The 57,671-nt window shown below is 61.3% G+C and carries 47 protein-coding genes and 1 pseudogene (2 of these 48 only partly in view); 23 read left to right on the top strand and 25 right to left on the bottom strand.

The window, feature by feature from the left end; genetic code table 11:
* Positions 1-591: the 3' portion of an acyl-CoA dehydrogenase family protein gene (locus QRN10_RS08850; RefSeq protein WP_253507719.1), read on the top strand. It extends 561 nt beyond the left edge of the window; only the last 591 of its 1,152 coding nucleotides appear in the window; its start codon lies beyond the left edge, outside the window; its stop codon occupies positions 589-591.
* Positions 592-848: 257 nt separating this feature from the next.
* On the opposite strand, the gene QRN10_RS08845 is transcribed toward QRN10_RS08850, so the two are convergent.
* The 5 genes from QRN10_RS08845 to QRN10_RS08825 are packed head-to-tail and all read right to left on the bottom strand — an operon-like array spanning position 849 to position 6,409.
* Positions 849-1,622, bottom strand: a complete 774-nt coding sequence (locus QRN10_RS08845; RefSeq protein WP_181077644.1) for an enoyl-CoA hydratase — start codon at positions 1,620-1,622, stop codon at positions 849-851.
* 11 nt (positions 1,623-1,633) lie between these two features.
* Positions 1,634-2,761 carry an acyl-CoA dehydrogenase gene (locus tag QRN10_RS08840; protein WP_181077646.1) on the bottom strand — a complete coding sequence of 376 codons (1,128 nt, stop codon included), beginning with the start codon at positions 2,759-2,761 and terminating at the stop codon, positions 1,634-1,636.
* 12 nt (positions 2,762-2,773) lie between these two features.
* Positions 2,774-3,958 carry an acetyl-CoA C-acyltransferase gene (locus QRN10_RS08835; protein ID WP_181077648.1) on the bottom strand — a complete coding sequence of 395 codons (1,185 nt, stop codon included), beginning with the start codon at positions 3,956-3,958 and terminating at the stop codon, positions 2,774-2,776.
* 12 nt (positions 3,959-3,970) lie between these two features.
* The gene (locus QRN10_RS08830; protein ID WP_253507724.1) at positions 3,971-4,738 is read right to left on the bottom strand and encodes an SDR family NAD(P)-dependent oxidoreductase; all 768 of its coding nucleotides are present in this window, start codon (positions 4,736-4,738) and stop codon (positions 3,971-3,973) included.
* A gap of 21 nt (positions 4,739-4,759) precedes the next feature.
* Positions 4,760-6,409 (bottom strand): AMP-binding protein, encoded by a 1,650-nt coding sequence (locus QRN10_RS08825; protein WP_285428212.1) that lies wholly within the window; start codon positions 6,407-6,409, stop codon positions 4,760-4,762.
* Positions 6,410-6,650: 241 nt separating this feature from the next.
* On the opposite strand from QRN10_RS08825, the gene QRN10_RS08820 reads away from it, so the two are divergent.
* The 5 genes from QRN10_RS08820 to QRN10_RS08800 all read left to right on the top strand — a co-directional run bounded on the left by QRN10_RS08820 (position 6,651) and on the right by QRN10_RS08800 (position 15,971).
* Positions 6,651-7,544, top strand: coding sequence for a bestrophin family protein (locus QRN10_RS08820; protein ID WP_266249731.1), 894 nt, complete (start codon positions 6,651-6,653; stop codon positions 7,542-7,544).
* Between the two features lie 76 nt (positions 7,545-7,620).
* A complete protein-coding gene (locus QRN10_RS08815) occupies positions 7,621-8,679 on the top strand; it encodes a tetratricopeptide repeat protein (protein WP_181077656.1) in 1,059 nt (352 codons plus the stop codon).
* 146 nt (positions 8,680-8,825) lie between these two features.
* A complete protein-coding gene (locus QRN10_RS08810) occupies positions 8,826-10,328 on the top strand; it encodes an ATPase domain-containing protein (RefSeq protein WP_181077657.1) in 1,503 nt (500 codons plus the stop codon).
* Entirely contained in the window at positions 10,325-11,995 is a 1,671-nt protein-coding gene (locus tag QRN10_RS08805; protein ID WP_181077659.1) for an ATP-binding protein, read from the top strand. The genes QRN10_RS08810 and QRN10_RS08805 overlap by 4 nt, the downstream gene beginning before the upstream one ends.
* Before the next feature lie 133 nt (positions 11,996-12,128).
* On the top strand, positions 12,129-15,971 hold the full coding sequence (locus QRN10_RS08800) for a DUF8038 domain-containing protein (RefSeq protein WP_285428211.1): 3,843 nt from the start codon (positions 12,129-12,131) through the stop codon (positions 15,969-15,971).
* 308 nt (positions 15,972-16,279) lie between these two features.
* Here the strand turns inward: QRN10_RS08800 and QRN10_RS08795 are convergent, their stop codons facing one another.
* The 5 genes from QRN10_RS08795 to QRN10_RS08775 form a co-directional block, all read right to left on the bottom strand.
* A complete protein-coding gene (locus QRN10_RS08795) occupies positions 16,280-16,657 on the bottom strand; it encodes a response regulator (protein WP_181077663.1) in 378 nt (125 codons plus the stop codon).
* A 79-nt stretch (positions 16,658-16,736) separates the two neighbouring features.
* The gene (locus QRN10_RS08790; protein WP_181077665.1) at positions 16,737-17,930 is read right to left on the bottom strand and encodes a hybrid sensor histidine kinase/response regulator; all 1,194 of its coding nucleotides are present in this window, start codon (positions 17,928-17,930) and stop codon (positions 16,737-16,739) included.
* On the bottom strand, positions 17,924-18,523 hold the full coding sequence (locus QRN10_RS08785; protein ID WP_253507734.1) for a chemotaxis protein CheB: 600 nt from the start codon (positions 18,521-18,523) through the stop codon (positions 17,924-17,926). The genes QRN10_RS08790 and QRN10_RS08785 overlap by 7 nt, the downstream gene beginning before the upstream one ends.
* Positions 18,520-19,350, bottom strand: a complete 831-nt coding sequence (locus QRN10_RS08780) for a CheR family methyltransferase (RefSeq protein WP_370694730.1) — start codon at positions 19,348-19,350, stop codon at positions 18,520-18,522. Before QRN10_RS08780 ends, QRN10_RS08785 begins: the two co-directional genes overlap by 4 nt.
* A complete protein-coding gene (locus tag QRN10_RS08775; RefSeq protein WP_266249409.1) occupies positions 19,351-22,848 on the bottom strand; it encodes a response regulator in 3,498 nt (1,165 codons plus the stop codon).
* A 424-nt stretch (positions 22,849-23,272) separates the two neighbouring features.
* Between QRN10_RS08775 and QRN10_RS08770 the strand changes: the two genes are divergently transcribed.
* The 5 genes from QRN10_RS08770 (at position 23,273) to QRN10_RS08750 (ending at position 31,438) form a co-directional block, all read left to right on the top strand.
* Entirely contained in the window at positions 23,273-26,635 is a 3,363-nt protein-coding gene (locus tag QRN10_RS08770) for an Mcf1 protease effector domain-containing protein (RefSeq protein ID WP_285428210.1), read from the top strand.
* 147 nt (positions 26,636-26,782) lie between these two features.
* On the top strand, positions 26,783-27,148 hold the full coding sequence (locus tag QRN10_RS08765) for a response regulator (RefSeq protein ID WP_181077675.1): 366 nt from the start codon (positions 26,783-26,785) through the stop codon (positions 27,146-27,148).
* Between the two features lie 153 nt (positions 27,149-27,301).
* Positions 27,302-28,702 carry a DUF1254 domain-containing protein gene (locus QRN10_RS08760; protein ID WP_253507742.1) on the top strand — a complete coding sequence of 467 codons (1,401 nt, stop codon included), beginning with the start codon at positions 27,302-27,304 and terminating at the stop codon, positions 28,700-28,702.
* Between the two features lie 154 nt (positions 28,703-28,856).
* Positions 28,857-30,425 (top strand): J domain-containing protein, encoded by a 1,569-nt coding sequence (locus QRN10_RS08755; protein WP_285428209.1) that lies wholly within the window; start codon positions 28,857-28,859, stop codon positions 30,423-30,425.
* Entirely contained in the window at positions 30,425-31,438 is a 1,014-nt protein-coding gene (locus tag QRN10_RS08750; protein ID WP_285428208.1) for a DUF3829 domain-containing protein, read from the top strand. The genes QRN10_RS08755 and QRN10_RS08750 overlap by 1 nt, the downstream gene beginning before the upstream one ends.
* On the opposite strand, the gene QRN10_RS08745 is transcribed toward QRN10_RS08750, so the two are convergent.
* Entirely contained in the window at positions 31,435-32,106 is a 672-nt protein-coding gene (locus QRN10_RS08745) for a DUF3313 domain-containing protein (RefSeq protein WP_253507752.1), read from the bottom strand. The genes QRN10_RS08750 and QRN10_RS08745 overlap by 4 nt on opposite strands.
* Positions 32,107-32,267: 161 nt before the next feature.
* Between QRN10_RS08745 and QRN10_RS08740 the strand changes: the two are divergent.
* Positions 32,268-32,798, top strand: a pseudogene (locus QRN10_RS08740) (tetratricopeptide repeat protein); the annotation flags it as partial.
* A 4-nt stretch (positions 32,799-32,802) separates the two neighbouring features.
* Here QRN10_RS08740 and QRN10_RS08735 read toward each other — a convergent pair.
* On the bottom strand, positions 32,803-33,297 hold the full coding sequence (locus QRN10_RS08735) for a hypothetical protein (protein ID WP_181077681.1): 495 nt from the start codon (positions 33,295-33,297) through the stop codon (positions 32,803-32,805).
* Between the two features lie 225 nt (positions 33,298-33,522).
* Between QRN10_RS08735 and QRN10_RS08730 the strand changes: the two genes are divergently transcribed.
* Positions 33,523-34,215: an aspartate/glutamate racemase family protein gene (locus tag QRN10_RS08730; protein ID WP_285428207.1), complete on the top strand. Its 693-nt coding sequence runs from the start codon at positions 33,523-33,525 to the stop codon at positions 34,213-34,215.
* Here the strand turns inward: QRN10_RS08730 and QRN10_RS08725 are convergent.
* The 4 genes from QRN10_RS08725 to QRN10_RS08710 form a co-directional block, all read right to left on the bottom strand.
* Positions 34,212-34,724, bottom strand: a complete 513-nt coding sequence (locus QRN10_RS08725; protein ID WP_181077685.1) for a GNAT family N-acetyltransferase — start codon at positions 34,722-34,724, stop codon at positions 34,212-34,214. The genes QRN10_RS08730 and QRN10_RS08725 overlap by 4 nt on opposite strands.
* 61 nt (positions 34,725-34,785) lie before the next feature.
* A complete protein-coding gene (locus tag QRN10_RS08720) occupies positions 34,786-35,853 on the bottom strand; it encodes a DUF1176 domain-containing protein (RefSeq protein ID WP_266249421.1) in 1,068 nt (355 codons plus the stop codon).
* 55 nt (positions 35,854-35,908) lie between these two features.
* Complete coding sequence (locus tag QRN10_RS08715; RefSeq protein WP_285428206.1) at positions 35,909-37,048, bottom strand: glycerate kinase; 1,140 nt, start codon at positions 37,046-37,048, stop codon at positions 35,909-35,911.
* 91 nt (positions 37,049-37,139) lie between these two features.
* On the bottom strand, positions 37,140-38,246 hold the full coding sequence (locus QRN10_RS08710; protein WP_285428205.1) for a sugar diacid recognition domain-containing protein: 1,107 nt from the start codon (positions 38,244-38,246) through the stop codon (positions 37,140-37,142).
* A gap of 160 nt (positions 38,247-38,406) precedes the next feature.
* Here QRN10_RS08710 and QRN10_RS08705 point away from each other — a divergent pair, with 160 nt between their 5' ends.
* The gene (locus tag QRN10_RS08705) at positions 38,407-39,717 is read left to right on the top strand and encodes an MFS transporter (protein WP_253507766.1); all 1,311 of its coding nucleotides are present in this window, start codon (positions 38,407-38,409) and stop codon (positions 39,715-39,717) included.
* Positions 39,718-39,815: 98 nt separating this feature from the next.
* Here the strand turns inward: QRN10_RS08705 and QRN10_RS08700 are convergent, their stop codons facing one another.
* The gene (locus QRN10_RS08700) at positions 39,816-40,520 is read right to left on the bottom strand and encodes an SDR family oxidoreductase (RefSeq protein WP_285428204.1); all 705 of its coding nucleotides are present in this window, start codon (positions 40,518-40,520) and stop codon (positions 39,816-39,818) included.
* Between the two features lie 101 nt (positions 40,521-40,621).
* Here QRN10_RS08700 and QRN10_RS08695 point away from each other — a divergent pair, with 101 nt between their 5' ends.
* The 3 genes from QRN10_RS08695 to rarD all read left to right on the top strand — a co-directional run bounded on the left by QRN10_RS08695 (position 40,622) and on the right by rarD (position 43,620).
* A complete protein-coding gene (locus QRN10_RS08695; protein ID WP_181077697.1) occupies positions 40,622-41,524 on the top strand; it encodes a LysR family transcriptional regulator in 903 nt (300 codons plus the stop codon).
* A gap of 81 nt (positions 41,525-41,605) precedes the next feature.
* Positions 41,606-42,613, top strand: a complete 1,008-nt coding sequence (locus QRN10_RS08690; protein ID WP_181077699.1) for an aldo/keto reductase — start codon at positions 41,606-41,608, stop codon at positions 42,611-42,613.
* Positions 42,614-42,738: 125 nt separating this feature from the next.
* Positions 42,739-43,620, top strand: coding sequence for an EamA family transporter RarD (gene rarD, locus QRN10_RS08685; protein ID WP_253507776.1), 882 nt, complete (start codon positions 42,739-42,741; stop codon positions 43,618-43,620).
* A 63-nt stretch (positions 43,621-43,683) separates the two neighbouring features.
* Here the strand turns inward: rarD and hppD are convergent, their stop codons facing one another.
* The gene (gene hppD / locus QRN10_RS08680) at positions 43,684-44,760 is read right to left on the bottom strand and encodes a 4-hydroxyphenylpyruvate dioxygenase (RefSeq protein WP_253507779.1); all 1,077 of its coding nucleotides are present in this window, start codon (positions 44,758-44,760) and stop codon (positions 43,684-43,686) included.
* A gap of 261 nt (positions 44,761-45,021) precedes the next feature.
* Entirely contained in the window at positions 45,022-45,945 is a 924-nt protein-coding gene (locus QRN10_RS08675; RefSeq protein WP_285428203.1) for a DMT family transporter, read from the bottom strand.
* Positions 45,946-46,021: 76 nt separating this feature from the next.
* Here QRN10_RS08675 and QRN10_RS08670 point away from each other — a divergent pair, with 76 nt between their 5' ends.
* The 3 genes from QRN10_RS08670 (at position 46,022) to QRN10_RS08660 (ending at position 49,055) form a co-directional block, all read left to right on the top strand.
* Positions 46,022-46,948 carry a LysR family transcriptional regulator gene (locus QRN10_RS08670; RefSeq protein WP_285428202.1) on the top strand — a complete coding sequence of 309 codons (927 nt, stop codon included), beginning with the start codon at positions 46,022-46,024 and terminating at the stop codon, positions 46,946-46,948.
* Positions 46,949-46,977: 29 nt separating this feature from the next.
* Positions 46,978-48,519, top strand: a complete 1,542-nt coding sequence (locus QRN10_RS08665) for an EAL domain-containing protein (RefSeq protein ID WP_285428201.1) — start codon at positions 46,978-46,980, stop codon at positions 48,517-48,519.
* Positions 48,520-48,692: 173 nt separating this feature from the next.
* Positions 48,693-49,055, top strand: coding sequence for a histone-like nucleoid-structuring protein, MvaT/MvaU family (locus QRN10_RS08660; protein ID WP_181077711.1), 363 nt, complete (start codon positions 48,693-48,695; stop codon positions 49,053-49,055).
* A 109-nt stretch (positions 49,056-49,164) separates the two neighbouring features.
* On the opposite strand, the gene QRN10_RS08655 is transcribed toward QRN10_RS08660, so the two are convergent.
* A complete protein-coding gene (locus tag QRN10_RS08655; protein ID WP_181077967.1) occupies positions 49,165-49,701 on the bottom strand; it encodes a DUF4946 domain-containing protein in 537 nt (178 codons plus the stop codon).
* Positions 49,702-49,897: 196 nt separating this feature from the next.
* Between QRN10_RS08655 and gloA the strand changes: the two genes are divergently transcribed.
* Positions 49,898-50,419 carry a lactoylglutathione lyase gene (gloA, locus tag QRN10_RS08650; RefSeq protein WP_181077713.1) on the top strand — a complete coding sequence of 174 codons (522 nt, stop codon included), beginning with the start codon at positions 49,898-49,900 and terminating at the stop codon, positions 50,417-50,419.
* 51 nt (positions 50,420-50,470) lie between these two features.
* Here the strand turns inward: gloA and ahpF are convergent, their stop codons facing one another.
* The 3 genes from ahpF to QRN10_RS08635 all read right to left on the bottom strand — a co-directional run bounded on the left by ahpF (position 50,471) and on the right by QRN10_RS08635 (position 53,799).
* Positions 50,471-52,036, bottom strand: coding sequence for an alkyl hydroperoxide reductase subunit F (ahpF, locus tag QRN10_RS08645; protein ID WP_181077714.1), 1,566 nt, complete (start codon positions 52,034-52,036; stop codon positions 50,471-50,473).
* Between the two features lie 133 nt (positions 52,037-52,169).
* Positions 52,170-52,733 carry an alkyl hydroperoxide reductase subunit C gene (ahpC, locus tag QRN10_RS08640; protein ID WP_003191303.1) on the bottom strand — a complete coding sequence of 188 codons (564 nt, stop codon included), beginning with the start codon at positions 52,731-52,733 and terminating at the stop codon, positions 52,170-52,172.
* Positions 52,734-52,866: 133 nt separating this feature from the next.
* Positions 52,867-53,799 carry a site-specific integrase gene (locus tag QRN10_RS08635; RefSeq protein WP_266249447.1) on the bottom strand — a complete coding sequence of 311 codons (933 nt, stop codon included), beginning with the start codon at positions 53,797-53,799 and terminating at the stop codon, positions 52,867-52,869.
* Positions 53,800-53,971: 172 nt separating this feature from the next.
* Between QRN10_RS08635 and QRN10_RS08630 the strand changes: the two genes are divergently transcribed.
* Positions 53,972-54,979, top strand: coding sequence for a DNA-binding protein (locus QRN10_RS08630; protein WP_266249449.1), 1,008 nt, complete (start codon positions 53,972-53,974; stop codon positions 54,977-54,979).
* On the opposite strand, the gene gorA is transcribed toward QRN10_RS08630, so the two are convergent.
* Positions 54,980-56,338, bottom strand: coding sequence for a glutathione-disulfide reductase (gene gorA, locus QRN10_RS08625; protein ID WP_266249452.1), 1,359 nt, complete (start codon positions 56,336-56,338; stop codon positions 54,980-54,982).
* Between the two features lie 105 nt (positions 56,339-56,443).
* A complete protein-coding gene (galU, locus tag QRN10_RS08620) occupies positions 56,444-57,283 on the bottom strand; it encodes a UTP--glucose-1-phosphate uridylyltransferase GalU (RefSeq protein WP_003173830.1) in 840 nt (279 codons plus the stop codon).
* Between the two features lie 307 nt (positions 57,284-57,590).
* Between galU and QRN10_RS08615 the strand changes: the two genes are divergently transcribed.
* A protein-coding gene (locus tag QRN10_RS08615; protein ID WP_181077722.1) for a hypothetical protein crosses the window boundary here: on the top strand, positions 57,591-57,671 show its 5' end (the start). It continues 105 nt past the right edge of the window; only the first 81 of its 186 coding nucleotides appear in the window; it begins with the start codon at positions 57,591-57,593; its stop codon lies off the right edge, out of view.

The following is a 57,671-nucleotide window of genomic DNA, read 5'->3' as shown; positions in this document are numbered from 1 at the left end:
CCCACCGACACGCCGGGCTTCGTGGTGGACCGCACCGAGCACAAAATGGGCATACGCGCCTCCGATACCTGCGCCGTCACCCTCAACCACTGCAGCGTGCCCGAAGCCAACCTGCTCGGCGAGCGCGGCAAAGGCCTGGCCATTGCGTTGTCCAACCTCGAAGGCGGCCGTATCGGCATCGCCGCCCAGGCCCTGGGCATCGCCCGTGCGGCATTCGAAGCGGCGCTGACTTACGCCCGTGAGCGCGTGCAGTTCGACAAGGCAATTATCGAGCACCAGAGCGTGGCCAATCTGCTGGCGGACATGCAGACCCGCCTCAACGCCGCGCGCCTGTTGATTCTGCACGCCGCGCGCCTGCGCAGCGCCGGCAAGCCCTGCCTGTCGGAAGCGTCCCAGGCCAAGCTATTCGCCTCGGAAATGGCCGAAAAGGTCTGTTCCCAGGCCATGCAGATCCATGGCGGGTACGGTTACCTGGAGGATTACCCGGTGGAGCGCTACTACCGGGATGCGCGAATCACGCAGATTTATGAAGGGACCAGTGAGATTCAACGGATGGTCATCGCCCGCGAACTGAAAAACTACCCGTTCTAAATACGCCATGTGGGAGGGGGCAAGCCCCAATGCCAGTCAGTTAAGGAGGAACACTGTAACTGTGGCGAGCGGGCTTGCCCCGCGTTGGGCTGCGCAGCAGCCCCAATAGGAGCGTCGCAGTATGCCAGGCAGCTCCGGGACTATGTTTTGGGGCTGCTTCGCAGCCCAACGCGGGGCAAGCCCGCTCGCCACAGGTTACTGGTTGCCCGTTCCGTCTCTTAACTGACCGGCATTGGGGCAAGCCCCCTCCCACATTTTTACTGGTCCTTGAATTGCGGCGCGCGTTTGGCCACAAATGCCGCCATGCCTTCCTTCTGATCCTGCGTCGCGAAGGCCGCATGGAATACCCGTCGCTCAAAGCGCACGCCTTCGGACAGGCTCACTTCGAATGCACGGTTCACGCTTTCCTTGACCATCATGCTGATCGGCACCGATTTGCCCGCAATCAGCGTCGCGACTTTCAAGGCCTCATCCAGCAAATCGTCGGCCGGCACGATACGTGCAACGATGCCACAGCGCTCGGCCTCCACTGCATCGATAAAACGGCCGGTCAGGCACATTTCCATGGCCTTGGCCTTGCCCACCGCGCGGGTCAGGCGTTGAGTACCACCCATGCCCGGCAGCACTCCCAGATTGATTTCCGGCTGGCCGAACTTGGCACCGTCGCCGGCCAGGATAAAGTCGCACATCAACGCCAGCTCACAGCCACCACCCAGGGCAAAGCCGTTAACGGCGGCGATGATCGGCTTGCGGCGGTTGGCCACGCGGTCGCTGTCGCTGAACAGGTCGTCCATATAAATCTGCGGGTAGGTCAGCTCGGCCATTTCCTTGATATCGGCGCCGGCGGCGAAGGCCTTTTTCGAACCGGTCAGCACGATGCAGCCGATTTCCGGATTGGCTTCCAGGCCATCCAGGGCCTGGTTCAACTCGCTTACCAACTGTGCGTTCAGCGCGTTCAGCGCCTGCGGGCGGTTCAGGGTGATCAAACCGACCCGGCCTTGAACCTCAAGCAAAATAGTCTCGTAACTCATGTATCGGCTCCTTAAAGATTGCGTGAGATGACCATGCGTTGAATATCGCTGGTGCCTTCGTAAATCTGGCAGACCCGCACATCGCGATAGATGCGCTCCAGGGGAAAGTCGCTCAGGTAACCGTAACCGCCGAGGGTTTGCAAGGCGGCCGAACAGACTTTCTCAGCCATTTCCGAGGCGAACAGCTTGGCCATCGAGGCCTCCACCAGCGCCGGCTTGCCGCTGTCACGCAGGGCGGCGGCGTAATGCACCATCTGCCGCGCCACCGCGATCTGCGTGGCCATGTCCGCCAGGCGAAACGCCACGGCCTGATGTTCGATCAGCGCCTTGCCGAAGCTTTCGCGCTCGCGGGCATAGTCGCGGGCCGCCTCAAACGCAGCGCGGGCCATGCCCACCGCTTGTGCGGCGATACCTACGCGGCCGCCTTCAAGATTGGCCAGGGCGATTTTATAGCCCTCGCCCTCCTCCCCCAGGCGATTGGCCAGCGGCACCTTCAGGTCTTCGAACAGAATCTGGCAGGTGTCGGAAGCATGCTGGCCGAGCTTGTCCTCGACTCGCGCCACGCTGTAGCCCGGTGAGTCCGTCGGCACGATAAACGCGCTGATGCCACGCTTGCCCGCCGCCGGGTCGGTTACGGCAAACACAATCACCACCCCGGCGTTCTGCCCGGAGGTGATGAACTGTTTGCAGCCATTGAGCACGTAGTGATCGCCCTCCAGGCGCGCGCGGGTTTTCAGGCTGCTGGCATCCGAGCCGGCCTGGGGTTCGGTCAGGGCGAACGCGCCGAGCATGGCGCCGCTGGCCAGAGGCGTGAGAAACCGGGCCTTTTGCTGATCGTTGCCGAACTTGAGGATCGGCACGCAGCCCACCGAGTTATGCACGCTCATGATGGTGGAACAGGCGCCGTCACCGGCGGCGATTTCTTCCAGGGCCATGGCGTAGGCCAGGTAACCGGTGTCGCAACCGCCCCACTGTTCCGGCACCAGCATGCCGAAAAAGCCCAACTCGGCCATCTCGCCGATGGCTTCTTTGGGAAAGCGGTGCTCGCGGTCCCACTCGGCGGCGAAGGGTTTGAGGCGTTCCTGGGCAAATTGCCGGGCCGCATCGCTGATTTGCAGGTGTTCGTCATTGGGCAGCATGGTGCAGAGTCCTTAATACAGGCATTCGACGGCCATGGCCGTGGCTTCGCCACCGCCGATGCAGATAGCGGCCACGCCGCGCTTGAGGCCTTTTTGGCGCAGGGCTGCGAGCAGGGTCACGAGGATGCGCGCGCCGGACGCGCCGATCGGGTGCCCCAACGCGCAGGCACCACCGTGGATATTGACCTTGGCATGCGCAATCTGCAGCTTGCTCATGGTCACCAGGGTCACCACGGCAAAGGCTTCGTTGATTTCAAACAGATCGACTTCGTCCAGAGTCCAGCCAGTCTTGCTCATCAGCTTGCGAATCGCCCCCACCGGCGCCACCGGGAACAACCCAGGCTCATCGGCAAAGGCCGCGTGCCCGTGGATCACCGCCAACGGCTTGAGGCCACGCTTGAGCGCCTCGGACTCGCGCATCAGCATTAACGCCGCCGCGCCGTCGGAGATCGAGCTGGAGTTGGCCGCCGTCACCGTGCCGCCTTCGCGGAACGCCGGTTTCAACTGGGCGATCTTGTCCAATTTGGCCTTCGGCGGTTGCTCGTCGTGCAGGATGGTTTTCTGTTCCTTGCCCACCGTGACCTGGACCGGCACGATCTCGGCGGCAAAGTGCCCGTGGCTGATCGCCTCCTGGGCGCGGCCCAGGGACGCGATGGCGAAGGCGTCCTGGGCTTCACGGGTAAAGCCGTTATGCAGGGCGCACTCTTCGGCGAAGGTGCCCATCAGGCGGCCTTTGTCGTAGGCATCCTCCAGGCCGTCGAGGAACATATGGTCGAGCACACGGCCATGGCCCATGCGGTAACCGCTGCGGGCGCGGTCCAGCAGATACGGCGCGTTGGACATGCTCTCCATGCCCCCCGCGATCACCACGTCGACGCTGCCGGCCGCCAGCGAGTCGTGGGCCAGGATGGTCGCCTCCATGCCCGAGCCGCACATCTTGTTGAGGGTGGTGCAGCGAGTGCCCTTGTCCAGCCCGGCGCCCAGTGCCGCCTGGCGCGCCGGCGCCTGACCGAGGCCGGCGGGCAGCACGCAACCGAACAGCACTTCATCCACGGCATCGGTGGCGATGCCGGCGCGCTCGACCACTGCGCGAATCGCCGCAGAGCCCAGCTGCGGCGCGGTCAGGCCCTTGAGGTCGCCCTGAAACCCGCCCATGGGCGTACGTGCGGCGCTGACAATCACAATCGGATCGTTCATCGGTTGTCCTCCTTACTTGGCCGCCATGCGCAAGGCGCCGTCGAGACGGATCACCTCGCCATTGAGCATGCTGTTTTCAATGATGTGCCGCGCCAGCGCGGCGTATTCGGCGGGTTTGCCCAGGCGCGGCGGGAATGGCACGCCGGCGGCCAGGGAGTCGCGTACTTCGGGAGTCATGCCGGCCATCATAGGGGTCTCGAAGATGCCGGGGGCGATGGTCATCACACGGATGCCAAAGCGTGCCAGTTCTCGGGCGGCGGGCAAGGTGAGGCTGGCAATCGCGCCTTTGGACGCCGCGTATGCAGCCTGGCCGATCTGCCCGTCGAATGCGGCGACCGACGCGGTATTAATGATCACGCCGCGCTCGCCCTCGGCATTGGCCTCGGTTTCAGCGATGGCCGCCGCCGCCAGGCGCAGCAGGTTGAAGCTGCCGATCAGGTTGACGTTGATGACCTGCGCAAAACTCGCCAGCCCATGAGGGCCGTTCTTGCCGAGGATCTTCTCGCCACGCACCACACCGGCGCAATTGACCAGCCCGTGCAGTCCGCCAAACGCCGCCACCGTGGCCTGCACCGCCGCTTCAGCCGCCGCTTCCTGGCTGATATCTGCGACCGTGCTGCGGGCGTTGTCGCCCAGGTGCCGGGCCTTGGCCGCCACGGCGTCGGCATTCAAATCCACCAGCATCACCTTGGCGCCGGCACCGACCAACATGTCGGCGGTGGCCGCGCCGAGGCCCGAAGCGCCGCCGCTGACCAGGAATACCTTGTTTTCAATCTGCATCGTTGTGTCCTTAAAAAGGGATCACGCCACCGCTGCTTGAGCTTTGGCGATTTCCTGATTACGCAAGATAAAACGTTGCAACTTGCCGCTGGGGGTCTTGGGCAAGTCACTGACGAATTCGATTTCCCGTGGATAGGCATGCGCGGCCAGGCGCTGGCGCACATGCAGGCGCAGTTCTTCGGCCAGTTCCGGCGTGGCGCGGTATTGCTCGTTGATCACCACGAACGCTTTGACCAACTCGGTGCGCTCCGGGTCGGGTTTGCCGACCACCGCCGCCTCGATCACCGCCGGGTGCTCGACCAGTGCACTTTCCACGTCGAACGGGCCCACGCGATAACCGGAAGTGGTAATCACGTCGTCACTGCGTCCGACAAAACTGATGCTGCCGTCCGGGTTCAGCTCCACGGTGTCGCCGCTGAGGTAGTACTTGCCGACAAAGGCCTTGGTCTTGACGCCTTCGTAGCCGGCAAACCAGCACATCGGCGACTGCTCGCGGTCGATGGCCAGGATGCCGGGCTGGCCGGCGGGTAATTCCTGGTACGCCTCGTCCAGCACCACGATACGGTGCCCCGGCGACGCGAACCCGGCGGAGCCGACGTGCACCGGATGAGCCAGGCCATGGTGATTGCACAGCACCATGCCCAACTCGGTCTGGCCATAGTGGTCGTGGATGGTCACGCCGAGGTTGTCGGCGAACCAGCGGATCACCTCCGGGTTCAGCGGCTCGCCGGCACTGCTGACAATGCGCAGTTTGCCCTTGATCGAACGGGCGAACTGCTCGCCGCCGGCAATCAGCAAACGGTAGGCGGTGGGAGAACCGGTGAGGTTGGTGATCCCGTATTTGTTGATCACCCGGCAGGTACTCTCCAGGGTGAACGGGCCGTCGTAGAAGGTAATCGGGTGGCCCATGGACAGCGGCCCGGTCACGCCGAAATAGATGCCGTAGGCCCAGCCCGGATCGGCGACGTTCCAGAACGCGTCTTCGGGCCGCAGGTCGACGGCGTCGCGGGTGTAGCTCTGGAACGCGACAATCGCCTTGAGCGGCACCGACAGTGCTTTGGACGGGCCGGTGGTGCCCGAGGTAAACATCAGCAGGAACGGTTCCTCCGCGCTCAGCAGCACCGGCTCGCAGAGGTTGGAATACGTGGGGAGCTCGGCCCAGAAACTGAAGTCGCCGCGCACGATGCCTTCGCCCTTGGGGCCGGCGACCGTGACGATAAGGGGGCAACCCTGCACCTCGGCGAGCTTGGGCCGGTTTACCGCGTCGGTAACCACCAGCGCCGCGCCGGAGCTGTTCAAACGGTGTTCAATGGCCTTGGGGCCGAACGCGGTGAACAGCGGCTGGTACACCGCGCCGATGCGCCAGGTGGCCAGCACCACCACCAGCAACTCCGCCGTGCGTGGCAGCAGACCGGCGACCTTGTCGCCGCGCTTCACACCTTGGGCCAGGAGGAAATTGGCGAAGCGTGCCGCCTGGTCCTGCAGGTCGGTAAAAGTGACGGTGGCGCTGCGCCCGTCCTTGCCCTCCCAGAACAGCGCGATGCGCCCCGGCAACGCGTAACGGTCGCAGCATTCGACGCAGGCGTTCAGGCCCTGCAGGCTGCCGGCCAGAGTGGCCTCGACGGTGAGCGGATAATCAAATTCGGTGGTGGCGGCCAAATAGTCACGCATCGCTTGGAATCCTTCGGTCGTTTTTATTTTCAGGACGTTTTTTTACGACAAGCACCGCGGAAATAGTCGCTCCAGCGCGCTTCACCAGCAATGGTCAAAGCCTTCAACATGGCTGACTGTTTTGGCCAATGCCGCGTTTGATCATAGACCGCGCCGATGAAGCGGTCGGCCCAAGCGATTGGACGCCCTGCCCGTCAGCTTCTACCCTGACGAGCTGCGCCACCTGAGAAGCTCCCGCCCGATGATCGTGCGTCCCAAACCCAACCTGCTGGGTATCCTGTTTTCCCTCAAGGGGTCGATTGCCAAGCGCATTGCCTTGCGCAGCCTGCTGGTGACGTTGCTCGCGTCGGTGATCGTGCTGGTGGAAACCCTGCACCCGGCGTACTTCTCCAAGGTCAATGCCACCCCCTTCACCTTGCTCGGGCTGTCGCTGTCGATCTTCATGAGTTTTCGCAACAACGCCTGCTACGACCGCTGGTGGGAAGGCCGCAAGCAACTGGGTCAGATGGTGATCGAAGTGCGCTCGCTGATTCGGCAAACCCAGGTGCTGACCGATACGTCCGAGCGAGCGCACGTGTTGCGCGCTGTGTGTGGCTTCGCCCACGGCTTGATCGCGCGTCTGCGCCATGAAGACGAAGCCTCGGCCATACAACCGTGGACGCAGGCGCAGGCCGACCACCCGAACCTGCCCGATCAAGTGCTGCAGCAGGTGGGCGCGCGCTTCAGCGAACTGGCCGGGCGCGGCGCAATCAGCGAATGGCGCTACACCCAGTGGGAAACTCGCCTGGTCAGCCTGAGCCAGGTGCAGGCCGCGTGTGAGCGGATCAAGCACACGCCGCTGCCCTTCCCTTACACGCTGCTGCTGCACCGCACCATCTACCTGTTCTGCATCCTGCTGCCCTTCGCCATGGCCGAACCCCTCGGCTGGCTGACGCCGGTATTCACCGCCATTGTCAGCTACACCTTTTTCGGCCTCGACGAAATCGGCGATGACCTGGAAGACCCGTTTGGCTTTGACGAGAACGATCTGCCCTGCAACGCGATCCTGCGCACCCTGGAGCGCGAGGTGCTGGCCGCCCTCGGTGTGACGCAGCTGCCGCCGGCCTTGGAGCCGGTGGAATACGTGCTCACCTGATGCGGGTTTGACACCTGCCGTGGTCTGGTCGAAGCTTGCGGCTTTAAACGAGCTGCCCACGCTTTCGGACGCCTGCATGTCAAAGTCACGCCGTTACGCCCTCGTCGGCCTGTGCGCCCTGTTGTTTATCGGACTGATCATTGGGTATTTCACCCACACCCCCCAAGTGGCCGTGCCGCCTGCCATTGCCAAAGGCTATTCGAAAGCGTTGAAACAGGCGCATAACGGCGAGCCCGGCGCAGCGCGCGTGCTGTACCAGCAACTCGCGCGCCCGGACCTGTCGCCGGAACGCCGTGCCGCGTTGCATGCCGAATTGCCCAACTACCCCAGCCCCCAGGCGCTGAAGCTGGCGGATAAGGACCTGGCTCACGAGGCACCGCTGGTGCGCGAGGCGGCGATCCACAGCATCGTCGGCCTGGTGCCCAGCGGCCAGCGCACCCTGTTGCTCGGTCCGCTGCTGGATGACCCGGAGCAACGCGTTCGTTTTGCCGCCGCCAATGCCCTGCTCGGCCTGTCGCCCGACGCCCTGGGCCTGTATTTCGGCCCGCTGCAACAGGTGCTGGACGAATACGTCAAACACCTTAAGGCCCAGCCCGAAACCGCTGAAGGCTGGATTCAATTGGCGCGCCTGTACATCCACAGCGCGCTGCTGCCCGAGGCGCAGAATGCGCTGGAACAGGCCACACGCCTGCAGCCGGACAATCTGCCGGCGGTGGTGGCGCAGATCGAGTTGCTCGACAAACAGGGCAAGACCGACGAATCGCGGCAACTGTTGGCCCGGCAATTGGCGGCGCATCCGGAGTCGGCTTACCTGCAGCACGCCCTCGGCCTGTGGCTGCTGCACCATGGCGAGCGCACGTATGCGTTGCTCGGCCTGTCCAAAGCGGTAGAGCTGGAACCGGATAATCAGGATTACCGCTACGACCTGGCCACCACTCTGCACGCCCAGCAGGAACTGGAAGCTGCCCAGCGCCAGTTGGAAGAAATCGTCCAGCGCCACCCGGCCAACCGCAAGGCGCGCGTGTTGCTGATCAACTACTGGAAAGAGAGCGGCCAGTTGCAGAACGTGCAGGTATTGCTGGCCCAGCTCGAACAACAGAACCCGGATGACCCGGCGCTGCAGCAAGGCCTGTAAGGCTTATACAAAAAGTTGGAAAAAAAGCCGCAGTCGCGCACAAACCCGCGCAAAACGTTGAACCCCCGCAACAGCCAACGGTCAAGTGCTTAAGGCGCGCCCGAACGGGTGCGCACATCTCCTCGTATGTGACCTGAGGGCACTTCTTGTCTACATCTAAAGCGTTGTTAACCGAAAAAGCAGCCATCGGCATTGAAGGTCTCGACGACATTCTTTCCGGTGGGTTGTCCCGCAGCCATTTGTTTCTGCTCGAAGGTGAGCCAGGGACCGGCAAAACCACCGTAGCCTTGCATTTTCTGCAGGCCGGCGCGAAAAACGGTGAAACATCGTTGTACATCACCCTGTCCGAAACCGAGCGTGAGCTGCGCCAGGGTGCCAAGTCCCACGGTTGGGACCTGGACGACAATATCCATATCTTCGAATTGACCCCGCCCGAGAGCCTGCTCAACGCCGAGCACCAGCAGAGCCTGCTGTACTCCTCGGACCTGGAACTGGGTGAAGCGACCCGGCAGATTTTCGAAGTGGTCGAGCGTGTCAAGCCAACCCGCGTGGTGATCGACAGCCTGTCCGAGATCCGCCTGCTTGCCCAGAGTTCGCTGCGTTATCGCCGGCAAATCCTCGCCATCAAGCATTACTTCGTGCGCTATGACGCCACGGTGCTGCTGTTGGACGACCTGACCACCGAATCCCTGGACAAGACCGTGCACAGCGTCGCCCACGGCGTGATCCGCCTGGAAGAACTGACCCCCAACTATGGCGCCGAACGCCGCCGCGTGCGCGTGGTGAAGTACCGCGGCCAGAAATACCGCGGTGGGTTCCACGATTTCACCATCATGGGCGACGGCATTCATGTGTTCCCGCGCCTGGTGGCGGCCGAGCATCGTGGCGGTTATGTGCGCCAGACCCTGAGCAGCGGCATCCACGAACTGGATGCGTTGATGGGCGGCGGTGTCGAGACCGGCTCCAGCAGCCTGATTCTGGGTCCGGCGGGCACCGGCAAATCGCTGATTTCGATGATCTTCGCCGCCGCCGCGGTAGCGCGTGGGGAAAAGGCCGCGCTGTTTATCTTCGACGAAGAGCTGGGGCTGCTGTTCGAACGCATGCGCAATATGGGCATTGACCTTGTCGCGCTGCAAGCGACCGGAAACCTGCTGATCGAACAGGTGGACGCCGCCGAGCTGTCGCCTGGTGAGTTTTCCCACCGCGTGCGACGTTGCGTGGATGAGCGCGGGATCAAGACCGTGGTGATCGACAGCATCAACGGCTATCAGGCCGCGATGCCTGAAGAAAACGCCCTGATCCTGCATATGCACGAGCTGTTACTGTACCTCAACCGTCGTGGCGCGGCGACGTTCATGACCGTCGCGCAACATGGCCTCGTTGGCGACATGCAGGCGCCGGTCGACATTACTTACCTGGCCGACACCGTGATCCTGCTGCGTTACTTCGAAGCACAGGGCAAAGTGCGTCGCGCCATCTCCATCATCAAGAAACGCACGGGCACCCATGAGTCGACCATTCGCGAGTATCGCATCAGTCACCAGGGCATGACCGTCGGTGAACCGCTGGCCAACTTCCAGGGCGTCCTGCGTGGCATTCCTACCTACATGGGCGCCGGTTCGCCTTTGTTGAAGGAAGAGGGAGAGTGACGGCCCTGGCACCCGCCTCCGAGCGCGCTATCGTTCTGGCGCCTCTGGGCCGCGACGGCACCTTGGCGCTGATGATGCTCAACGAAGCCGGCTACAGCGGCATCATTGCCAGCAATCTCATGGCGCTGTGCGAGGCCCTGGAAGAAGGTGCCGGCCTGTTGATCATCGCCGCCGAAGCCTTGCGGGGGGTCGATCTGGAGCCATTGCTGGAGCACTTGCATCGTCAACCGGCGTGGTCGGACCTGCCCATCGTACTGCTGACTCACCACGGCGGCAGCGAGCAGAACGGTTCGTCGGACCTCAGTGGCTTGCTGGGTAACGTGACCTTCCTCGAGCGGCCGTTCCATCCGGTAACGTTGATCAGCCTGGTCAGCGCAGCCCTGCGTGGGCGACGCCGCCAGTACGAGGCCCGCGATCGCTTGATCGACCTCAGCGCCAGCGAACTGCGCCTGCAGCGCACCCTGGAAACGCTTGAGCAACAGGTCGAAGAACGTACCGCGCAGTTGCGCAGCAATGAAGAGGCGTTGCGCCAGTCCCAGAAGATGGAAGCGGTCGGTCAGTTGACCGGCGGCATCGCCCATGACTTCAACAACATGCTCACCGGTATTATCGGCAGCCTGGAATTGCTGCGCCGGCGCGTGGCCCGCGGCAAGCTCGACGACCTTGACAGCCTGATCGACCTGGGCGTGACTTCCGCCAACCGGGCGGCGGGGCTGACCCACCGGCTCCTGGCGTTTTCCCGCCGCCAGTCCCTGGATTCCAAACCGGTGCAGATCAATCGACTGGTCACCTCCATGGGCGAGTTGCTGCAACGCAGCATTAACGAAAGCATCAGCCTGAACATGCGCTTGAGCGAGCAACTGTGGACCGCCGAAGCCGACCCCAACCAGCTGGAGAGCGCCCTGCTCAACCTGGTGATCAATGCGCGGGATGCCATGCCCAATGGCGGCCGACTGACGGTGGAAACCAGCAACCGCCACCTCGACAGCGTGTTCACCGCCGCCTACGGCTCACTCACGCCCGGCGACTACGTTGAGTTGAGCGTCAGCGACACCGGGTGCGGCATCCCCGAAAGTGTCATGGGCCGGGTGTTCGATCCGTTCTTCACCACCAAGCCGATTGGCCAAGGCACCGGGCTCGGGCTGTCGATGATCTACGGCTTTGCCCGCCAATCCCGGGGTCACGTGATCATTCACAGCGAAGTCGACAAAGGCACCACAGTCAGCCTGTTCCTGCCACGCTTCGTCGGCGAAGTGGTCGCCGATGAAGCGAGCAATCCGACGCTGCTGCCGTTCGCCAACGAAGGCGAAACGGTACTGATCGTCGAGGACGACGCCGCAGTGCGCGTGCTGGTCAGTGCGGTACTCAAGGAACTGGGCTATGCCTACGTCGAGGCCGGCGATGCCAACACCGCCGTGCCGATCATCGAGTCGGACCAGCGTATCGACCTGCTGATCAGCGACGTTGGCCTGCCCGGCATGAACGGCCGGCAACTGGCCGAAATCGGCCGGCAGATCAGGCCAGACCTCAAGGTGCTGTTCATTACCGGTTATGCCGAGCATGCGGCGGTGCGCGGCGGGTTCCTGGAGCCTGGGATGCAACTGATCGCCAAGCCCTTCACGTTTGATCTGTTGACGGCCAAGGTGCGGGAGATGATCCGGGCGTAATCGACGCAGCGTCAACATGCCGCAACATTCGACCCGTGGCATCGTGGAACGGTCCTACAAGTAACGGTTACTCAGCAATAGGTCCGCGCGCTCTGCGCTGAGTTATTTCTGAACGCCAGCGAGTTACTTGCCTATGATGATCTCTTCCCTTCGAACGTTACTCACCCAGCCCGTCGAGGCTCAAGCCCCAACGCAGCTCGCTGTACGCGAGCCACCGGTCGGGCGCGCGGCCCAGGTGAACCTTGGGCAACCGCCCCAAGGGGTGCAGGGTGTGTCCGTGTCCGGCGACAACGAAATGGCCTTTCGTTATGCCAAAACGCTGCTCCAGATCGCCGGCGACCCGGAGAAGGACAATGCGATCATGGTCGAAGCAATGCCCATGCACTCGACGTTCGGACAATGGTGGAAGCAATTGGGAAGCGCGATGCAGTCCCCCGAGGTGCTCGATTGGATAAGACGCGTGGGCGCAGACCCTGACAGCATCAGAATCAAGCCGGATACCGGTCAGGTGTTCTACCAGCTGAAAAATCGCGGACCTAAGCCGCCACAGCGCGCAGTAGTCGGTCCGGAAAACAAGGATTGGGCAACGGTCAGCGGGCCGCTGATGATGGCAGGACGTGCCATTTCCAACTTCTACGCTTTCAAACCACCGCTGACCGAGCACAGCGACAGCGCGCCACTGAAGCTGGTGCGCAACTTCTACTCACAACCGGGCACCAGCCACCCGACGCAAGCGCAAGAGCAAGCCGTGCAGCTGGAACGTGATCTGACCTTCGTCAGAGATTGGGACCCGGCTGTCGATGCCGCACGCAGCGACGAGGCGCTCAATGAACAGAAACGGGTACTGGGCGACAACAGTAACCTTTACTTCCTGCAGGGCGAGTTGCGCCACCTCAGCAGTGGCCTCGACTCCGGCAGTGTTTTGAGTGACGAAGTTGTTGATTATCTGCAGCGCACCCGACTTGATATCCATCCCGACTCTACCTGGGGGCAGGCCTTCGCCCCGCAGGCTGGCGCGAAGGTCAGCCTCAACGATTACATCCTGCAAAATGGCTGGGACCTTCCCACCAACGCCGAGCAAGTGCAAAACCTTTTGGACGCGCTGCCCAAGACGCTGGAGAAAGGCCCGGCGCTTGGTGACTACAGCGGCGCGTTGTCCTGGCCCATGCCTCTTGACGAGCAGAGCCAACTGACACTGCGCAGTACGCTGCGGCACGCTACCGTGGGCGACCTGGATGTAAGCTCCTACAAGAACGTTCTTGAGTACTTGCTGCACGGCGCTTCATTGGAACCCTCGGAATTGGCCAATGCCCGCGGTATTCTCGACAGACTGATTCAATCGCGCAAAGGACAGGCGCTTGGACGGGCTATACAAGCCAAGTTCGAGGCCAACTCGATCAAAGGCAGCGTTAATGACTGGCTATTGGCGGCCTTAAGTCAGGATACGGACGCCCCCGCGCCTAACGCGCCGTCAACCCGAACCCGGGTGGCCGGCTTCAACCTGGCCGGCGATCACCACTGGGGCAGGCCCGCTTCGCAGGTCGTCACGCGTCTGGCCGAACACCTGGAAACCACCGGTCGCTCGTCCTCGCCCGAGAAGGCGCGCTTACAGGCGCATCTGTTGCTGTCATCAAGGGCCCCGGAGTTTCTGGTCAAGGGGCTCCCCGAGCAACTGCTCTACGGCTCACATGGCTGGGTCAGTTTCGCCACCGCCGTGGCGCGTATCGAATCTGCAACGCCCGGTGCAACAGCAGACATGTCCTACTCCCAGGTGATGACTTGGGCGAGCACGGCGCCTGTCACGCAAACGCAACGCAAGGTCGAATGGGAGGCGCAGAACACTGCGCTCAAGGACTGGGGCGTGGCCAATGGCGTGATCGAATCGAACCCGCACGATGTGTATAACGATGGGCAGATGCAACGGGTGCGCAGCGCCTTCAATGAGCAGATCCGAGCATTGAAGCAGGCGTCCGAGGCCCGTAGCAGCGATGTGCCTGATTTGCACAAACGAACGGATGACTATTTGAGAGCGACATTAGGCCCGGATGTCGACCTGGAAGCGAAGGTCATCCAGCTCTCCCCGGCACATGTGGATTTTCCGGGACCATACTCAATCAAGGACCTCTATCTGAAGGAGCGGTTGTTCTCGTTGCCCGGAAAATCTTCCGGGCTCGATAACTTCAAGGCTGGTCGTTTCTATCCGTTCATTTCGGCTCAGCAGACAATTACTCAAACGTCGGGCTCCGACTACCGCTGGGTCTCGCTCAGCGACAAGCTGGATATTGCTGACGTGGCCAGTAAGTTGAAGGAGGGGCCTGACCTCATCGGCGCGTTCAGGCAGGACATTTCAACTTATGCGAAGGGAATGGAAAAAAGCGTCGAAGTCGGTATCAACTTCAACCTCTCGCAATTGCCGCTCGAGGAACAAAAAGACTTTCAATATGGCGCGCTGAGCGTATTCCGGGAGGTCGGCGTCAGGCAGGACAACTTCGGCGGGGCTACCCGGCGAGTAGGTAACGGCGCTTCGAACGAACCCGAACCCACGGAGTTGATCTTCCGTACTACACGCAATGCGCACACTCGGCACTACCAGATCAACGTAGATGGGACAATCAAACAGCGCCCCGACTTGGGATTGTTCGAGCCTGGACGGCAACCCCCGGTCCACACGCACTTTCATTACGACATGGTGCCGGTAAAGCTATCGGCCGATGGCCTCGACAGCGCTCCAGGCCTGACCGAGGAAACCCCGCCTGACGAGCGAACGCCACAGAGTTTTAACAGTAACCGAACCAAGGCGATTGCGCGCACGGTCACGCAGGAACTGGGTCTGGTCAATAAAATCCAGCAACAAGGCCAGGTGCTGACCACCTTTGACCAGGAAGTGCCTACCTACAAACAAATCCAGGAAGTTGTACTTAACCTGATCCCCTTTTATTCGGCGATCGTCAGTTTTTCAAAAGGTGACATCGGCGGCGGAATCACGGACCTGGCCTTTGATGCGTTGGGCTTTTTGACGGCCGGCACCGGCGTTGTAGGCAAGGGCGCAAAAGTGCTGCGTAGTGCGGCCAGTGGGTTGAGCAAAGCGTCCAGACTCACCGGAATTATCGGCCGCGCCGCTATCGGGGCGATCAACCCGCTGGACGGCGTGGCGGATCTGGCCCGAGGAGCAGTCAAATCGGTGCGACGTGGATACGAAGCCACACGCACAGGCTTCAAGCAACTGCGCGCGGCCCTGACCAAAGTTGACGCCGTGGCCCTCACAAAGACGCCGGGGATCGCCCAGGGTGGGATCAAATCGTCCAACGCAATCGACGAGCTGGCGCTATTTGCCCGGCTGGATGAAAAGACGGGCAACTGGCATGCCTTTAACCCAGCGACGCGGCAGCCCTTCGGCCCGGCGCTCAAGGGTTTCGAACCCAAAGTGCTTTCCAGTGCAGAGCTGAGTGACAATCTGGTCGCGTTGTTCAAAAAGTTGGATAAAGAGCCTCAGTTGGATATCTGTTACGCCACCGCCTTGCGCACTGCTCAAGCCGACAAAAAAATCACCGACACCGCATTCAACAAGATCATCCCCGAAGTCCTCAATGGCGGATCGGAGCGCTATAACCAGGTCATGAAAATTGGCCCCGGCACGCGCAAAACTAGTTTCAATGCCGCCCATATCAACGAATCAGGCGTCATGACCTTTGTGAGTCGAGGCGGCTACAACAAAGATAAAATTGTTCATGCCGTCTACCTTCAGAAAGCCCCGGACGGCCAACTGCACCTCTATCAGTCAAACTCACATGCACTGGATCACGCCCTTGGTGGTACAAAACAGGTGCCCAACACCGCAGGTAAAGCCAACGTCTACCCACTTGGCGCGGAGCAACAGGCGGGCATTCAAGAGTTCATGGACACGGGCGCGGGCTTTGACATAGTGTTCACACCCTCCAGCACCCTGGAATCCAGCATCAGGGGCGTGCTTGCCTGAGCATAGGTATACCTATCTTCAGTGATACCTAACCTGGGGAAATGAGAGTTTTGTGGTGGTGAACCGGCTTGCTCACCACAAAAAACTGTCAGGCGCGCAACGTTTTTGCAGCGCCCGGGAGCCCTTGAAATTTGCGATGGCGTGCTTGTAGCACAGTACGCTGCCATGCGGCGTGTAGAGGTCTCGTTGCAGGATAGTGGCCAGCAACCGCGCCGAATTTCAGCAGAAGAAATCCGTCGGCCGATTTTCAATCGTCTTGAATTTACTGAACCGTTGGCATTAGCGGCGCCTGACAAGCGCCGCACCACTCACGCCAGCAGGCGCTGGATATGTTCCTGCAGCGTATCCAGATCGAACGGCTTGGCCAGCACCGGCGCATTGCGCGTGATCGGGCTGTTGCAGTCGTGGATTTCCTGGGGGTAGCCGCTGATGAAGATGACTTTCAACTCCGGCCGCAGCTTTAACGCCGGCTCGGCGATCTGCACACCGGAAATGCCACCCGGCAGGCGGTAATCGGTGACCATCAGGTCCAAGTGCGGTTTGGTGGCCAGGATTTCGAAGGCCTGTTCACCATTGATCGCCTTCAAGACCCGGTAACCCAGGCCCGCCAGGTACTCACCCAACACAAACATAATGGATTCGTCGTCTTCGACGATCAGTACGACATCTTGTGCATCTTCACTCATGGGAAGCCTTTGTCCGGTCAATTGCTGCAACTACGACCATAGGGTCACGCAGAAGGTTGCGTCGAGGTGACGATTGATTTCACGCCGTGGGTTCAAGGGGCAGGCACACCCGAAACAGGGCGCCCTCGCCTATCCGGCTCTCGACTTCGATGGTGCCGCCATGGGCCGCGACGATCTGCTCTGAGATGAACAATCCAAGGCCCAGCCCCGCCGCTACCTGGCTGGCGGAGACGCGCTCGAATTGCTGGAAGATGCGCTTCTGGTTTTCCTCGCTGATGCCGATCCCTCGGTCGCGCACTTCGACCCGCGCTTCGCCGTGTTCGCGATACACCCGCACATCCACCGGGCTCTTGGCCCCGTAGCGCAGCGCATTGGTGAGCAGATTAGTGATCACCTGCTCGATACGGAACTCATCCCAGTTGCCCACCACCGGCCCTTCGGCCGACAGCTGCATGGACGATTCGGCGGCGGCCACTTGCGGCGCGAAGTTTTCCACCAGGTTGCTGACCAGTTGCGCCAGGTCGAAACGCGCCGGACGGATCGACAACTTGCCGGTGCGAATGCGCGATACATCGAGCATGTCTTCGATCAAACGGATCAGGCTGCGGATCTGACGCTCATCGCGGTCGACCATGGCGTGCATCTTGTCCAGGGTGAATGCGGCAGCGTTGTCCCGCGCCAGGTGCATCTTGCGCAGCTGGGTCTCCAGGATCAGCCCGTTGAGCGGGGTGCGTACCTCATGGGCGACGATCGACATAAAGTCATCGCGCATGCGCACCGCCTGCTCCAGCTCGGCCTGGGTGGCCTGCAGGCGGTTGAGCAACAGCTCCTGCTCGCGGCGGCTGCGCTCCAGCTCTTCAACCTGCAGTTTCATCGCCTTGCTCTGGCGATACAGGTCGACAAACACGTTGACCTTGCTCTTGACCGCATGGATATCCAGCGGCTTGTGCAAAAAGTCCACGGCGCCGCTTTCATAGCCCTTGAACGCGTAGTTCAGTTCGCGCCCGGCGGCACTCACAAACACGATGGGAATGTTCTTGGTCTTCTCGGTGCCGCGCATCAGCTCGGCCAATTCAAAACCATTCATGCCGGGCATCTGTACATCGAGAATCGCCATGGCGAACTCATGCTCGAGCAACAGGGACAACGCTTCGTCGGCGCTCAATGCCTTGAAGACCTGGCGATCCTCGCGTTTGATCAACGCTTCGAGGGCGAGCAGGTTTTCCGGCAGATCGTCGACGATCAGCAGCTTGGCCTGGACGGTACTTAACATGGGGTAGATTCCAGCAAAACCAGCAATGAGCCAATCCGGCCCAGAGTCAGAATATGGTCAGGTGTCTGCAACGCCAGGGCTGCACGGGGCATGACGTCCACGCGTGCTTCCGCAGGGTCCTGTACAACGGTGATGCCGTGCTGCTGTTTAACGTAGGCCAGGCCGCGTGCGCCGTCCTGGTTGGCGCCGGTGAGCAGGATCGCCAGCAGGCCGGAGCCATACGCGTCCGCCGCCGAGGTGAACAGAAAATCGATGGACGGGCGCGAGTGATGCACGCGTTCTTCCTGGCTCAGGGACAGGCTGCGGTCCTGCTCCACCGACAGGTGGTAGCCGGGACCGGCGAAGTACAACGTGCCGGGCTCGATGGCTTCTTTGTCGCGGGCCTCGCGCACTGGGATACGCAGCCGCCGCGCGAACACTTCCGCCAGTTGACTGCGGCGCTCATCCGGCAAGTGCAGCACCGCAATGATGGGCAGCGCGAAGCCTTGGGGCAGCTCGCCGAAAATACTCAGCAACGCCTCCACGCCACCGGCAGACGCGCCGACGACAATGGCTTCAATCCCGCGAATCGGGCTGGCTGCGGCGTCGTTCATGATTTGCGGTAGATCCGTTCCTGCTTGACCAAGGGTTCGAAGTGCTTGCTGTAGCCAGAAAAATCCAGGGTTTCCTTGCTGCCAAGCACCAGGAAGCCGCGATGGCACAGCGACTCATGAAACAACCCAAACGCCCGGTCCTGCAACTTTTTATTGAAATAAATCAGTACGTTGCGACAAGAAATTAATTGAGTTTCTGAAAATACGCTGTCGGTGGCCAGGCTGTGGTCGGCGAACGTCACGTTCTCCCGCAGCGTTTTATCGAAGATCGCGTAATCGTAAGCCGCAGTGTAGTAGTCGGCAAACGAACGCTGCCCTCCGGCCTGTTGATAATTGCTGGTGTACGCCCGCACGTTCTCCAGCGAGAAAATGCCCTGTTTGGCTTTATCCAGGGACGCCGGGTTGATGTCGGTGGCGTAAATAATCGTACGCTCAAGCAGGCCCTCTTCACGCAACAGGATAGCCATGGAGTACACCTCCTCCCCCGTGCTGCAACCGGCGATCCAGATCTTGATCGACGGGTAGGTCTTGAGCAGGGGCACCACTTCCTGACGGATCGCCAGGAAGTGCGACGGGTCGCGAAACATCTCGCTCACCGGGATCGTCAGGAACTGCAATAACTGCATGAACGCCGCCGGGTCATGCAGCACCCGCTCCTGCAGCGCGGAAATGGTGGCGCAGTCGAACTGGCGCATGGCATGGGCCACGCGTCGTTTGACCGACGCCCCGGAGTAGTCGCGAAAGTCATAGCTGTACTTGAGGTAAATCGCCTCGATCAGCAGGCGCAGCTCAATATCGCTGCTTTTTTCCAAAAAACTTCGCTCCACTTAAATGCGTTCCATCTTCGGTAGCCATACGCGAATCAACGAGAACAGACGATCCAGGTCGATCGGTTTGGCCAGGTAATCATTGGAGCCTGCCGCGAGGCAGCGCTCCTGGTCATCTTTCATGGCCTTGGCGGTCACGGCGATGATCGGCAGCTTTTTCCAGCGTGGGTCCTGGCGAATCAACGCCGTGGCCTCGTAACCGTCCATCTCCGGCATCATGACGTCCATCAGCACCAGATCGATGTCCTCGACTTCATTGAGACGGTCGATGGCTTCACGGCCGTTACGCCCGATCACCACCACCGCGCCTTTGTGCTCCAGGGCGCTGGTCAGGGCGAAGATGTTACGTACATCGTCGTCCACCAACAGAATCTTGCGCCCCTCGAACACCTTGTCGCGGCTGCGGGCGGTCTTGAGCATCTTCTGGCGCTCATGGGACAGCTGGGATTCGACTTTGTGCAGAAAGAGTGTGACTTCGTCCAACAGACGCTCCGGCGAGCGCGCGCCCTTGATGATGATCGAGCGCGAATATTTACGCAGCTCGGCTTCTTCATCGCGAGTCAGGTTGCGCCCGGTGTAGACGATTACCGGCGGGAACGAACAAATGTCCTCGGTGGCCATGCGCTTGAGCAGCTCGTTGCCCAGCATGTCCGGCAGCTTGAGATCGATGATCATGCAGTCGTAGACGTTGTTGCGCAGCAGTTCCAGGGCTTCCTGGGCGAAGCCGACGGCGGTGATTTCGATGTCATCGTCGCCGATCAGGCGGGCGATGCTGTCGCGCTGCAGGTCGTCGTCCTCCACCAGCAGCACACGCTTGACCTTTTGCGTCAGTTTGGCTTCCAGGCGCGCAAACACGTCCTTGAGCTCTTCACGGGTGGTGGGCTTGACGGCATAACCGATGGCGCCCATGTGCATGGCGGCTTCGACACGGTCTTCCACGGAAATGACGTGCACCGGGATATGGCGGGTATTGGCGTGTTCCTTCAGACGCTGCAGCACGGTCAAGCCGGAATGGTCCGGCAGGCGCATGTCGAGCAGGATCGCATCGGGAATGTACTGCTCGGCCAGGTTGTAGCCTTCGTCGGCCCCGTGGGCGACCAGGCACTGATAGCCCAGCTCGTGGGCCAGGTCGAACAGAATCCGCGCGAAGTTCGGCTCGTCTTCTACGACCAGGATGCAGCGCGTGGTGAACGGGGCCTTGTCGCGGTCGTCGGCAAAGCGTGGGATCTGCTCCGCATCGGCCACCGGCAACGGCGAGACCTTGACGGGGGCCGGTGCGGGCGCTGCAACCACTGGGCGCGGCGCCTCCTCGGTGGCGGCGTCCCGCGGGCGCTCTTCATACTGCTCCGGCAGTACCAGGGTAAACACGCTGCCCTTGCCAGGCTCACTGGTCACCTGGATCGAGCCGCCGAGTAGGGTCGCCAGGTCGCGGGAGATCGACAGCCCCAGGCCGGTACCGCCGTAACGTCGATTGGTGGTGCCGTCGGCCTGGCGGAAGGCTTCAAAGATGCTTTCCTGCTGGTCCAGGGCAATGCCGATGCCGGAATCGCGCACGCTGAACACAATGCCGCCTTCGGCGGCGCCGGACACCGACAGGCTTACCTGGCCCTGCTCGGTAAACTTGATTGCGTTGGACAGCAGGTTCTTGAGGATCTGCTCCAGGCGCTGGCGGTCGGTGAACAGCATGGCGGGAGCGCCCTCCTGCACCTCCACCTGGAAGCCCAGCTTGCGATCGGCCGCCAGCGGTTCGAACATCCCCCGCAGACCGTCCACCAGGCGCGCCACGCTGGAGGTTTCCGGGCGCACTTCCAGTTTGCCGGCTTCAACCTTGGAAATATCGAGGATGTCATTGATCAGATTGAGCAGGTCGTTGCCCGCCGAATAGATCGACTCGGCAAACTTGACCTGCTCGGCGCTCAGGTTGTCCTGGGGGTTTTCCGCCAGCAGTTTGGCCAGGATCAGCGAGCTGTTGAGCGGCGTGCGCAGCTCATGGGACATGTTGGCGAGGAACTCGGATTTGTACTTGCTTGAACGCTGCAGTTCTTCGGCGCGGTCTTCCAGTTCCAGTTGGGCCTGGTTGAGCTCGATGTTCTTGCGGTCCATGGCGTCGCGCTGCTCGGCCAGGGTCTGGGTCTGTTCGGCCAGTTGCTCGTTGGTCTGCTCCAGTTCGGCCTGCTGGGTTTCCAGATGGGCCTGGGACTCCTTAAGGATGCGCGACTGTTCTTCGAGCTCTTCGTTGGCGGTCTTGAGTTCTTCCTGCTGCACTTGCAGCTCTTCGTTGAGCTGCTGCGTCTCGGCCAGCACTTCCTGCAGGCGCTGGCGATAACGCGCGGCCTCGATGGAGGTGCCGATGTTGCCGGCGATCAGTTCCACCAGTTCCACGTCGCGCTCCTGCAGCGGACGCAGGAAGCCCAGCTCGACGACGCCGTTGACGCGATCATCGTCGCTGGTGGGCATCACCAGCACACTGCGGGTGGTGCCTTCACCCAGGCCCGAGCTGACCTTGAAGTAGTCCACCGGCACATCGTCCAGACGGATCAAGCGATCGAGCTGCGCGGCCTGGCCGACGATGCCCTCGTCGCTGTAGATCGCCTGCTCCTGCTGCTCCTGCTCGCGGGAAAAGCCGTAGGTTGCAATACGCTTCAGGCCGCCGTGCTCTTCGCGCACATAGAGTGCCCCGACCGCCGAGCCCATGTATTGGGCGAAAAACTGCAGGATATTGCGACCCAGCATGTTCAAGGTCAGTTGGCCCAACACCTGCTCGGCCAGTTCGGTCTGGCCATTACGCAGCCATGCTTGCTGTTCCAGACGCCGTGCAATCTTCTGTTGTGACGCGAGGTTTGCGCTGTAACTTACTGAAAGTGAGACTAAATTTTTTCTGCCGATATACGCGAGAAAGGCGCTCAGGCCCAGCACGAATACCAGGTAAAGGCCTACGCTTGCCACCGTGGTGCGGGTGACGTCGGCGTTACGGGCGATGCGGAACTGTTGCTCCATGGCCACCGCATCGTCGTATTCCTTGCGAATCTCGTCGGTCAAGCGCTTGCCCCGCCCGGCCTTTACCGCGCTGCGGTAGTCGCCGCTCTGGCGCTGCATATCAATCATCGACTGGGCGTACTTGTTCCACTCCAGCTGCAACGCTTCCAGGCGCTTGAGGCGGTCGACCTGCTGCGGGTTGTCGGCCACCAGCTCCTGCAGGTTATGCAGGTCCGCAATGATGCGCGGCTTGGCCACTTCGTACGGGTCGAGGAAATGCTCGTCCCCGGTGATCAGGAAGCCGCGCATGCCGGTTTCCAGATCGACCGTCAGTTTTGACGTCTCATTGAGGTTGTTGATGACCCGGTCGGTGTGCTCCACCCACTGGATCACCGAGAGCAAATAGGTGATCAGGCACACGAAAAACACCGCGCTGAGCACGCCCACACCCAGGGGCAATGCCACGTTTCTGCTCAGCAGGGTACGGAAGCTCTTTTCATCGACGGACGAAGCGGGAGTCATGGGCATGCCTTGGCCAAATACGGAAAAACCGGGAGTTTGCCCCAAAGTTGCGCCTGAACGCCATTTTTCTGATGGCAATGGCCCATCAAGGCGCGGCCAGTGCCGTAAAAACGCCTGCCGGAACCCATGATTATCGGGGCAGCGACTTGATTTCTTACATAGCCGGAGGAAGTCGGAGAGGAACCTGTGCCGTGTGGCTTTCCACCCATAAAGTGTCCGGAAACAGGGAGGTTTTGCAGTGAGGACGCCTATTCCTATCCGCAAAGGTGCTCGTCCCATGTTCACTCTCACGCCACACAGTTTTTCTCGGGAATCGACCGTAGTTCCCTTCCAGCCAGCGCCTGTTCGGGTCAAAAAGGCGGTCCCGGCGCAACCCGACTTCCCGTCTGTGCAAACCCCGCCGCCCAGCCACAACACGAAAGCCGTGCTGGCTGACAGAAACAATCTGATGCTGCTGGGGCAACGGCTCAGGCAACTTGCAGCAGCACTGGGCCAACACGCCTCGCCGCACACCGTGCTGGAGTCGCTACGCACCACCGTGATAGATATCCATGATCCAACCCAAGCCACTCGCGCTGTCACCTTGGCAACCTTCATCGATAGCCAGGGCTTGTTCATGCCCACCAGCCACTTTCATCTCCTGGCATTGGCCGACGCGGTCACTGACAGAGCCACGCAGTACCCATCGGACGAGCTGGTGGGCAACCTGGGCGGGGCGCTGGCGTGGCCCGTTGCCTTGGACGCCGACGCACAAAGGCGTTTGCGGCAGATCACCCTGGAGCACCCGCACGCGCTGGGCGATAAGCCTCAGGTGTCGCAGATCGAGGGCGGGGTTCTGGAGTTTCTGCGCTATCAGGAGCCTCTCCTGGCGCACCCGCATCAAGATCCCGTCCAGATGCTGGCCGCCCTGCTCAGTACGCCGCAAGCCAAACGGCTGGGCGCCGACCTGCGGCAGCGCATGCAGGGTATCGGCGGTAGTGACGGGGATAAGGACTATCTGTTGGCGGGGATCATCTTGCAGTTGGACCCCGAATCGGTCGCTGCCCCACGTCGCAACGTTATAGCCGGCTTCGACCTGGCGGGCGACCAGCATTGGGGCAAGACCGCCTCCAGGGTGGTGGCGGGTCTGGCCGAGCATCTGAGCGCAACGGGCAAAACCAGCACGGCACTGGCACCGGTCGCGGCCTACCTGCTGCTGGCGAGCCGCGCCCCGGTGTTTCTGATCAAGGATATTCCCGACAGCGTGACCTTTGGCAGCCACGCATGGCTCAATCTCGCGGTCGCCGCTGCGGCCATTGAAGCGCAGGCACCGGGTAAGGTCCGCAGCATGACGTTCGCCCAGGTGATGCGCGAGGCCGATAAAGCCAGTGAGGCTGACCCTGCGCTGACCCACTATGCCCAGGCCACCGCCCTGCTGGATTGGGGCGTGGTCAATGGGATGATTGAGCGCAGGGACGACAGCGCCTACACCCTCGATGAATTGACCGCGCTGGCAAACCGCTTCACCACACGCCAGCGCCAGATGCTCACCGCTTCGCTGGCGTTGAACACAGACCTGCCCAGTCGAAAGGAGCTGGCGCTTATCGCGCTCAAAGAACGATTTGGCGACCTGGGTGAGGTATTTGAGGCGAAACTGATTTCCACCAGCAGCCAGGCGCGTTATCCGGGCAACACGCCTGGAACCCGCCTGACCGGCCTGCATTCGTTGCTGGATATCGCCATGATGGATCTGCCTCGGCCGGGCATGTTCTATGCGTCGGACCAGCGTATTAACCTGCAATCGCTGAATGCCAACCCCCATTTCGGGGTTACCGAGGCCTTTGATCGGCACTTCGGCGAAGCCATCGAGCAGAAAAAGGCCGCCATCGGCACGACGCTCAAGCATCTGATCGCCCAGCTTCCCCTGGAGGACCGCAAGAACTTCGAATACGGCCAGATCGATTTTTTTCAGACCTCCTCGTATAGCCTCGGCCTTGGCTTCTTCGATAAGACCGACCACCCCAAGGGTGAGACGCTGTTGATCAGTACCCAGCGCGACGGGGTAACGAGCGCGTACGAAGTGAGTTTCGCCAAGGGCGTTATCCAGCCGGTGCCGAGTCGGGAAGCGCAAACCCATCGCTCACGTAGCGCCAATCGGGTCAGCGAGACCAAAGTCTTCACGCCCAAGAGCAGCCAGGCGGACGCCAGAAAGGCGCGCCAGCCCTCGAGCCAGCAACCGCCGGACAGCTTTTCCTCGGCACGCAGCCAGCTGATTGCCGACGCCTGCCTTGAACACCTTGATCTTGACAACCCCGCGATCAAGCGCCAGGCCATGGGCCTGACGACTTCCGATATACACAGTAACCAGGCGGCGGTGGTCGAGGACTTTCTGCTCAACCTCGTCCCCTTTCGCTCGGCGATTGTGCATTTCGGCAAAGGCAAGATTGGCGAAGGGCTCTTCGACCTTTCATTGGATGTGCTGGGTTTTGTCACCGCCGGGATTGGCGCTGCGGGTAAAGTCGCGAAAATCGGTGCCGCGGCATTGTCGACCGCGTCCAGGGCGCTCAAAACCGTGAAGGTCATTGGCGCAGCGACCCTCGGCGCGCTCAACCCCCTGGGAGGCCTGGGCGACCTGGCGGTGGGCGGCGCAAGGCTGGTGGGCGGTGGCGTCGCCAGGACCACGCAATGGATCAATACCCTCCGGGGCGCCAGCGGCAACTACGATCTGCTCAATGCGGTCGGCAACGCGCACGGTCCCGCGTTGATAGGCTCTTATTCGGCGGCTGGGCGTAGCGTGGACACCGTCGCGGTGCTCAAGAACCACCAGTGGTACCACTACGATCCCGCCAAAAATCAGGTGTATGGCTTGCCGATCGCGGATTTCCGGCCCGTCGGTGGCAGCGCACAGCGCACACTGGGCGGGGTCGAACGCTATTTTGTGGATCTTAGAAACAACATCGACAACGCACGAACGCCCAGGCAGCTACCGTACTTCAACCACGGCTATAGAAACGGTGACTTGCAGGGCATCACCGGTTATCGCGCGGGTATGGACTCGCGAGAGCTGCGGCGGCTGGCATCTGAACCAGGGCGATCCCCTGAAGACCTAGGCGTCTTGGCCAGAGAGATCAAAAACAGCGACCTCAAAGAGGCTCATTACGTTTCCAGGCTGTTAGTCAATGATGTCCATGCGTCCGGCGTTCAGGTCACCCCCGTTTCTCAACTTCATTACCTGGCCCATGTTGACCTGACATCCAAGGGCGAGTGCGCAGGCTTGTCGAACGTCATGGCCTGGGCCATCGATCAAGGCAAAGAAGACCTGCTGATGCAGAACCTATACCGGGCGGCCGCCAACCCGACTGACCCCAAATCCGCCAGGTTCATCCAGGAGCTGAGAGATTTTCAGGATACGGTGGGTGAGAAATATACGTTTCACCTGGGCAAGCCGCAGGCGAAGACCGGGTATCAGGACATCATCAATGACCTGACCAATTCCCCGACGTCAAAGACCCTCAGAATCGGTACCAAGGACCACGGAATGATCGCCGGCATCAAGGTCGAAGGCGGCCGGACGTCCTGGTTCTTTTACGAGCCCAACTCCGGAATGGCCAAATTCACCACCTTGCAGTCAATGCAGGAGGGGATGGAAAAGGTCCTTAACAGCGGAGGCATTGCCGCTACGCTATCGCCTTACGGCAGCAAGCGCGGGGCGCGGGAGTTTTACGTCAGTACGTTTGATGTGGCCGACTTGAGCGCAGCCAACGTCAAGAAACCCGCGTTACAAGCGATCCTGGACGAGGCTTTGTAAAACCTGCGTACCTGAGCAGGAGACATTACTGGCCGGTATCGTCACAATGCGCCGGCCAGGGGAACTTGCCTGGATCAAAAAGACTCACTAGTGACGCGTCTTGTTGAATTCTATGACCTGCTTTCTTTCTTCTCAGGAACTCCCACTATGCCCCTACCCCCGTCCACCATCCTGGTTGTCGAAGACGACAACATCGTGCGCATGCTGATTGTCGATGTGCTCGAAGAACTGGAGTACGTGGTGATCGAGGCGGCGGATGCGGCGGCAGCACTCAAGGTGGTCAGCGACAAGGGCCAGGTCATCGACCTGATGATGAGCGATGTGGGCCTGCCGGACATGGACGGCAAGGAGTTGGCCAAAGAGGTCCGCGCACTGCGCCCTGGTCTGCCGATCCTGTTTGCCAGCGGCTATGCCGAACATATCGGCGCCCCCGCCGATATGCACGTGATTGGCAAACCGTTTTCCATCGATCAATTGCGTGACAAGGTCAAATCAATCCTTTCTTCTGTTTGAGCTGGCTTCTCCATTGAATGCCGCCCTTTCGGGCGGCATTTTTGTATCGGGCAACGAGAGATTTACGTGACCTTGGACAAATAAAATCGGAAACTCTGCGCGTTCCCATATCCTTTGAAAAAATCGTCAAGAGCCTCAAAAGGACGCGACAACATGATCAGAAAACCGACGCGCCTGCTGTTGGCGAGCCTCTCGATACTCCTGAGCAGCGGCGCCTGGGCCGATTTCACCGCCACCCCGAGCGAAGCGCGGGCCATCGCCAAGGAAGCCTACCTGTACGGGTTCCCGGTGGTGGAAATGTACAAGACGCTCTACACCCAGGCCGTTGACAAAGGCGGCGCCAACTTCAAGGCGCCGTTCAACCACATCGGCAATACCGCCCAGGTGTTCACGCCCAAGGACACCGCATTCGTCACCCCGAACTCCGACACGCCCTACTCGTTCGTGTGGATGGACCTGCGCCGCGAACCGTTGGTGCTGACCCTGCCCAAGATCGACGACAACCGTTACTACTCGGTGCAGTTGATCGACCTCTATACGCAGAACTTCGCGTACCTGGGCACGCGCAGCACCGGCAACAACGGTGGCCACTACATGATCGCCGGGCCGGATTGGAAAGGTCAGCAACCGGTGGACATCGACCGTGTGGTCTACAGCGAGAGCAACATCGCTTATGCGCTGTACCGCACGCAGTTGTTCGACGAAAAAGACCTGGGCAAGGTCAAGCAGATTCAGAGCGGCTATAAAGTCCAGCCGCTGAGCAGCTACGTCAAGCAACCTGCACCGGCCAGCGCGCCGAAGGTCGAGTGGCCCAAACCCACCGCCACCATGAGCGACAGCCCGCAACTGTTCCGCTACCTGAATTTCATGCTGGCGTTCGCCGCGCCCCAGGACAGCGAGAAAGACCTGCTGGCGCGCTTCGCCAAAATCGGCATCGCCCCCGGCGCGCCGTTCAAGCTCAACCAGCTCAGCGCCGAACAGCGCAAGGCCCTGGAAGACGGGATTGCCGACGGCAAGGCTGAGTTTGCCGCGTTCAAGAAAGACAAAATAGACACCCGCCAAGTGCCAAGCGGCGACCTGTTCGGTAGTCGTGATCGCTTGCAGAACAACTACCTGTACCGCTACGCCGGTGCGAATCTGAGCATTTTTGGCAATTCAACCGATGAAGCCGCGTACCTGGAGTATCTGGTCGACAGCGAAGGCAAGCCCGCCAATGGCGCCCGCCATAGCTATACCGTGCACTTCAACAAGGATCAACTGCCGCCGGCGGATGCGTTCTGGTCGCTGACCATGTACGACGCCAGGACAAAGCTACTGGTACCCAACCACAAGAAGCGCTACCTGATCAACTCGCGCATGTTGCCTGGTCTCAAGCTCGACGCTGATGGAGGTCTGACCCTGGCCCTGCAGCATCACGAACCGCCCAAAGCCGAACAGAGCAATTGGTTGCCGGCTCCCCCCGGTCCTTTTTATGCCGTACTGCGAATCTACCTGCCCAAGCCTGAGGTGGGTAGCGGTCAGTGGAAATTGCCGCCGTTGACACCGCTCAAGTGATACCGCGCGCGGTCCAGCCAGGGGCGGGCCGCGCGCGCCGATTTGCAGCGATCCGGCACACTACAAAGCGTTAAGCAGTGTCCTTACTACTGCTGGCTTACTGGCCAATGAAACAGGTAAGGTGCGCGCGATTCTTCACGGAGCTGCACCGCACATGACTTGCTGGGAAGTTCTTGATCTGCCCCCGGATGCCGATAGCCGCACCATCAAGCGCACCTACGCGGCGCTGCTGAAGAAAACCCGGCCGGATGCTGATCCCGAGGGTTTCCAGCGCCTGCGTGAAGCGTATGAAGCGGCCATGAGTGGGCAAGAATCGGCGCTGGATGACGCGTTTGCCGCCACGGCGGTCGAGATGGCCGCGCCAGAACCGGTGGACGCCACCCTACCCCAGCGCTATCAGCAAGCCTTGGCCCAAGGCAACGGCCCGGCATTCGAGGTGGCGCTGCTCGAACGCTGTATCAGCGACGACACCGTGAGCGATGAGGAGCGTCGCTGGGCGTTTGATACCTTCCACTGGCTCAGCGCCTGGCAGCGCCTGGAGCTGCCTGCGCAATGGCTGGATGCCCTGACCTCTCAATGCAGGCAGGCGTTGCACAGCCGATTGGCGCTGGCCCTTGCACAACGTAACGAAGCAGATTTCCTTGATGCGTACGCTCGGCGTGACGATCACGCCTGGTTGCGCCAGCCGGCGCACGCTCAATGGCTCAACCAGACACTTGCCACGCTGCTATGCGACAGCCACTTCTGGTTTCCTGCTTTGTTCGAGGCCGTCCGCGCCGGGCAGAGCTGGCCTCTCGGTGGCGAAAACCCCTGCCCCAAAAATAAATGGCAGCATCTGTTGCGGCGTGAGCAAGGGCCGGCGTTCATTGCCCACCAGCGTGTGCTGGCTGTTGTGCCGCCGCACACTGCGCAGCAGCGCGCCGCTCGTTTGTTGTTGGCACCGATGACACTGGGGCAGCGACGTGCATTCGCCCAGCGCTTGAGCGAGGCCGACTGGGATGCGTGCCGAACGCTGGCCGCGCGTATTAAAACCGATCATCCCGACGTTGCGCTGTCCCTGCCGGGCGGTACGGTTTATTTCTGGCAGGAGTGGGAAACTGCTGTCGACACTTGGCCGCTGGCGCTGGCAACAGTGCTGGGCTGTGTGACTGGTGCGCTGTTCCAGGCACCATGGTTTTCAGGGGGCCTGGTCAGCACACTGGGCCACGCGTTGGCATGGTCGGTGGCCTATGTCGTGGTCGGCGCCCTGGCCTGGCAACTGTGGCGCCCGCTGGTACATCGGGTTCGCGTCCTGGATGAACGCCTCGCCGTCCGCCTACCGACGCGACTCTGCCCTACCCGCCTGCCGTTATTGCCGCTGCGCGATCTGCTGCCGGGGGCGATCATGAGTGTTGCCATCAGTGTTCAATTCGGCCCGGTTGCGGGCCTGATGATGGTGGCGACCCTGGCCGTGATCGGAGCGGGTAAACGTCAAGCACGCACGGGTTACAAAGAATGGTCCAGCCTCCATCCGCGCAAGACCATCGGCGCATTTGGCCTTATCACGTTGCTCATGGCAGTGATGTTCGCAGCGCTCAAAAGCATTGACAGTCATTATCAGGTAGATCGCAATCAAGGCCTGCAACAGTGGACAGAGCGCGTGTGCAGCCGCATGCCGAGAACCGCACAGCCCTGCCAGGCACCCGCGACCCAGGCACAGTGGTACGGCCAGGAGGCTGAGTGATGAAGCCAATCATGTTGTACCCCGTTGGGGTGGTGTTGATCCTGTGCCTATTCAGCCTGGCCGGCGCCAGCAAACAACTGCAGATTGTCGAGTGGTGGCTCAACCAACTGGACAGCCCCCAGACCGCAACGGCCGGCGCGCTTGCGCCGATCATCGATTGCGTTAACCGCGTTGACCGCGATACTCGGCTGGCCTACTACTTGCTGACTCAGGGCGACGCCTCAGTCCGGACGTCTGAGCGCTCCGGCGCCGCGAACGTGCCTCGGGAAGAATTTGGCGACAACGCAGAGCCCCAAGCCCGCCTGATCCAAAAGCAACTATGCACTCCTGCAATCACCCTCCAGCTGGAACGCCAAGCCCCCGGCAGTCCATTGATTGCGACTACGCAACAGTACGTGCAGGCCCTTCGCAGAATCAGCGATGTCGGTACGCTGCTCAGCCCCAGTCAAACTCCCGGCACGAAAACGCCGCAGCAGCAATTATTTGGCAACGTCATGCTTGACCAATTGAAAGCAGAACTAAGCCGTAACGGTGGCGACTACCTGTCGGCATCCGCGGCTCTGCGTGACGATCTGACGCGTGAGGAGCAGCGTTTGCGCCCCGTACAGCTGGATTTGCTGGAAGCACGTCTGGGCCGAGATCTGCATTGGCAGCTGCTCAACTACATGATCGTGGCGCGCCAGGCGGTCGAACGGATCGACCAAGGGGTACGCGCTGCCGACCTGACACCCCAAGCCCTGGCGGCGTTGACCGCTTCGGTTCAGCGTGCGCAGCAAAGTGCCGCAGCCTTTGTCGATCGGATGCCGGATAAAGAACTCAGCGAAGAAACGCTGCACCTTTGGTACACCCTGAGAAGCCCCGCCGATGCGTACCTTGCTGCCCTGCAAGGCCTGCTTCAAGACTGGCTCAACCACGCCAACCCGCATCAGCTGAGTGACGACTATGACCTCGTCACCCGCCGTTACGACGCCCTGCTCAGCTATCACAACCGACCGGCCCGCAATGCGTTTTAGTGTTGCTTGAATTTCAGATAGGAGTGATGCAGGTCCGACGCCCAGCCGTCGATCACGCTTTTCACGTCGTCGGCCTTCATCACCTGGGCGTCGTTCTCCAAAGGCTTGCCGGTGCCTTTGCGCACCACCTGGGCGAGCACCTTGCCGTTGGCGCCGTCGAGGAACTGTGCCTCGGTGGCCAGGGTGGTTTCCTGATCGCGGATGCCGGTGCCGGTGCTGACCGCCGCCGCCACCAATGCCACCGGGATGAACTCATAGGGCTTGAGCCCTTCGGTCTTGCTGCTGACGGCGGTGATGGCCGCGCGCACCACGATCACGCCCGGGCCGGGGGCGTTGGCCAATGGCAAGGATTTGCCCAGCTCACGCTTGAGCGCCTGGTTGTAGTAGGTGTTGATGCCGTTGAGGGTGCTGTCCGGGATTTTCGCGGTGGCCTGGGGCTTGGGATAGAACTGGGTCGGCTCGATGTACACCGCGTTGTAGCGGCTCAGGTCCAGCTGGGGATCGACCCAGCGCATCACCTCGGCGCCTGACGGTGACTTGGCTTGCTTGAGTTGGCTGTAGTTGGAGAGGAAGCCTGAATATTCATCCGGTTGCGTGACCTTGCTGGCACAGCCCGCCAACCCGAGCGAAGCCACGCACAACGTACTGATCATTAGCCTTAGTTTCATCATTGAACTCCCTGGCGGTCATCATCGAAAGACGGAGCTCTAGGTATAGCCAACTCTGGGGAAATAGCCTCTATTTTGCGCTGCCGGTTTGACAGGCCGAGGGCCAACGTTAAAGCTGCACGCAGCCCGCCATGCCGCAGACCGTCCCTGCGGATTTCAACGACCGCGCCGAGGCCAACCTCAACCTGGCCATGCTTTACCAAGCCAGCGGCCGGCAAGACAAAGTCGAGTCCCAGCTACGCACTGCCCTGCTGCGCGATCCTGATTTTTTTCCCGCGCTGGTCACCCTGGCACAATGGCTGGAAGCCCATGATCGCGGCGAAGAAGCACGCGCCCTGATCGCCGGGCAGTTGGCCGAGCATCCTGACGCTGCGCTGTTGCAACACACCCAGGGCTTGATGCTGATACGCAGCGACGCTGCCGCCGAAGCGATGGGCTATCTGCGCAACGCCGCGCGTCTGGACCCGGCCAACGCCCAGTATGGCTTTGTGCTGGCGGTGGCGCTGCATGACGGCGGCCAGGTCGAACAGGCGTGCCAGCAGTTGGAAGCGGTGCTCCAGCGTCAGCCGTATCATCGCAATGCGCGGCTGTCGCTGATCCAGTACTACCTGGAGAGTGGCCAGGAGCCGAAGGCGCAACGGGTCTTGCAGAGCTGGAAACAACTCAACCCTGGCGACCCGGCGTTGAAGTAGAGCCTTAGCCGCGTTCGCGCGGAATCAGACTCTGCAACTGCGAGGCCAGGAAGTTGGCGTCGAAGCCAAAGGTGTCCGGGTCTTTGAGGCCATTGGTTTTCTTCCATAGCCAGTCATTTTTGTCGGCCGGCAGCACCAGCGACACGCTGCCGTGACGGGCAGCGGTCAAGCCCATCACCGATACCGAGATCAAGCCGCCCATGGCCATGACGTCAGGCACAAACTCCACGGTTTTACCGGTGATCTGTACCAACAGCTTTTCAGTCTTGAAGGTTGATGTTTCCACCGGCACGCTCGGCCCGCTGGCGACATAGGTTTGACGTTGGACCTCCAGCAAGCCGACGCGCTTGACCGGCTCCAGCCATTGCTCGATCTGCCCGAACAACTCGTCGAGCTTTTGCGTCCAACGGGCCGACTGCACCTCGAACTGCTGCTTCTTGTGCGCTTCGCTATCGGCGTAATGACGAAGCATCTCGCCCAGTTGCTGTACATCGTCCATTGCGGATTTCCTTGGGTGTGCCAGGTTGCGATATCCGATCATGGCAGATGCGGCCATTCACCGTACGATTAACGCCGATGGCCGCCGTGGGCGTGCACGAGACGAGCCTGAAGTCGGCGTTTGCCGCTGAATCAGAACTGCACCGGTCATTTGGCGGGTAACTGCGTCTGACTATTCAGCGGCCGATGCGTAAGGTGAAGGCACTTTCCCTGTCAGGAGCATCGCATGCGCACCATCGGCCTTATCGGCGGCATGAGCTGGGAGTCCAGCGCCGAGTATTACCGCCTTATCAATCAGCGGGTGCGCGCCCAGCTCGGGCCGTTGCGTTCGGCGCCGATGTTGATGTACAGCGTGGATTTCGGGCCGGTGGCCCAGGCGCAGCACGACGGGCGTTGGGACGATGCCGCACAGATCCTCGAAGACGCGGCGCGGCGCCTGCAGGCCGGCGGCGCGGACTGTGTGGTGCTGTGCACCAACACCATGCATCGGGTGGCGCCGCGTATCGAGGCGGCGGTGTCGATTCCTTTCCTGCATATCGCCGACGCCGTCGGCCGGGCTGCCGTGCAGGCCGGCACACTCACCGTCGGCTTGCTCGGCACCGCCTTCACCATGGAACAGGACTTTCTCAAGGCGCGCCTGGCGGAGCATGGCTTGAGCGTGCTGGTGCCCGAGACCGAGGAGCGCAAAGCCGTGCATAAGATCATTTATGAAGAGTTATGCGTGGGAATCATCAGCGACACCTCGCGCCAGGCTTATCTGCGCATCATCGCTGCGCTGGCCGCGCGGGGCGCCCAGGCGATCGTCCTCGGGTGCACGGAGATTGGTCTGCTGATCAAGCCTGAACACACGGACCTGCCGCTGCTGGACACCACCGAGCTGCATGCACAGGCTGCGGTGGCGTTTGCAGTGCAGGATTAAGCCGACGGGCGCAGACGCGCCATGCTGACGGTGTCGACATACACGCCGTCACGCAGGGCGTAGTCGCGCAGCACTCCTTCCACTTCGAAACCAAACGTGCGGTACAGACGTTGCGCGGCCTGGTTGTCGGCGTACACCGTCAACTCGACGCGGTGCAGGTTCATCCAGTTGTCGGCCACGTCCAGGGCCGTCTTCAACAGCCGCGACCCCACGCCCTTGCCCTGCCAGGCGGTCGCCACGCCCATGCCGAACGTGCCGACGTGGGCCTGGCGCACGCGCAAGTACTGTTGCAGCCCCAGCTGGCCCACCACTTCGCCGCCATGCAATGCCACCAGTTGCAGGCGACGCTCGTCATCCAGCACCAGGCGCTTGCGCCACACCTCGATCGACTGGAACGGCATCTGCAGCACCTGACGACACACCGCCGGCTCGTTGTAGAGCGCCGCGACGCCTTCAAGGTGGGCCTCGGTAAAGCGCTGGATGACGATATGGGGTTCAGGCGTGTGCATGCGGTTTCATCCTTGGAAAAACAGGGGGCCTGCCAGTGTAGAGGCGTCGGCCGTCCGCTGCCTAGGGCGCCGGGGCGGTCGTCCACAACGACGGCCAATCGCCGTAGGCCACACCGGTGCAGCGCGACATTATGTGGAACTCGCTGAGCTGGAATGCCTTGCCATCAAACACCCAGGCCGCCCCGGCCCCGCAATCGCCGAGCCCGCGTTGCTTGTAGAAATAACTCAAGGTGCCGGTGGCCGGATCGTAGCCCACCGAACCCTGCAGCGCGGCCCCGTCCAACGGCAACGGCTCCAGCTGCAAGGCGGCCTGGGCATAAGGCGCCTGGCGCGCGCGTTGCACCACCTCGTATTCACAGTTATAGGCCGCGCAGTCGTAACGCAACACGGTGATGGCGTGCGACGCCGTCAACGCACCGGCGCTGGCTTCGGGTGGCGGCGAATCCTCTTGCGCCGTTTCGCCTTTGAGCGCCTCGGCCACCAGGTTTTTCTGCTCCTGGGCGGTCAATGCCGGTGCGCCGGGGAATGCACGCAGCAAGGGCACCGGCATGTGCGCCGGTACGCTACTCGCCGCGCCCTTGCCCGGCCGCGCCAGAGCCGTGACGTTATCCACCCGGCCCTGCACCGCATCCATCAACAGCAGCGAAGCGCTCAGCCCACTCAGCGACACATGCGCGTCGGTATCGGCGGGCACTTGCAGGCGCTGACCATTGCGCAAGCGTTGCAACCACCGACGTGCCGCGTCGTCGTCCAGGACGCCGTAGGACTGCACATCCGGATCGCCACCCTGGTCATCCCGCTGCGCCTGCAAATCCTGGGTCAAGGCATCGCCCAGGGGCTGGCCGTCCAGTTGCAGGGTCGACAAGTCCACGGCCTCGCCCCGATGGTCGAAGCGCAAGCGCAAGTAACCCTGCGGCCCGGCCTTGTGCCAGATATGCAGGGTCAGCGAGCTGTAGTCTTCTTCATTGGCACCACTCGGTGCGCTGAGGGCGTGACAATCGCGCAGGTTGTCGCAACCGACCACCCATTCCTTGATGTCACGCAGCAGCGGCACACTCTCGGCAGCGGGTTGTGCAAAGGCTTGGGCAGAGGAACCGGCCAGCAGGGCCAGGAGTAAGGGGCGCAACATGGGGACTCTCCGTGTCGGAAAAAGACGCGGATTGTCACATGTTCGGCGCGTGCCGTCAGCGCCCGGCAGCCACCCGCCACACCCGCGCAATATCCGCCGCCCGCTCGCGCAACAAGCGCGGCGCTTCGTTGCAGGCCTGCACGAGGCTCATTGGTCCGCTTGGCAAGGCGAAGGCTGCGGCGACGCCGTGTTGATACATCTGCGCGTAGCCATCACCGAGGGTGCCGGCGATGACGATCACCGGCACACCGTGTTGGCGGGCGATGCGTGCGACGCCGAACGGGGTTTTACCGCGCAGGGTCTGGGCATCGAATTGGCCTTCGCCGGTGATGACCAGGTCGGCGCCATGTATGGCCGCATCCAGGCCCACCAGGTCGGCGACCACCTCGACGCCCGCGCGGAACCGGGCGCCGAGAAACGCCTTGGCGGCGAAGCCCAGGCCGCCGGCGGCGCCGCTGCCGGGTTCATCGCGTACGTCGCGGGGCAGCACCCTGGCGCAATGATCGGCGAAGTGCCCGAGGGCGGCATCGAGCTGTTGCACCTGTTGCGGGCCCGCGCCTTTTTGCGGGCCGAAAATCGCCGAAGCGCCGTGAGGGCCGCAGAGCGGGTTGTTGACGTCGGCGGCTATGTCGAAACGCACCTGGGCCAGGCGTGGATCGAGGCTGTCCAGGCCGATGCGCGCCAACTGTGCCAAGGCCAGGCCTCCGGGCGGCAGGACGCGGTCGTCGGCGTCAAACAGCTGCACACCCAGCGCCTGCATCGCGCCGGCGCCGCCGTCGTTGGTGGCGCTGCCGCCGATGGCCAGGATGATGCGCCGGGCACCCGCTTCAAGCGCCGCGTGGATCAGTTCACCGGTGCCGAAGGTGCTGGTGCGGCACGCATCGCGCGCCTCCGGCGGTACCAACTGCAGGCCGCTGGCTTCGGCCATTTCGATGATGGCGGTGTGGCTGTCGGCCAACCAGCCCCAGTGCGCCTCGACCGGGGTACCCAATGGGCCGCGAACCGTCCGGCGACGCAGCTCACCGTGGCAGGCGGCGAGCACGGCGGCCACCGTACCTTCACCGCCGTCGGCCATCGGGCACTGGATCAACTGCGCCTGCGGCCAGACCTCGGCCAACCCGTCGGCAATCGCCTGGGCGACGCCCTCGGCACTCAGGCTGTCCTTGAACGAGTCGGGGGCGATGATGATCTTCATGGGCGTTCTCCGGTTTTTATGCCGTCCATGCTGCCAGTTGGCAGCGGCAATAACGCCGGTCCGATGCACAAGTGCGGCGTGGGTTTGTTGTTCATTCCGACAAAGCCTGGGGCAGCAATTGCACGCCCAGGTACAAGGCGAGCATGCCGTCCAGGGTCAGCGGGTCAACGCCGCTGAGTTCGGCGATGCGCTCCATGCGATAGCGCAGGCTGTTGCGGTGGATGCCCAGCGCGTCGGCACAGGCCTGGCTTTGCCCATCGTGCTCGCACCAGCTGCGCAGGGTCGCCAGTAACTGCCCATTGGCGTCCTTGGCCAGGACTTTGCGCAACGGGTTGAGCAGTTCGTCGAGGGCGTCGTCGTTGCGATGGCGCCAAAGCATTACCGGCAGACGATAGCGGTTCAGGGTCAGCAACTGCGCATGGGGCAGGATATCGCGCCCGTAGGCCAGCAGGTCGCCGACCCGTCGGTAGCAGCGCCGCAGCCCGGCCAATCCATCGGCCTGACCGCCCACGGCCACGCGCAGTACAGGCCAGCCCTGGCCGGCGAGCTTTTCCAGCAGTCTGGGGTTGTCCACCCAGACCCCGGCCGGTCGGCACCACAGCAGTGAAAACTGCGCCGAGCTGACGCACCAACTGTCGGGATAGCGTGCGCTCAGCCAGGCGGCGAGGTCCTGCGCGCAGGCGCCTTCGCCCAATTCGAACAAGTACGGTATGCGCGGCATGTGAGGCTTGAGCCCCAGCTGCCGGGCTTCGTCGATCAAGCGCGGCGAGTCGCCGGCATCGGCCAGCAATAACGCCAGCAGATCATCGCAACGCTGGCGTCGCCACTGCTGGTCGGCCTGCTGATGGCGATGGCTGACCAGCATTTCAGCGGTCATGCGCACCAGTTCGGCGTAAGTGCGCAGCAATTCGGGCTCGCCGGTAAGGCCCAGTACGCCGATCAGGCGTTGGTCGTGCATCAGCGGCAGGTTGATACCGGGTTGCACGCCTTTGAGGTGTTTGGCGGTCTGGCCGTCGATCTCGACCACGCGGCCGTTGGCCAGCACCAGTTGCGCGCCTTCATGCCGGGTGTTGATGCGTTCGGGCTCGCCACTGCCGAGGATCAGCCCCTGGCTGTCCATGACGTTGACGTTATAAGGCAGGATGGCCATGGTGCGATCGACGATATCCTGCGCCAGGTCATGATCCAGCTCGAACATGGGGCTAACTTCCTGCAAGGCGTGGTTGGTCATCGGCACAGCGCAAAGCCGGCTTCACTGTGCGCGAGCACAAAGACAGCCGCCTGCTACCTGGCCGAGACTCTTGGGGCGATCAACGTTACCCTCGCATCGCGAAAAATCATAATAAAGAGAGAACGCCATGTCACAGAGCGCCGCTGTCACCCAGGCCAACGATGACGATAAAAACGCTGTCTACAAGCGCGTGACCCTGCGCTTGATCCCCTTCATTTTTATCTGCTACCTGTTCAACTACCTCGACCGCGTCAACGTCGGCTTCGCCAAGCTGCAGATGCTCGATGCCCTCAAATTCAGCGAAACCGTGTACGGCCTCGGGGCCGGGATCTTCTTCATCGGCTATGTGCTGTGCGGCGTGCCGAGCAACCTGGCCCTGAACAAATTCGGCCCACGGCGCTGGATCGCGCTGATGATGATCGTGTGGGGCACGTTGTCGACCTGCCTGCTGTTCGTCACCACACCGACCCATTTCTATACCCTGCGCCTGTTTACCGGTGCCGCCGAAGCCGGCTTTTTCCCCGGCGTGGTGCTGTACCTGTCGCAGTGGTTCCCGACCTTTCGCCGTGGGCGGATCATGGCGTTGTTCATGTCGGCGATCCCTGTGTCAGGCCTGCTGGGCAGTCCGTTTTCCGGCTGGATTCTCAACCACTTCGCCGCCGGCCAGGGCGGTCTGGCCGGCTGGCAGTGGATGTTCCTGCTGCAAGGCATCCCCACGGTTCTGCTGGGCGCCCTCGCCTACTTCCTGCTCAGCGACAGTTTCGCCCATGCCAAGTGGCTCACGCCCAAGGAGCGCGCGGTGCTGGAAGCCGACCAGGCCACGGACCTGGCGAACAAGCCCAAGACCACCAGCGACTCCCTCGCCGAGGTGTTCAAAAACCCGGCGATCTGGGCCTTCGGCCTGATCTACTTCTGTATTCAGAGCGGCGTGTACGCGATCAACTTCTGGCTGCCGTCGATCATCAAGAACCTGGGTTTCAGCGATAACCTGGTGATCGGCTGGCTCAGTGCGATCCCTTATCTGCTGGCTGCGGTGTTTATGTTACTGGTGGGCCGTTCGGCGGACTTGCGCAAGGAGCGTCGCTGGCATTTGGTGGTACCGATGCTGATGGGCGCGGTGGGCCTGGTGATCGCGGTAAACTTCGCCACCACGCCGGCCATTGCCATCCTCGGTCTGACCATTGCCACCATGGGCGCTCTCACCGGCCTGCCGATGTTCTGGCCGGTGCCGACGGCGATGCTCAGCGCAGGCGCAGCGGCGGGTGGCCTGGCGTTGATCAACTCCATGGGCCAGATGGCGGGCTTCCTCAGCCCTTATATCGTCGGGTTCGTAAAGGACGCCACGGGTTCGACGGATGTTGCGTTGTACCTGCTGGCGGCGGTGATTGTGGCGGGCAGTGCGCTGGCACTGCGCATGACACGGACCTTGAAGGTCTAACGCAGTCCAGATGGGAGGGGTTTGCCAGATGGCGACAGGTATCGATACAAATCAAACGACTGTCACCACGGCAAGCTCCCTCCCTCAGTAGGCTGCGGTTACAGCAGGCCGCCGCCGTTGATATCGATGACAGCGCCGCAGATAAAGCCATTTTCCATAGCCAGCACATAGCCTGCCGCCACCTCTTCGGCCTGCCCCACGCGGCCCACCGGCAACGCGCTTGCGGCGTTGGCAAACGTCGCCAGGCGCTGGTCTTCGGCCAACCCGGCATACGCCGGGGTATCAATTACACCGGGGCTCACCACGTTGACCCGACGCGGCGCCAGTTCCTTGGCCAACTGCTTGCCCAGGGCTTCAGTGGCGGCGTTGATACCGACTTTGATGAACTGCCCCGACGCCAATTTGCGCCCCAATTGCCCGGAGGTCAGGCTGATGCTGCCGCGCTCGTCGAGGAACGGCAGCGCCTGCTGGATTGCCCGCAAGGCGCCCCAGAGTTTCACGTTGAAGTTGTCCTGGGCTTCCTCCAGATCGGTATCTATCAAGGCTTTGGCATGCACCGATGGGCCGGACGTGTACACCAAATGATCAAAGCGCCCAACGGTTTCGAACAAGCGCCGCAGGGACTCGGTGTCGGTGACGTCCACGGGCTCGCTGCGCAGGCCGTTGTCGCGGCTCGATGACAGGCGTCGTCCCGCCAGCACCACTTGAGCGCCGCGTGCGGCGGCGGCCTTGGCCACTGCCGCGCCGATACCGCTGCTGCCACCGATCACGATGACGGTTTGGCCATTGAGGGGAGAAGTCATGAAGGAGAGTCCTGGGTTAGAAAGTGAGCGTTCATCTTCCCAGCTTGGCAATCAGCGAAAAATCCCGGTAAAACGACAGGATCTTTAAAGGATTTTTACAAATGAGTTCACTCCTGGACCTTGAAGTCTTCGTGCGCACCGCCGACACGGGCAGCCTGTCCGCCGCTGCCCGAGGGTTGGGCCTGACTCCGGCAGCGGCCAGTATTGCTCTCAAACGCCTGGAAACCCGGTTGGGCACTCGCCTGCTGGCACGCTCCACCCGGAGCATGCGCCTGACCGAAGAAGGCCGGCGCTACCTCGACAGCGCGCGCGAGGCCCTGGCTGCTTTGGCCGAAGGCGAGCAAGCGCTCAGGCAGCAGAGCCAGGGCCTGACCGGTTTGCTGCAGCTGGCCGCACCCTCGGATTTCGGGCGCAATGTGGTGCTGGGCTGGCTGGATGAGTTCAAGCTGGAACACCCGAACATCCGCCTGCAATTACTGCTCAACGACAGCAATGCCGACCTGTTTCGCGACACCGTCGACATTGCGCTGCGTTTCGGCGTCCCACGGGATTCCAGCCTGGTGGCGCTGCCGGTGGTGCCCGGCCACCAACGCCTGCCCTGCGCCAGCCCCGACTACCTGGCGCGCCACGGCACACCACGCACGCCGGCGGAGTTGGCGCAGCACAACACGCTGCGGTACATGCGTCAGGGCCGGGCCAACAGCACTTGGTACTTTCGACAGGGCACGGCATTGCAGGAAGTCGAGGTGACGGGCGACTACCTGAGCGATGACGGTGAAATCGTGCGGCGCTGGGCGCTGGCTGGCCACGGAATTGCCTACAAAGCCAACCTCGACATCGCCCGGGACCTCAAGGCCGGACGCCTGGTGCGCCTGTTGCCTGACTGGCAGGGAGAACCCACGCCGTTCAACTTGATGTGCCCTCACCGCCTGCAGGTGTCGGAGCGAGTGAAAGTGCTGCACCGATTTCTACAAGCGCGCTGCCAGGCCCTGCTGAGTGCGTGAAGAAACGCGCGCGGGTCTTGTTCCAGAGCTGGCGACTCTGGTATTGCATAGGTCACGTCTCATAGCCGCAAGGAGCTTTGCATGATTTATCGCACGTTGGGCCAGTCCGGGTTGAAGGTCAGTGTCCTGACCCTGGGCACCATGATGTTCGGCGAACAGACCAACACCGAAGACTCGCTGCGCATCATCGACAAGGCCTGGGATCAGGGTGTCAACTTTATCGACACGGCGGACGTGTACACCGGCGGGCGTTCCGAAGAGTTGGTGGGTGAAGCCATCGCCCGGCAGCGCCACGATTGGGTGGTGGCGTCAAAAGTCGGCTTCGGCCCGGCCGATGGTGTGCCCAACCGCAGCGGCCTGAGCCGCAAGCGAATATTCAACGCGCTCGATGCGAGCTTGACCCGCCTCGACACCGATTACCTGGACATCTACTACCTTCACCGCGAAGACCACCAGACGCCGTTGGAAGTGACCGTCTCGGCCATTGGCGACCTGATTCGCCAGGGCAAGATCCGCTACTGGGGCCTGTCCAACTATCGCGGCTGGCGCATTGCAGAAGTGATCCGCGTGGCCGAACGCCTGGGCGTGGACAGGCCTGTAATCAGCCAGCCGTTGTACAACATCGTCAACCGCCAGGCCGAGGTGGAGCAGATCACCGCCGCCGCTGCGTATGGCCTCGGCGTGGTGCCCTACAGCCCGCTGGCGCGCGGGGTGTTGAGCGGTAAATACGCCCCGGATGTCACCCCGCAAGCCGGCAGCCGCGCCGCGCGCCAGGACAAGCGCATCCTGGAAACCGAATGGCGCATGGAGTCGCTGCGCATCGCCCAGCAGATCCAGCAGTACACCCAAGGGCGTGGCGTGGGCATGGTGGAATTCGCCATCGCCTGGGTGCTCAACAACGCCGCGGTGAGTTCGGCGATTGTCGGGCCGCGCACCGAAGCCCAATGGGATGCCTACACCGGCGCGCTGCAGGTGAAGATCACGGCCGAAGACGAGGCGTTCATTGATTCGCTGGTCACGCCGGGGCATGCGTCCACACCAGGGTTCAATGACGTGGGCCACTTCGTTTCGGGACGCACGCCGCTGTGAGCGCGCTCTGACAGCGCAGCGTAAGAAAGTTTTCGGTGATTTGCCCCAAAACAGAGCAGCCTTGACGCGCCGAAAGCACCATAATCCCCTGCTCTTTTGATTGAATCGGCTTTCGCGAGGACAGTGTGTCTAAAGGTGTGGTGTTATCGGTCTCGGCCTCGGTGTTGTTTGCCGTCATGTACTACTTCACGTCGTTGCTCACGCCATTGAGCGGCCTGGAGATTTTCGGCTGGCGCATGTTGCTGACCGTGCCGTGCATGACGGTATTCATGGTGGTCAGCGGCGAGTGGCGACACGTGTGGGAACTGCTGCGCCGGCTCACGGCCGAGCCACGCTTGATCGCCGGCGTGGTGGTGTCGTCGGCCCTGCTGGGCGTGCAGTTGTGGCTGTTCATGTGGGCGCCGCTCAACGGGCGCAGCCTGGACGTGTCGGTGGGGTATTTCCTGTTGCCACTGACCATGGTGCTGACCGGGCGCCTGGTGTGGGGCGAACAGCTGTCCTATTTGCAGAAGATCGCGGTATTTTTTGCCGCGCTCGGTGTGCTCAACGAGTTGTATCAGGCCGGTGGGTTCTCCTGGGCGACCCTGGTGGTCATCATCGGTTACCCGCTGTACTTCATCGCGCGCAAATACCTCAAGACCGATCACCTTGGCGGCCTGTGGCTGGACATGGCGCTGATGCTGCCCGTGGCATGGTGGTTCGTGCAAAGTGGCGAACAGGGCTTTGCGGTGATGGATGCGCAGCCGAAGCTCTATGCATTGATTCCGACCCTGGGCCTGATCAGTGCCTCGGCGCTGGTGAGCTATATCATCGCCAGTCGCTTGCTGGCCTTCAGCCTGTTCGGCCTGCTCAGTTATGTCGAGCCAGTGCTGTTGCTGCTGGTGGCGCTCTTGCTGGGTGAAGGCATCAAGGCCGGGCAATGGCTGACCTACATTCCGATCTGGATCGCGGTCATGGTCCTGGTGTTTGAAGGGTTCAAGCACTTGGTGCGCCAGCGCCGGGCGTAACGCCCAGGCAATAAAAAGCCCGGCCAGGGTTTACGTTGGCCGGGCTTTTTTCTACACGTGCGTTCAGTCGGCGGTCAACACACCGCGACGGACCTGGTCACGCTCGATGGATTCGAACAGGGCCTTGAAGTTGCCCTCGCCGAAGCCATCGTCCCCCTTGCGCTGGATAAACTCGAAGAACACCGGGCCCATCAGGGTTTCCGAGAAGATCTGCAGCAACAGACGCTTGTCGCCTTCGATGGACGAACCGTCCAGCAGAATGCCACGGGCCTGCAGTTGATCGACTGGCTCGCCGTGGTTGGGCAAGCGACCTTCGAGCATCTCGTAGTAGGTGTCCGGCGGCGCGGTCATGAAGCGCATGCCGATTTTCTTCAGCGCGTCCCAGGTCTGGACCAGGTCGTCGGTGAGGAACGCCACATGCTGGATGCCCTCGCCATTGAACTGCATCAGGAACTCTTCGATCTGCCCGGCGCCCTTGGAGGACTCTTCGTTCAGTGGGATGCGGATCATGCCGTCGGGGGCGCTCATGGCCTTGGAGGTCAGGCCGGTGTACTCGCCCTTGATGTCGAAATAGCGAGCTTCACGGAAGTTGAACAGCTTCTCGTAGAAGTTGGCCCAGTACACCATGCGCCCGCGATAGACGTTGTGGGTCAGGTGGTCAATGACCTTGAGGCCGGCGCCCTTAGGGTTGCGGTCCACACCGTCGAGGAAGACGAAATCGATGTCGTAGATCGAGCTGCCTTCGCCGAAACGATCGATCAGGTACAGCGGCGCGCCGCCGATGCCTTTGATGGCCGGCAGGTTGAGTTCCATCGGGCCGGTTTCGATATGGATCGGCTGAGCGCCCAGTTCCAGTGCGCGGTTGTAGGCCTTTTGCGAATCCTTGACCCGGAACGCCATGCCGCACACCGACGGGCCGTGCTCCGCCGCGAAGTACGAGGCGATGCTGTTGGGCTCGTTGTTGAGGATCAGGTTGATCTCGCCCTGGCGATACAGGTGCACGTTCTTGGAGCGATGGGTGGCGACTTTGCTGAACCCCATGATCTCGAAGATCGGCTCAAGGGTGCCTGGGATCGGCGAGGCGAATTCGATGAATTCAAAGCCCATCAGGCCCATTGGGTTTGCGTGTTGGTCGGTCATGTTCGGTGCCTCATCCTGCTCTTTGAAATAAAGAGTCTGATTAACGAAAAATCAATTGCCAGCAAGGATGAGGTACGGGGGTGGCGCGCAGGACAGGCCTCGCACGCTGCGGGCGAGGAAGTCACCAAAGATGAGGGGGGAGCCGAGTCGCTTCATGGTTGCATCAGTCTCTGACGGCCGAGGCTTGCGTGAGCGCAAGTCCATATTCTTGTATGCGTAAATCGATTCTACACAGCGTAACAGGGTTTGTCCGTACTCTTATCAAATCCCCATCACCCGCGCCGGTGCAAGGGGTTTGTTGCACAGGTAGATACCCCACAGTATTACCGCGCCACCCATCAGCATCGGCGCGCTGAGTGGCTCGCCCAGCAACAGCGCCCCACAGATGACCGCAGTGAGCGGGTTAAGCGCAATAAACACGCCGGAGCGAGTGGCGCCGATGCGGCGGATGCCGTCGTAGTAGCCGATATAGGCCAGGGCCGAGCCCAGCACGCCGAGATAGCCCAGGCTCAGCGCCTGCGGCAGGTCAATGCGGCTCACTGCCTGAAGCGAGAAACCGCCCATGAAGGCGGTGGCGGCGGCCAGCATCGCGGCGCCCAGCAGCACCGACCAGGTCACTGTCTGCAGCGGCCCGAGGCTGGCGTTGAGTTCACGGGAATACAACGAATAAATGCCCCACCCCACCACGCAGCCCAGAATCAGCAGGTCCCCCAGCCCATGATTGGGAGCGCTCTGGAGCAACTGCGGATTGCGGCTGACAATCACGGTCGCGGCGCCCCCCAGGCATAGCGCGATACCGATGATGCGTGCGCGCCCCAGTTGTTCCTTGAACAGCAGCGAGGACGCCAGGCCGATCACCGCAGGGTTCAGGGCCACGATCAACGATGCTCGCGAGGCATTGATGTAGTGCAGCCCATAGAAGAAACACAGGTTGTAGAAGAAAATCCCGAAAAAACCCAGCAAGGCCAACTGTCGCAGTTGCCTACCCGTTGGCCGCACCAGTCGAATGCGCGCCAGGGCCATGAACAACAGCAACGCCAGGCTGGCCAGGATAAACCGCAGGCTGGCGGCCAGCAGTGGGTCGATATGATCGGCCAGGTAGCGACCGGCGACGAAGGTGCCACCCCAGATCATGGTAACGGCGGCAAGCTTGCAGTAAGTCAGATGATCCGAGGTGGGATGCATGATTGTGGCTCAAGGCGTGGCTGATTGAAGGTATTCTCTGAGTAATGACTCATCATCGTAAAATGAGTAAACACTCATGACCCTGACCCAATTGGAAATCTTTTCCCTGGTTGCCGAACTGCAGGGCTTTACCAGTGCCGCCCACCGCCTGGGTATCAGCCAATCGGCCGTGTCCCATGCCATCAAGGCGCTGGAGCAGGAGCTGGGCGTGGCGCTATTCCGGCGGCATCAAACCCTGGTCGAACCCAGCGACATCGGCCTGCAATTACTTGCACGCGCACGCGCCATGCTTGGTCTGGCCAATACGTTGCAACAGGAAGCCGCGGACGCCCGTGGCATGAAGCGCGGCACCTTACGCATCGGCTCATTCGGCCCGACCGCGTCGATACGGTTGCTGCCAGCCATCCTCCAGCGCTTTCGCGCCGAGTATCCGGGAATTGAAGTGCATGTAGACGAAGGGCCGGATCGGCAGGTGATCCAGTGGCTGGAGGAGCGGCGCATCGACGTCGGTTTTGTGGTGCTGGAACAGGAGCGCTTCGATACCTTCGCGTTGTGCGAGGATCAGATGGTCGCGCTGCTGCCGGCGGACCATCCGCTGACCGCGCAGGACGCCTTGCCCCTGCGGGCGCTGTGCGATGATCCGTTTATTCTGACCGAAGCCGGGTCGTCGGAGCTGGTCAGCCGGCTGTTTGCCGGCGCCCAGTTGCAACCCAAGGTGCGTTATCGCTGCGCGCAGCTGCTGAGCACGCTGGAGGCGGTCTGCCGGGGTGACGGCGTCAGTGTCGTGGCGCAGGCGTCGTTACCCTGCGGTCACGATTCGCGCTACGTCACACGGCCGTTGCTACCCAGCGTTGCGCGCCGGATCGGCCTGGCAGTGCTGGATCGGCGACAGGCATCTCCTGCTGCGCTGGCGTTCATAGAGATTGCACAAAACCTGACCAAGGCGAGCATATTTGAGCCCGGCCATCTATCATCGAAACATTCCTCACCGGCGCGCCGGTAACCCCCGCTGCGCAACAGGCCCCAGAACCCATGCCGCTTCGTGTCAATGGCCCTCGAAAGCCCATTACCCGCTTCTCGATCAGCGCCATGTGTGGCCTGCTGCCCGTGCTGCTCGGGGTCGTCATCCTGTATTGGCAGGCCGAACGTACCCTGGAGCAAAGCACGACGCAGACCGCCGAAGAGGCGGTGCGCCAGTTCGACCTGATGCTCGACAACACCGCGCTTGCCGCCCAGGCGCTGGTGCCGCTGGCCGGGCAGCCGTGCGACAGCGCCACTCAACTGGCGCTGCGCGAACAGGTGACGCGCCGGCCATTTGTACGCGCCACCACGTTGTCCTGGCAGAAAAATATCTATTGCAGTTCCCTGTTCGGCGGCGATTACACCTCGCCGGTCAACCCGGATGATTACGTCGATGGGCGCCTGTGGCTGATGGACGGCAACCCGGTCACCCCGGACACCGCGCTGCTGGTTTATCGCCTGGTTGAAGGGGACAAGGCCGCGTTCGCCTCGGTTGACGGCTACCACCTCACCAATGCCCTGCGCCTGATCAGCCGCTATGCGCAACTGATTCTGCAGGTCGGCCCGCACTGGCTCGACGCCGATGGCCAGGTGCGCCGGACACCGCCGCCGACGTTCGCGGTGGCCCATCAGCACCTGACTTCGACGCGCTATGCCTACAGTGTCGATGCCGGCATGCCGGACGGTGAGGTGTGGCGTTACATGCAGGCGCGTTACCCTGCCCTGTTCAGCCTATTGGTGTTTTTTGGCGGGCTGGCGGCACTGCTGGCGCACTGGCTGCAAAAGCGCGCCTCGTCGCCAACCCATGAGTTGCAACGGGCACTGGGCGCCAATGAGTTCATCCCTTACTACCAACCGGTGGTGCGCGGCGACACCCGCGCGTGGGCCGGTTGCGAAGTGCTGATGCGCTGGAAGCATCCGAAGGAAGGCCTGGTGCGCCCGGACCTGTTCATTCCGCTGGCTGAGGATTGCGGCCTGATCGTGCCGATGACCCGCGCCCTGCTCCGCCGGACCGCCGCCGAGTTGGCGCCTCACGCGTCGCGTTTCACGCCGGGGTTCCATATCGGCGTAAACATCACCGCGCGTCACTGCCAGGACCTGCGACTGGTAGACGACTGCCGCGAGTTCCTCGCGGCCTTCGCCCCGGGGCAGGTTACGCTGGTGCTGGAACTGACCGAGCGCGAGTTGATCGAGCCCACTGAGATCACCCGTCGCCTGTTCGAGGCGCTCCACGCGCTGGGCGTGATGATCGCCATCGACGACTTCGGCACCGGCCATTCAAGCCTGGGTTATTTGCGCAACTTCAATGTGGACTACCTGAAGATCGACCAGAGCTTTGTCGCCATGATCGGCGTCGACGCGCTGTCCGGGCATATCCTGGACAGCATCATTGAATTGTCCGGCAAGCTTGACCTGGGTATCGTCGCCGAGGGCGTTGAAACAGCGCAGCAGTGCCAATACCTCGCGAGTCGAGGAGTCGACTTCCTTCAAGGTTATCTATTTGGCCGGCCACTACCGTGTGAGGAATTCGTTAACACCCTGGCCAAGGATTGAATAGGCCCGCACTAGGCAGCTTCAAAAAGTGTTAATGAGACAAAAGACGTGATTTACTCGTGACGTATTAACTACTACAATTTTTCTTGCCCGTTTAGAGTCACCTTAAAGCGCTTGGCTTGCAGCTTTGTTTGCAGTTGATATCAGCCAACTACACTATTGGAGTACCGATTTTGTCCAAACTCGCCGAATTTCGCGCAGCAGAAAGAGCCCTTCAAGAGCAGCTTGCCCAGCTGGAATCCTTGAAGAACGATGCCAGCCTGAAGAAAGAAATCGAATTCGAAGAAAAACTCCAGGGGCTGATGAAAACCTACGGCAAGGGCCTGCGTGACATTATTGCCATCCTGGACCCTAACCCAGGCAAGGCCAGCAGCGTTGCCAGCGCGCCAAAGCAGCGCCGCGCACGCGTCGTCAAGGTCTATCAGAACCCGCACACCGGCGAGTTGATCGAAACCAAGGGCGGCAACCACCGTGGCCTCAAAGCCTGGAAGGAAGAGCACGGCGCACAAACCGTAGAGTCCTGGCTGCGCAAGTGAACCGCACCCAGTCACATAAAGCCCCGCACATGCGGGGCTTTTTATTCAAGGTTCGAAAGTGAACTTAAATAACATTTCATTTTGTTCAGAATCGCTCGATGCCACTGGCTTAAAGTTTCAAGCTGTTACGCACCGAGCCCACTTCATTCTTGCTTTCGTCATAGGCCTGTGCCTGACCGGCGTATGAAAATACATACGCTTTATCGGTATCCACCGCGCCTATCAATGTTTGCGAGAGCACGTGACGGCCGTTTTCGGTAATCACGCAAGTAGTTTCCAGCGCATCGAGACGGCTTAATGTCGTAGGGTGCATTTTGGTGCACACACTTTGATAGCCACCTTGGGCGAAGTCTTTCTGGATAGATTTGCGCATCTCCAGCAACACCCCTTGAAGATTAACTTTATGCCCCGCTTCAATGGGCGTACCAGTCAATTCCATAACCATCAGGGTCTTGCCATTCTCGTCATTCTTGATCGCCCGTTGCCGGGACACAGCCTGCGCCTGGGCGGGCGTATCCGCCGCAGGGGCCACCTCTTCGATCTGCCAGCCGCTGGGCCAATGGATTTCCGGTTCAGCAGCCACTGCCCACGGGCTGGCCAGCAGCACACACATAGCGCTCAATAGCGGTTTACGACAGTCGATCATTGCGAAAACACCAAAGGGTCGAGCCACAAAGTGTGAGCCCCTCCAGCGGCTGGTCGCAAGGCCCGCGCCGGGCTTTTTCATTTGGCGCGGCGGCCAGGCCTTGCGTATCATGGCCCGGCTGCATGAATGCTTGCCGCAAGCCAAGGGAGCGCTCCCGAGTGGAGTCGCGTTTGCCCCATTTTTTTCTGGAGGGCCCATGAGCCTGCACGAACTGAACACTGTCCCCGGCGTTACCGCGCAACCTGACACCGCCACCACGCACTTCGTGTTCAACCACACGATGCTACGCGTCAAAGACATCACTCGTTCGCTGGATTTCTACACCCGCGTTCTGGGCTTCTCGCTGGTTGAAAAGCGCGATTTTCCGGAAGCCGAATTCAGCCTCTACTTCCTGGCCCTGGTGGACAAAACCCAGATCCCCGCAGACGCCGCCGAGCGTACTCAGTGGATGAAGTCGATCCCCGGCATCCTGGAACTGACCCACAACCACGGCACCGAAAACGACCCTGCCTTCGCCTACCACAACGGCAACACCGACCCGCGCGGCTTTGGTCATATCTGCATTTCGGTGCCGGATATCGTCGCTGCCTGCGAGCGCTTCGAAACCCTGGGCTGCGACTTCCAGAAGCGCCTGACCGATGGCCGCATGAAAAGCCTGGCGTTCATCAAGGACCCGGACGGTTACTGGGTTGAGATCATTCAGCCAGCACCGATGTAAACAAAAAAAACCCATGATCGCTCATGGGGTTTTTCATTTGCGTGCTCGGTTTTACGCCGGGGCGGATGTGCGGATCAGGTGATCGAACGCGCTCAGGGAAGCCTTGGCGCCCTCGCCCACTGCAATCACGATCTGCTTGTACGGCACTGTGGTGACATCGCCGGCGGCAAACACGCCGGGCAGCGAGGTCTCACCACGGGCATCGACGATGATCTCGCCACGGGGCGTCAGCTCCACCGTGCCCTTGAGCCAGTCGGTATTGGGCAGCAGGCCGATCTGTACGAAAATGCCTTCCAGGTCGAGCGTTTTGAACGCACCGCTGTCGCGATCCTTGTATGCCAGGCCGGTGACTTTCTGACCGTCACCCTTCACTTCGCTGGTCAATGCGCTGGTGATCACCTCCACGTTCGGCAGGCTGTACAACTTGCGCTGCAGCACCGCATCAGCGCGCAGCTTGCTGTCGAACTCAAGCAGCGTCACGTGACTGACGATACCCGCCAGGTCGATGGCTGCTTCGACACCGGAGTTGCCGCCGCCGATCACCGCCACGCGCTTGCCCTTGAACAGCGGGCCGTCGCAGTGCGGGCAGAAGCACACGCCCTTGGCCTTGTATTCCTGCTCGCCCGGCACGCCCATTTCACGCCAGCGTGCGCCGGTGGCAAGGATCACCGTTCTGGACTTGAGCGTGGCGCCACTTTCGAAGCGGATCTCGTGCAGCTCTCCGGGATTCTTTGCTGGAACCAGGCTGCTGGCGCGCTGCAGGTTCATGATGTCAACGTCGTACTGACGCACGTGGGCTTCCAGGGCACTGGCCAGTTTCGGCCCTTCGGTTTCCTGGACCGAGATAAAGTTCTCGATCGACATCGTGTCCAGCACCTGGCCACCGAAACGCTCAGCGGCGACACCGGTGCGGATACCTTTACGTGCCGCGTAGATGGCCGCCGACGAGCCCGCCGGGCCTCCGCCGACCACCAGCACATCAAAGGCGGCCTTGGCGCTGATTTTCTCGGCAGCTTTTTCGGCGCCGCTGGTGTCGAGCTTGGCGAGGATTTCTTCCAGGCCCATGCGGCCCTGGCCGAAGTTCACACCATTGAGGTAGACGCTCGGTACCGCCATGATCTGACGTTCGTCGACTTCGGCCTGGAACAATGCGCCGTCGATGGCGACGTGGCGGATGTTGGGGTTGAGCACGGCCATCAGGTTCAACGCCTGGACCACGTCCGGGCAGTTCTGGCAGGAGAGTGAGAAGTACGTCTCGAAGCTGAACTCGCCCTTCAGCGCACGGATTTGTTCAATCACTTCAACACTGGCCTTCGACGGGTGGCCACCGACTTGCAGCAGGGCCAGCACCAACGAAGTGAATTCATGGCCCATGGGGATGCCGGCGAAACGCAGACTGATTTCGGCACCCGGCCGGTTGATGGAAAATGACGGCTTGCGCGCATCATCGCCATCGGTTTTCAACGTGATCAGCGTGGTGAGGCTGGTGACGTCTTGCAAAAGAGCCAGCATTTCCTGGGATTTCGCACCGTCGTCGAGGGAAGCGACGATCTCGATCGGCTGGGTGACCCGTTCCAGGTATGACTTCAACTGAGCTTTAAGATTGGCGTCCAACATACGGGCGATTTCCTGTTAATTCGGTTTATTACAGTCGAAAAAAAACGCCCGAGCGAATCTCGCCCGGGCGTTTTTAGGGGCGGTTGCGGCTTACTTCACAGGTGCGGAAACCCGCCCCAGGTGCTTCACAGACTTAGATCTTGCCGACCAGGTCCAGGGACGGAGCCAGGGTGGCCTCGCCTTCTTTCCACTTGGCTGGGCAGACTTCGCCCGGGTGGGCGGCAACGTATTGAGCAGCCTTGATTTTGCGCAGCAGCTCGGAAGCGTCACGGCCAACGCCGCCGTCGTTCAGCTCAACGATTTTGATCTGACCTTCCGGGTTGATCACGAAGGTACCGCGGTCCGCCAGGCCGGCTTCTTCGATCAGCACGTCGAAGTTGCGCGAGATGGTCAGGGTCGGGTCGCCGATCATGGTGTACTGGATTTTGCCGATGGCCGGCGAAGTGTTGTGCCAGGCCGCGTGGGCAAAGTGGGTGTCGGTGGAAACGCTGTAGATCTCGACGCCCAGTTTCTGGAACTCGGCATAGTTGTCAGCCAGGTCTTCCAGCTCGGTTGGGCAAACGAAGGTGAAGTCGGCTGGGTAGAAGAACACGACCGACCACTTGCCTTTCAGGTCAGCGTCGGTCACATCTACGAAGCTGCCGTTTTTGAACGCGGTGGCTTTGAACGGTTTTACTTGGCTGTTGATGATAGGCATCGTTGACTCTCCGTCAGGGGTTAAGAAGTTGATGGGGTGAATCCTACCCAGTCTGTTGATAGATGGCTCATTGGCAAACCTGATGCTGACGATTGGTTTTCGCTATCAGGTAACCGTATATATAGAAGAAAATTCAAATCAACGGTTGGCTGGCCAGCGTCATTCCCAGAAAGGGCGTCGCTTCAACATAGCGCATGGCGGATTTCATGTCGTTCCAGCCGACGTAACTCATCAACGACTTCATATCCCAGCCGCTGCGATGGGCCCAGGTGGCGAAGCCTCGGCGCAGCGAATGGCTGGTGTAGTGCTCGGCTGCAATCCCGGCCCGCTCAAGCGCCTGGCGCAATAGCGGAATGACACTGTTGGCGTGCAAACCCGTCTCTGCCAGGTTGCCCCAGCGATCAATGCTGCGGAACACCGGCCCACGCACCAGCGCCGCGGCGTTCAGCCAGTCGCTGTAGGCCTGCACCGGGCACAAGCGCAACAATGCCGGCGTGTGATAGGTCTTGCCGAGGTTGTCGCGGTCACTTTTGCTGCGCGGCACGTACAGGCTGATGCCGACGCCAGGCGTTGCCTGCACATGCTCGACCTGCAGACGGCACAGTTCGTCGCTGCGAAAACCACGCCAGAAACCCAGCAGGATCAGGGCCGTATCGCGCTTGGCGCGCAGCACGCGCGCGGGGTCCTGAGCCGCATTTGCCTCTTGCGCGTCGCGCTCAAGAAAGGCCACCACTTGCTCAAGATGCTGGAGCTGCAACGGCTCGGCCTGTTTTTCCCGCGCCGGGTGCACGGCGCGGATGCCTTTAAGCACCTTGCGCACCACCGGCGCCTTGGTCGGGTCGGGAAACCCCTGGCTGATGTGCCATTGCGCCAATGCAGACAGGCGCAGTTTGAGCGTGTTGACCGCCAGCACGCCCGCATGCGCCACCAGATAGCGCGCCACGCTGTCGCTGGTCGCCGGCAGGAAACCGCCCCAGATAACCTCGAAGTGCTCGATCGCGGCGCGATAGCTGCGACGCGTGTTATCGCGGGTGGCGGCGGTGAGGTATCGATCCAGATCGCTCATGGGCGGGCCTATTCGTACGGTAAACGGAGGTGGCAGGCGCTTAAAACGCGCATGACACGGGATAATACGCCAATATCCCATCTGTTGGATCTCAAATTTAACGGCGTTTTCATACGTGATATAGTATGTAAATACATACTATGTAAAACAGTATCAAATCGACGGAGACTCCATGGCACGCGGCGGCATTAACAAAGCAGTGGTTCAGACGGCACGCTTGGCGATCATCGCCCGTGGCGAACATCCCAGCATCGACGCGGTACGCATCGAAATGGGCAATACCGGCTCCAAAACCACCATTCATCGGTATTTGAAGGAGCTGGACGACAGCGAAACCCGCGCCAGCATTACTGCGGCACCGATCGACGATGAATTGAGCGAACTGGTCGCGCGCCTGGCCCAGCGCCTTAAAGACAAGGCTCAAGAGCCGATCGACCTGGCATTGGCGCAATTTGAGCAAGAGAAGGCCGCCCTGCTCGCCCAACTGCAAACGCTGCAGGACGCGCACCAGCAACTTCAGCAACAGTTCGATATTCAGGCCGCCGCTCTGGCCGAAGAAAGCGCGGCACTGCAGACCGCCAGCACCAGCCTGCAGACAGAGCAGACCCGCAACGCCGGGCTCAGCCAGGCATGCAGCGATTACGAATTGCGCATCAACGACAAGGACGAGCAGATCCGCTCATTGGAAGACAAGCACACGCACGCGCGGGATGCCCTTGAGCACTACCGCACGGCCATCAAGGAACAACGCGAGCAGGAACAGCGACGGCACGAGGGTCAGTTGCAGCAGATCCAGGCAGAACTGCGCCAGGCCCAGCAGAGCGCCATGGTTCGCCAGGACGAGATCACGCAATTGCATCGGGATAACGAACGCTTGCTCATCGAGCATCGAGTTACGCTCAAAGAGCTGGCGGCCCTGCAGGAGAGCGCCCGCAAGGACCAGGCCGAGCATCTCAAGCTCAACGAACGCCTTAATCGTATCGACAGCGAGCGCGCCTTGCTTGAGGAGCGCCTGCGCGTGGCACTGCTGGACAGTCAGTCGCGCCAGGAGGCATTGGCTGAATACCAGCAAGCCAACAAGGCCCTGGAACTGGACCTGATCAAGGCTCAGGCCAGTATCGAAGCCTTGCGTCTGGCTACCGCCGTTGCGACGGCGCCAGAGGCCAAGCCAGCCGACTGATCAGTCGGCCACGGGAGTGCGCATGGTGACGAATTCTTCCGCCGCCGTAGGATGCACGCCGATGGTTTCGTCGAAATGCCGTTTGGTCGCGCCCGCCTTGAGCGCGATCGCCAGGCCCTGGACGATTTCGCCGGCATCCGGCCCGACCATATGGCAGCCGAGCACCTTATCGGTGTCGGCATCCACCACCAGCTTCATCAGGGTTTTCTCCTGGCAGTCGGTCAGGGTCAGCTTCATCGGACGGAAACGGCTTTCGAACACCTGGACCTGGTGGCCGCTCTTCTTCGCCTCCTCCTCCGTGAGGCCCACCGTGCCGATATTCGGCAGGCTGAACACGGCGGTCGGGATCATCGCGTAGTCCACCGGGCGGTACTGCTCAGGCTTGAACAGGCGCCGAGCCACGGCCATGCCTTCAGCCAGGGCGACCGGCGTCAGCTGTACGCGGCCGATCACATCGCCGATGGCCAATATCGAAGGCTCGGTGGTCTCGTACTGATCATTGACCTGCACAAAGCCACGCTCGTCGAGGGTGACGCCGGTGTTCTCCAGCCCAAGGTTATCCAGCATGGGGCGCCGACCGGTCGCGTAAAACACGCAATCGGCTTCCAGCACGCGACCATCCTTGAGGGTAGCTTTGAGACTGCCATCGGCTTGCTTGTCGATGCGTTCGATGTCGGCATTGAATTGCAGGTCCAGACCGCGCTTGGTCAGCTCCTCCTGCAAATGCTTGCGCACCGAGCCGTCAAACCCACGCAGGAACAAATCACCGCGGTACAACAGGCGGGTTTGCGCGCCCAGTCCATGGAAGATTCCGGCAAACTCAACGGCGATATAACCGCCGCCAACTACCAGCACGCGCTTTGGCAGCTCCTTGAGGAAAAACGCTTCATTGGAGCCAATCGCATGTTCGCGCCCGGGGATATCCGGAATCTGCGGCCAGCCGCCCGTGGCGATCAGGATGTGCCTGGCCGTGAAACGCTCTCCATTGATTTCCACCTGATGTGGATCCACCAGGCGCGCATGCCCTTCGTGCAGGGTCACGCCGCTGTTGACCAGCAGGTTGCGATAGATGCCGTTGAGGCGGTTGATCTCGCGATCCTTATTGGCGATCAGCGTCGCCCAATCGAAATTCGCCTCGCCCAGGGACCAGCCAAAACCGCTGGCCTGCTCGAAATCCTCGGCAAAATGCGCGCCGTACACCAACAGTTTTTTCGGCACGCAGCCCACGTTCACGCAGGTGCCACCCAGGTAGCGGCTTTCCGCGACGGCCACCTTGGCGCCGAAGCCTGCGGCGAAACGCGCTGCGCGAACACCGCCGGAACCGGCGCCAATTACATACAGATCAAAATCGTAGGCCATTTCACTCTCCTCGGCAGGACATCAGCATACCGACTTACATGGGGCTGAAAAACGAAAAAGCCACCCGAAGGTGGCTTTCTCTTAAAACCAGCGAACAGGCGTGAATCAGTACGCCTTGCCAGTTTTGTAGAAGTGCTCGTAGCAGAAGTTGGTGGCTTCGATGTAGCCTTCCGCGCCGCCGCAGTCGAAGCGCTGGCCCTTGAACTTGTAGGCAATTACGCAGCCATCTTTGGCCTGCTTCAACAGGGCGTCGGTGATCTGAATCTCGCCGCCTTTGCCTGGCTCGGTTTCTTCGATCAGCTTGAAGATGTCCGGGGTCAGGATGTAGCGACCGATAATGGCCAGGTTGGACGGTGCGTCTTCCGGCGCCGGCTTCTCGACCATGTCGCGCACGCGGATCAGGCCATCACCAATGTCGTCGCCGGCAATAACGCCGTACTTGTTGGTCTCGGTCGGGTTGACTTCCATCACCGCGACGATAGTGCAGCGGTATTTCTGGTACAGCTTGACCATCTGGGTCAGTACGCCGTCGCCTTCCAGGTTCACACACAGGTCATCCGCCAGTACCACGGCGAACGGTTCGTCACCGATCAGTGGACGGCCGGTCAGGATGGCGTGGCCGAGACCTTTCATCTGGGTCTGTCGAGTGTAGGAGAACGAGCACTCGTCCAACAGTTTGCGGATGCCGACCAGGTATTTTTCCTTGTCGGTGCCCTTGATCTGATTTTCCAGCTCGTAGCTGATGTCAAAGTGGTCTTCCAGCGCGCGCTTACCGCGACCGGTCACGATGGAGATTTCGTTCAGACCGGCATCCAGGGCTTCTTCCACACCGTACTGAATCAGTGGCTTGTTCACCACCGGCAGCATCTCTTTGGGCATGGCCTTGGTCGCTGGCAAGAAGCGAGTGCCGTAACCGGCTGCTGGGAACAAGCATTTCTTGATCATATGGGTCCTTACAAAGGGCTATGCGTACGGAATTCGGCGCAGTCTAATCAGGCCGCAGCCACCTTACAATGGGTCCTGCTGGCGTTGCGATGTCATCATAGAGAAAAAAACTGAGCGTAAGTTCCACTTATCTTACAAACAGCAGCGCCATTGACTTGGCAAAATTGCCGACTGCTTATGGCCGCTATCTACCTGAATCTTTTAGCACGCTTTCACTGCGGTGCATTGACGTGGATTAACGTGCACGTGTCGACGACATTTGGCGCTATGATTGCGCCCTTGAACCAGACCACGAGATTGTTAATAGATGTCAGAACCCAAAGGTGTGAACGGCTACCTGATTACCCAGCGTGCGGACGGCTGGCACTTGATCAACTTTCACGGCGAC

It is taken from the genome of Pseudomonas sp. lyk4-R2A-8 (assembly GCF_030209095.1).
Taxonomy (GTDB): Bacteria; Pseudomonadota; Gammaproteobacteria; order Pseudomonadales; family Pseudomonadaceae; genus Aquipseudomonas; species Aquipseudomonas quebecensis.
Note: the sequence above shows the minus strand (reverse complement) of the source record. Positions and strands in the feature narration are given on the sequence as shown.

Coding starts and splice junctions, on each gene's coding strand:
- QRN10_RS08845 (WP_181077644.1), bottom strand. CDS start 1,622: ATGAGTTACGAGACTATTTTGCTTGAGGTTCAAGGCCGGGTCGGTTTG.
- QRN10_RS08840 (WP_181077646.1), bottom strand. CDS start 2,761: ATGCTGCCCAATGACGAACACCTGCAAATCAGCGATGCGGCCCGGCAA.
- QRN10_RS08835 (WP_181077648.1), bottom strand. CDS start 3,958: ATGAACGATCCGATTGTGATTGTCAGCGCCGCACGTACGCCCATGGGC.
- QRN10_RS08830 (WP_253507724.1), bottom strand. CDS start 4,738: ATGCAGATTGAAAACAAGGTATTCCTGGTCAGCGGCGGCGCTTCGGGC.
- QRN10_RS08825 (WP_285428212.1), bottom strand. CDS start 6,409: ATGCGTGACTATTTGGCCGCCACCACCGAATTTGATTATCCGCTCACC.
- QRN10_RS08820 (WP_266249731.1), top strand. CDS start 6,651: ATGATCGTGCGTCCCAAACCCAACCTGCTGGGTATCCTGTTTTCCCTC.
- QRN10_RS08815 (WP_181077656.1), top strand. CDS start 7,621: ATGTCAAAGTCACGCCGTTACGCCCTCGTCGGCCTGTGCGCCCTGTTG.
- QRN10_RS08800 (WP_285428211.1), top strand. CDS start 12,129: ATGATGATCTCTTCCCTTCGAACGTTACTCACCCAGCCCGTCGAGGCT.
- QRN10_RS08795 (WP_181077663.1), bottom strand. CDS start 16,657: ATGAGTGAAGATGCACAAGATGTCGTACTGATCGTCGAAGACGACGAA.
- QRN10_RS08790 (WP_181077665.1), bottom strand. CDS start 17,930: ATGTTAAGTACCGTCCAGGCCAAGCTGCTGATCGTCGACGATCTGCCG.
- QRN10_RS08785 (WP_253507734.1), bottom strand. CDS start 18,523: ATGAACGACGCCGCAGCCAGCCCGATTCGCGGGATTGAAGCCATTGTC.
- QRN10_RS08775 (WP_266249409.1), bottom strand. CDS start 22,848: ATGACTCCCGCTTCGTCCGTCGATGAAAAGAGCTTCCGTACCCTGCTG.
- QRN10_RS08765 (WP_181077675.1), top strand. CDS start 26,783: ATGCCCCTACCCCCGTCCACCATCCTGGTTGTCGAAGACGACAACATC.
- QRN10_RS08760 (WP_253507742.1), top strand. CDS start 27,302: ATGATCAGAAAACCGACGCGCCTGCTGTTGGCGAGCCTCTCGATACTC.
- QRN10_RS08755 (WP_285428209.1), top strand. CDS start 28,857: ATGACTTGCTGGGAAGTTCTTGATCTGCCCCCGGATGCCGATAGCCGC.
- QRN10_RS08750 (WP_285428208.1), top strand. CDS start 30,425: ATGAAGCCAATCATGTTGTACCCCGTTGGGGTGGTGTTGATCCTGTGC.
- QRN10_RS08745 (WP_253507752.1), bottom strand. CDS start 32,106: ATGAAACTAAGGCTAATGATCAGTACGTTGTGCGTGGCTTCGCTCGGG.
- QRN10_RS08735 (WP_181077681.1), bottom strand. CDS start 33,297: ATGGACGATGTACAGCAACTGGGCGAGATGCTTCGTCATTACGCCGAT.
- QRN10_RS08730 (WP_285428207.1), top strand. CDS start 33,523: ATGCGCACCATCGGCCTTATCGGCGGCATGAGCTGGGAGTCCAGCGCC.
- QRN10_RS08725 (WP_181077685.1), bottom strand. CDS start 34,724: ATGCACACGCCTGAACCCCATATCGTCATCCAGCGCTTTACCGAGGCC.
- QRN10_RS08720 (WP_266249421.1), bottom strand. CDS start 35,853: ATGTTGCGCCCCTTACTCCTGGCCCTGCTGGCCGGTTCCTCTGCCCAA.
- QRN10_RS08715 (WP_285428206.1), bottom strand. CDS start 37,048: ATGAAGATCATCATCGCCCCCGACTCGTTCAAGGACAGCCTGAGTGCC.
- QRN10_RS08710 (WP_285428205.1), bottom strand. CDS start 38,246: ATGTTCGAGCTGGATCATGACCTGGCGCAGGATATCGTCGATCGCACC.
- QRN10_RS08705 (WP_253507766.1), top strand. CDS start 38,407: ATGTCACAGAGCGCCGCTGTCACCCAGGCCAACGATGACGATAAAAAC.
- QRN10_RS08700 (WP_285428204.1), bottom strand. CDS start 40,520: ATGACTTCTCCCCTCAATGGCCAAACCGTCATCGTGATCGGTGGCAGC.
- QRN10_RS08695 (WP_181077697.1), top strand. CDS start 40,622: ATGAGTTCACTCCTGGACCTTGAAGTCTTCGTGCGCACCGCCGACACG.
- QRN10_RS08690 (WP_181077699.1), top strand. CDS start 41,606: ATGATTTATCGCACGTTGGGCCAGTCCGGGTTGAAGGTCAGTGTCCTG.
- hppD (WP_253507779.1), bottom strand. CDS start 44,760: ATGACCGACCAACACGCAAACCCAATGGGCCTGATGGGCTTTGAATTC.
- QRN10_RS08675 (WP_285428203.1), bottom strand. CDS start 45,945: ATGCATCCCACCTCGGATCATCTGACTTACTGCAAGCTTGCCGCCGTT.
- QRN10_RS08670 (WP_285428202.1), top strand. CDS start 46,022: ATGACCCTGACCCAATTGGAAATCTTTTCCCTGGTTGCCGAACTGCAG.
- QRN10_RS08665 (WP_285428201.1), top strand. CDS start 46,978: ATGCCGCTTCGTGTCAATGGCCCTCGAAAGCCCATTACCCGCTTCTCG.
- QRN10_RS08655 (WP_181077967.1), bottom strand. CDS start 49,701: ATGATCGACTGTCGTAAACCGCTATTGAGCGCTATGTGTGTGCTGCTG.
- gloA (WP_181077713.1), top strand. CDS start 49,898: ATGAGCCTGCACGAACTGAACACTGTCCCCGGCGTTACCGCGCAACCT.
- ahpF (WP_181077714.1), bottom strand. CDS start 52,036: ATGTTGGACGCCAATCTTAAAGCTCAGTTGAAGTCATACCTGGAACGG.
- ahpC (WP_003191303.1), bottom strand. CDS start 52,733: ATGCCTATCATCAACAGCCAAGTAAAACCGTTCAAAGCCACCGCGTTC.
- QRN10_RS08635 (WP_266249447.1), bottom strand. CDS start 53,799: ATGAGCGATCTGGATCGATACCTCACCGCCGCCACCCGCGATAACACG.
- QRN10_RS08630 (WP_266249449.1), top strand. CDS start 53,972: ATGGCACGCGGCGGCATTAACAAAGCAGTGGTTCAGACGGCACGCTTG.
- gorA (WP_266249452.1), bottom strand. CDS start 56,338: ATGGCCTACGATTTTGATCTGTATGTAATTGGCGCCGGTTCCGGCGGT.
- galU (WP_003173830.1), bottom strand. CDS start 57,283: ATGATCAAGAAATGCTTGTTCCCAGCAGCCGGTTACGGCACTCGCTTC.